At 63.8% G+C, this 56,966-nt stretch carries 53 protein-coding genes, 1 tRNA gene and 1 other RNA gene (2 of these 55 running past the window's edge); 23 read left to right on the top strand and 32 right to left on the bottom strand.

All coding sequences use genetic code 11. The features are described 5' to 3' along the window. The 11 genes from M729_RS0113100 to M729_RS0113050 form a co-directional block, all read right to left on the bottom strand. Positions 1-162 carry the 5' portion of an enoyl-CoA hydratase family protein gene (locus M729_RS0113100; protein ID WP_027161810.1) on the bottom strand. The gene continues 651 nt to the left of window position 1, outside the view, so the window shows 162 of its 813 coding nt (coding positions 1-162); it begins with the start codon at positions 160-162; the stop codon falls past the left edge of the window. Beyond that, a complete protein-coding gene (locus tag M729_RS0113095) occupies positions 159-629 on the bottom strand; it encodes a MarR family transcriptional regulator (protein WP_023811475.1) in 471 nt (156 codons plus the stop codon). The genes M729_RS0113100 and M729_RS0113095 overlap by 4 nt, the downstream gene beginning before the upstream one ends. After that, a complete protein-coding gene (locus M729_RS0113090; protein ID WP_027161809.1) occupies positions 623-1,396 on the bottom strand; it encodes an SDR family NAD(P)-dependent oxidoreductase in 774 nt (257 codons plus the stop codon). Before M729_RS0113090 ends, M729_RS0113095 begins: the two co-directional genes overlap by 7 nt. Further along, entirely contained in the window at positions 1,393-3,687 is a 2,295-nt protein-coding gene (locus M729_RS0113085) for a bifunctional salicylyl-CoA 5-hydroxylase/oxidoreductase (RefSeq protein WP_027161808.1), read from the bottom strand. Before M729_RS0113085 ends, M729_RS0113090 begins: the two co-directional genes overlap by 4 nt. Before the next feature lie 141 nt (positions 3,688-3,828). Continuing rightward, positions 3,829-4,428: a VOC family protein gene (locus M729_RS0113080; protein ID WP_027161807.1), complete on the bottom strand. Its 600-nt coding sequence runs from the start codon at positions 4,426-4,428 to the stop codon at positions 3,829-3,831. A 77-nt stretch (positions 4,429-4,505) separates the two neighbouring features. Then, the gene (locus M729_RS0113075) at positions 4,506-5,342 is read right to left on the bottom strand and encodes an ATP-binding cassette domain-containing protein (protein ID WP_027161806.1); all 837 of its coding nucleotides are present in this window, start codon (positions 5,340-5,342) and stop codon (positions 4,506-4,508) included. After that, positions 5,335-6,213, bottom strand: coding sequence for an ABC transporter ATP-binding protein (locus tag M729_RS0113070; protein ID WP_027161805.1), 879 nt, complete (start codon positions 6,211-6,213; stop codon positions 5,335-5,337). Before M729_RS0113070 ends, M729_RS0113075 begins: the two co-directional genes overlap by 8 nt. After that, positions 6,210-7,058: an ABC transporter permease gene (locus M729_RS0113065; protein WP_027161804.1), complete on the bottom strand. Its 849-nt coding sequence runs from the start codon at positions 7,056-7,058 to the stop codon at positions 6,210-6,212. Before M729_RS0113065 ends, M729_RS0113070 begins: the two co-directional genes overlap by 4 nt. Continuing rightward, positions 7,051-8,058, bottom strand: a complete 1,008-nt coding sequence (locus M729_RS0113060) for an ABC transporter permease (protein WP_013527972.1) — start codon at positions 8,056-8,058, stop codon at positions 7,051-7,053. Before M729_RS0113060 ends, M729_RS0113065 begins: the two co-directional genes overlap by 8 nt. Positions 8,059-8,277: 219 nt before the next feature. Next, positions 8,278-9,807 (bottom strand): ABC transporter substrate-binding protein, encoded by a 1,530-nt coding sequence (locus tag M729_RS0113055; protein ID WP_027161803.1) that lies wholly within the window; start codon positions 9,805-9,807, stop codon positions 8,278-8,280. Between the two features lie 110 nt (positions 9,808-9,917). Further along, on the bottom strand, positions 9,918-11,492 hold the full coding sequence (locus M729_RS0113050; RefSeq protein ID WP_027161802.1) for an NAD(P)/FAD-dependent oxidoreductase: 1,575 nt from the start codon (positions 11,490-11,492) through the stop codon (positions 9,918-9,920). A 119-nt stretch (positions 11,493-11,611) separates the two neighbouring features. On the opposite strand from M729_RS0113050, the gene M729_RS0113045 reads away from it, so the two are divergent. From M729_RS0113045 to M729_RS0113025, 5 genes are all read left to right on the top strand, one after another. Then, entirely contained in the window at positions 11,612-12,403 is a 792-nt protein-coding gene (locus tag M729_RS0113045) for a cyclase family protein (protein ID WP_024503404.1), read from the top strand. A 314-nt stretch (positions 12,404-12,717) separates the two neighbouring features. Further along, positions 12,718-14,289: an NAD(P)/FAD-dependent oxidoreductase gene (locus M729_RS0113040; protein ID WP_027161801.1), complete on the top strand. Its 1,572-nt coding sequence runs from the start codon at positions 12,718-12,720 to the stop codon at positions 14,287-14,289. Next, on the top strand, positions 14,289-14,771 hold the full coding sequence (locus M729_RS0113035; RefSeq protein ID WP_013527967.1) for a MarR family transcriptional regulator: 483 nt from the start codon (positions 14,289-14,291) through the stop codon (positions 14,769-14,771). Before M729_RS0113040 ends, M729_RS0113035 begins: the two co-directional genes overlap by 1 nt. 45 nt (positions 14,772-14,816) lie before the next feature. After that, the gene (locus tag M729_RS0113030; RefSeq protein ID WP_027161800.1) at positions 14,817-16,970 is read left to right on the top strand and encodes an indolepyruvate ferredoxin oxidoreductase subunit alpha; all 2,154 of its coding nucleotides are present in this window, start codon (positions 14,817-14,819) and stop codon (positions 16,968-16,970) included. Beyond that, entirely contained in the window at positions 16,963-18,543 is a 1,581-nt protein-coding gene (locus M729_RS0113025) for an indolepyruvate oxidoreductase subunit beta family protein (RefSeq protein WP_027161799.1), read from the top strand. Before M729_RS0113030 ends, M729_RS0113025 begins: the two co-directional genes overlap by 8 nt. Positions 18,544-18,548: 5 nt before the next feature. On the opposite strand, the gene M729_RS0113020 is transcribed toward M729_RS0113025, so the two are convergent. From M729_RS0113020 to M729_RS0112985, 8 genes are all read right to left on the bottom strand, one after another. Further along, positions 18,549-20,285: a sulfatase-like hydrolase/transferase gene (locus tag M729_RS0113020; protein WP_245267563.1), complete on the bottom strand. Its 1,737-nt coding sequence runs from the start codon at positions 20,283-20,285 to the stop codon at positions 18,549-18,551. Positions 20,286-20,459: 174 nt separating this feature from the next. Further along, positions 20,460-20,747 (bottom strand): hypothetical protein, encoded by a 288-nt coding sequence (locus M729_RS0113015; protein ID WP_013527963.1) that lies wholly within the window; start codon positions 20,745-20,747, stop codon positions 20,460-20,462. 111 nt (positions 20,748-20,858) lie between these two features. Next, a complete protein-coding gene (locus tag M729_RS0113010) occupies positions 20,859-21,320 on the bottom strand; it encodes a periplasmic heavy metal sensor (protein ID WP_027161797.1) in 462 nt (153 codons plus the stop codon). Then, the gene (locus M729_RS0113005) at positions 21,317-21,769 is read right to left on the bottom strand and encodes a hypothetical protein (RefSeq protein ID WP_027161796.1); all 453 of its coding nucleotides are present in this window, start codon (positions 21,767-21,769) and stop codon (positions 21,317-21,319) included. Before M729_RS0113005 ends, M729_RS0113010 begins: the two co-directional genes overlap by 4 nt. An 86-nt stretch (positions 21,770-21,855) precedes the next feature. Further along, positions 21,856-22,398: an RNA polymerase sigma factor gene (locus tag M729_RS0113000; RefSeq protein WP_027161795.1), complete on the bottom strand. Its 543-nt coding sequence runs from the start codon at positions 22,396-22,398 to the stop codon at positions 21,856-21,858. A 45-nt stretch (positions 22,399-22,443) separates the two neighbouring features. After that, on the bottom strand, positions 22,444-22,875 hold the full coding sequence (locus M729_RS0112995; RefSeq protein ID WP_027161794.1) for an acid-shock protein: 432 nt from the start codon (positions 22,873-22,875) through the stop codon (positions 22,444-22,446). A 151-nt stretch (positions 22,876-23,026) separates the two neighbouring features. After that, positions 23,027-23,215, bottom strand: a complete 189-nt coding sequence (locus tag M729_RS0112990; protein WP_013527958.1) for a DUF2158 domain-containing protein — start codon at positions 23,213-23,215, stop codon at positions 23,027-23,029. A gap of 132 nt (positions 23,216-23,347) precedes the next feature. Next, positions 23,348-23,423: transfer RNA gene (locus M729_RS0112985), tRNA-Thr, on the bottom strand. Positions 23,424-23,754: 331 nt separating this feature from the next. Here M729_RS0112985 and M729_RS0112975 point away from each other — a divergent pair. Next, on the top strand, positions 23,755-24,894 hold the full coding sequence (locus M729_RS0112975) for a hypothetical protein (protein ID WP_024503420.1): 1,140 nt from the start codon (positions 23,755-23,757) through the stop codon (positions 24,892-24,894). A 20-nt stretch (positions 24,895-24,914) separates the two neighbouring features. On the opposite strand, the gene M729_RS0112970 is transcribed toward M729_RS0112975, so the two are convergent. Together M729_RS0112970 and M729_RS0112965 are read right to left on the bottom strand one after the other, a co-directional pair. Beyond that, positions 24,915-26,516 carry a cisplatin damage response ATP-dependent DNA ligase gene (locus M729_RS0112970; RefSeq protein WP_027161793.1) on the bottom strand — a complete coding sequence of 534 codons (1,602 nt, stop codon included), beginning with the start codon at positions 26,514-26,516 and terminating at the stop codon, positions 24,915-24,917. Between the two features lie 4 nt (positions 26,517-26,520). Then, positions 26,521-27,531 carry a ligase-associated DNA damage response exonuclease gene (locus tag M729_RS0112965; protein ID WP_013527947.1) on the bottom strand — a complete coding sequence of 337 codons (1,011 nt, stop codon included), beginning with the start codon at positions 27,529-27,531 and terminating at the stop codon, positions 26,521-26,523. 107 nt (positions 27,532-27,638) lie between these two features. Between M729_RS0112965 and M729_RS0112960 the strand changes: the two genes are divergently transcribed. Continuing rightward, a complete protein-coding gene (locus M729_RS0112960; protein ID WP_027161792.1) occupies positions 27,639-28,568 on the top strand; it encodes a methyltransferase domain-containing protein in 930 nt (309 codons plus the stop codon). Positions 28,569-28,854: 286 nt separating this feature from the next. Further along, complete coding sequence (locus M729_RS0112955) at positions 28,855-29,217, top strand: hypothetical protein (protein WP_027161791.1); 363 nt, start codon at positions 28,855-28,857, stop codon at positions 29,215-29,217. Here M729_RS0112955 and M729_RS0112950 read toward each other — a convergent pair whose 3' ends face one another. The 7 genes from M729_RS0112950 to M729_RS0112915 all read right to left on the bottom strand — a co-directional run bounded on the left by M729_RS0112950 (position 29,218) and on the right by M729_RS0112915 (position 38,670). Beyond that, complete coding sequence (locus tag M729_RS0112950) at positions 29,218-30,159, bottom strand: glyoxylate/hydroxypyruvate reductase A (protein WP_013527944.1); 942 nt, start codon at positions 30,157-30,159, stop codon at positions 29,218-29,220. 29 nt (positions 30,160-30,188) lie between these two features. After that, a complete protein-coding gene (locus M729_RS0112945) occupies positions 30,189-31,820 on the bottom strand; it encodes an ABC transporter ATP-binding protein (protein ID WP_013527943.1) in 1,632 nt (543 codons plus the stop codon). Then, positions 31,817-32,962 carry an ABC transporter permease gene (locus tag M729_RS0112940; protein ID WP_027161790.1) on the bottom strand — a complete coding sequence of 382 codons (1,146 nt, stop codon included), beginning with the start codon at positions 32,960-32,962 and terminating at the stop codon, positions 31,817-31,819. The genes M729_RS0112945 and M729_RS0112940 overlap by 4 nt, the downstream gene beginning before the upstream one ends. Continuing rightward, entirely contained in the window at positions 32,962-34,059 is a 1,098-nt protein-coding gene (locus M729_RS0112935; RefSeq protein ID WP_013527941.1) for a microcin C ABC transporter permease YejB, read from the bottom strand. Before M729_RS0112935 ends, M729_RS0112940 begins: the two co-directional genes overlap by 1 nt. A 30-nt stretch (positions 34,060-34,089) precedes the next feature. Next, on the bottom strand, positions 34,090-35,958 hold the full coding sequence (locus M729_RS0112930; RefSeq protein ID WP_027161789.1) for an extracellular solute-binding protein: 1,869 nt from the start codon (positions 35,956-35,958) through the stop codon (positions 34,090-34,092). After that, positions 35,958-37,835, bottom strand: coding sequence for an extracellular solute-binding protein (locus M729_RS0112925; RefSeq protein ID WP_027161788.1), 1,878 nt, complete (start codon positions 37,833-37,835; stop codon positions 35,958-35,960). The genes M729_RS0112930 and M729_RS0112925 overlap by 1 nt, the downstream gene beginning before the upstream one ends. Before the next feature lie 157 nt (positions 37,836-37,992). Continuing rightward, complete coding sequence (locus tag M729_RS0112915; protein WP_013527938.1) at positions 37,993-38,670, bottom strand: cytochrome c family protein; 678 nt, start codon at positions 38,668-38,670, stop codon at positions 37,993-37,995. A gap of 192 nt (positions 38,671-38,862) precedes the next feature. Here M729_RS0112915 and M729_RS0112910 point away from each other — a divergent pair, with 192 nt between their 5' ends. Together M729_RS0112910 and M729_RS0112905 are read left to right on the top strand one after the other, a co-directional pair. Continuing rightward, positions 38,863-39,591, top strand: coding sequence for a 3-deoxy-manno-octulosonate cytidylyltransferase (locus tag M729_RS0112910; RefSeq protein ID WP_027161787.1), 729 nt, complete (start codon positions 38,863-38,865; stop codon positions 39,589-39,591). Between the two features lie 9 nt (positions 39,592-39,600). Next, positions 39,601-40,464: a prephenate dehydratase gene (locus M729_RS0112905; protein WP_013527936.1), complete on the top strand. Its 864-nt coding sequence runs from the start codon at positions 39,601-39,603 to the stop codon at positions 40,462-40,464. Here M729_RS0112905 and M729_RS0112900 read toward each other — a convergent pair. Genes M729_RS0112900 through M729_RS0112890 form a run of 3 tightly spaced genes read right to left on the bottom strand, consistent with a single transcriptional unit; the run spans position 40,461 to position 42,209 of the window. Beyond that, positions 40,461-40,766, bottom strand: coding sequence for a Dabb family protein (locus tag M729_RS0112900; RefSeq protein WP_027161785.1), 306 nt, complete (start codon positions 40,764-40,766; stop codon positions 40,461-40,463). The genes M729_RS0112905 and M729_RS0112900 overlap by 4 nt on opposite strands. A 37-nt stretch (positions 40,767-40,803) precedes the next feature. Further along, positions 40,804-41,748, bottom strand: a complete 945-nt coding sequence (nudC, locus tag M729_RS0112895) for an NAD(+) diphosphatase (protein WP_013527934.1) — start codon at positions 41,746-41,748, stop codon at positions 40,804-40,806. Between the two features lie 41 nt (positions 41,749-41,789). Beyond that, positions 41,790-42,209, bottom strand: a complete 420-nt coding sequence (locus tag M729_RS0112890) for an HIT family protein (RefSeq protein WP_013527933.1) — start codon at positions 42,207-42,209, stop codon at positions 41,790-41,792. A 172-nt stretch (positions 42,210-42,381) separates the two neighbouring features. Here M729_RS0112890 and ffs point away from each other — a divergent pair. From ffs to M729_RS0112830, 13 genes are all read left to right on the top strand, one after another. Further along, an RNA gene (gene ffs / locus M729_RS1000000137110) (signal recognition particle sRNA small type) lies at positions 42,382-42,478 on the top strand. Between the two features lie 105 nt (positions 42,479-42,583). Next, positions 42,584-44,401: a DNA polymerase III subunit gamma/tau gene (locus tag M729_RS0112885; RefSeq protein ID WP_027161784.1), complete on the top strand. Its 1,818-nt coding sequence runs from the start codon at positions 42,584-42,586 to the stop codon at positions 44,399-44,401. Positions 44,402-44,431: 30 nt separating this feature from the next. Continuing rightward, positions 44,432-44,755: a YbaB/EbfC family nucleoid-associated protein gene (locus M729_RS0112880; protein ID WP_013527931.1), complete on the top strand. Its 324-nt coding sequence runs from the start codon at positions 44,432-44,434 to the stop codon at positions 44,753-44,755. Positions 44,756-44,780: 25 nt separating this feature from the next. Continuing rightward, positions 44,781-45,188, top strand: a complete 408-nt coding sequence (locus M729_RS0112875; RefSeq protein WP_027161783.1) for a hypothetical protein — start codon at positions 44,781-44,783, stop codon at positions 45,186-45,188. A gap of 229 nt (positions 45,189-45,417) precedes the next feature. Next, positions 45,418-46,344, top strand: a complete 927-nt coding sequence (locus M729_RS0112870) for a cell wall hydrolase (RefSeq protein WP_013527929.1) — start codon at positions 45,418-45,420, stop codon at positions 46,342-46,344. A gap of 191 nt (positions 46,345-46,535) precedes the next feature. Next, on the top strand, positions 46,536-47,141 hold the full coding sequence (gene recR / locus M729_RS0112865) for a recombination mediator RecR (protein WP_027161782.1): 606 nt from the start codon (positions 46,536-46,538) through the stop codon (positions 47,139-47,141). Between the two features lie 26 nt (positions 47,142-47,167). Further along, on the top strand, positions 47,168-48,433 hold the full coding sequence (locus tag M729_RS0112860; protein WP_032808367.1) for a lytic murein transglycosylase: 1,266 nt from the start codon (positions 47,168-47,170) through the stop codon (positions 48,431-48,433). A 261-nt stretch (positions 48,434-48,694) separates the two neighbouring features. Further along, positions 48,695-50,338 (top strand): ABC transporter substrate-binding protein, encoded by a 1,644-nt coding sequence (locus M729_RS0112855; RefSeq protein ID WP_027161780.1) that lies wholly within the window; start codon positions 48,695-48,697, stop codon positions 50,336-50,338. 18 nt (positions 50,339-50,356) lie between these two features. Then, the gene (locus tag M729_RS0112850) at positions 50,357-51,424 is read left to right on the top strand and encodes an ABC transporter permease (RefSeq protein ID WP_024503440.1); all 1,068 of its coding nucleotides are present in this window, start codon (positions 50,357-50,359) and stop codon (positions 51,422-51,424) included. Further along, positions 51,421-52,341: a nickel transporter permease gene (gene nikC / locus M729_RS0112845; protein WP_013527924.1), complete on the top strand. Its 921-nt coding sequence runs from the start codon at positions 51,421-51,423 to the stop codon at positions 52,339-52,341. The genes M729_RS0112850 and nikC overlap by 4 nt, the downstream gene beginning before the upstream one ends. Next, entirely contained in the window at positions 52,338-53,183 is an 846-nt protein-coding gene (locus M729_RS0112840; protein WP_027161779.1) for an ABC transporter ATP-binding protein, read from the top strand. Before nikC ends, M729_RS0112840 begins: the two co-directional genes overlap by 4 nt. Continuing rightward, positions 53,180-53,929 (top strand): ABC transporter ATP-binding protein, encoded by a 750-nt coding sequence (locus tag M729_RS0112835; protein WP_027161778.1) that lies wholly within the window; start codon positions 53,180-53,182, stop codon positions 53,927-53,929. The genes M729_RS0112840 and M729_RS0112835 overlap by 4 nt, the downstream gene beginning before the upstream one ends. Before the next feature lie 44 nt (positions 53,930-53,973). After that, complete coding sequence (locus M729_RS0112830) at positions 53,974-54,312, top strand: hypothetical protein (protein WP_156949286.1); 339 nt, start codon at positions 53,974-53,976, stop codon at positions 54,310-54,312. A 12-nt stretch (positions 54,313-54,324) separates the two neighbouring features. Here M729_RS0112830 and M729_RS0112825 read toward each other — a convergent pair whose 3' ends face one another. Next, positions 54,325-56,966, bottom strand: the 3' portion of a protein-coding gene (locus tag M729_RS0112825; protein WP_027161776.1) for an efflux RND transporter permease subunit. 454 nt of this gene lie beyond the right edge of the window; 2,642 of the gene's 3,096 nt are visible here — the last part of the coding sequence; the start codon falls outside the window, past its right edge; its stop codon occupies positions 54,325-54,327.

Raw genomic sequence — 56,966 nt, 5'->3', positions numbered from 1 at the left:
ATCGTCGGCATAGACGAGGTCGCGGAACGTGTCGCGGAGTTCCGCATAGCTGTCGAAGGTCAACGGGTTCTTGCGCTCCGGCCGGTCGAGCCGGACCTTGGCGATCCTGCCCTCGACCTCCCACAGGAAGTGCTTCGGCTTGCGCCCGGCCATTGCGGTCATTCGCGTCCCTCCCAGTTGCTGCGGAACGATGTCAGCATGCCGGTCAGCCGGCGCGCGTCGTCTTCGCTGACCTTGCCCAGCAATTCACCGATCCAGCCCTCATGCGCCGCGGCGATGGTGGCAAAGGCCTGCGTGCCTTCCTCGGTCAGCCGCACCATCGACGTGCGGCGGTCGCCATTGCGCCGCGCACGGGCGACAAGTCCTTCCGAAACCAGTCGGTCGACGATCCCCGTGACATTGCCGTTGGAGACCAGCAGGAACCGCGACAGGTCGCTCATCAGCATGCCTTCCGGCGCGCGATAGAGGGCGGCCATCACGTCGAAGCGCGGCAGGGTCGTGTTGAACTCCTTCTTCAGCCGCTCGCGCAGTTCGGCCTCGATCGTGCGTGACGCACGCAGCAGCCTGATCCACAGACGCAAGCGGTCCTTGCCGGGTCCCGACGGCGCGGGCAGGGGGCCGGCTACCATGTTTCGCCTCCTGAGATGGAAATCGCCTGTCCGGTGATCGATTGGGCGGCATCACCACAAAGCCAAAGCACGGCGGCGGCAATTTCATCCGGCTGGATGAAGCGGCCTTGCGGATTGGTCGAGGCAAGGCTCGACCGTGCCTGGTCGACCGAGCGGCCGGTCTTCTCGATGATACGCTGGATGGACTCTTCCAGCATTTCAGTTTCCACAAAGCCCGGGCACAGGGCGTTGACGGTGATGCCCGATTTCGCCGTCTCGGCGGCAAGCGCCCGCATCAGGCCGACGACGCCATGTTTGGCGGCGACGTAAGGCGCGACATAGGCGTAGCCTTTCAGCCCTGCCGTGGAGGCGATGAAGACGATCCGCCCCGTTTTGCGCGCGGCCATGCCGGCCAGCGCCGGTTTCACCGTCAGGAAGGCACCGGTTAGATTGACGTCGAGCGTCCGCTGCCAGTCGCTGAGCGCGGTTTTGTGCGCCGGGGCGCTGCCGGCCATACCGGCATTGGCGACGACGATGTCGAAGGGGCCACGCGCTGCTTGCGCCGCCTCGTAAAGCGACGCCATTGCCGCCTCATCGGTGACATCGGCGGCGATGCCAGAGATGCGGTCGTTTTCCCTGGTCACCTTGGCGAGCTCTGCTTCCCGGCGGCCGCAGATGGTGACGTCGATGCCGGCACTGGCCAGCGTCAGCGCGATGGCCCGGCCGACACCGGAGCCGCCGCCGGTGACCAGCGCATGCTTGCCGGGGATCGTCAAAGCCGCCGTCATACTTTCAGCCCCGCTGCCGCGTCGCGCTCGGCCAGCCGGTAGAGCTGGTCGCGTCCGGGCAGATAGGGATCCGGCCATTTGACGCCACGGTCGCCGAGCGTGACGGCGGCATGCAGCGTCCAGTAGGGATCGGCGAGATGCGGTCGTGCCAGCGCCACCAGATCGGCGCGGCCGGCCATCAGGATCGAATTGACATGGTCCGGCTCGTAGATGTTGCCGACCGCCATCGTCGCCATGCCGACCTCGTTGCGGATGCGGTCGGAAAACGGCGTCTGGAACATGCGGCCATAGACAGGCTTTGCCAGTGCCGAGGTCTGGCCGGCCGAGACGTCGCAAATGTCGACGCCGGCTTCATGCAGCAGCCGGGCGATCTCGACGGCATCGGCTGGTGTGACGCCTTCGATGCCGACCCAGTCATTGGCCGAAATGCGCATCGAGATCGGCTTCTCCGCCGGCCAGGCGGCGCGCACCGCGCGGAAGATTTCGAGGGGATAGCGCATGCGGTTTTCCAGCGAACCGCCATAGTCATCCGTGCGCCGGTTGGTGACCGGCGTGATGAAGGACGACAGCAGATAGCCGTGCGCGGCGTGGATCTCGAGCATGTCGAAGCCGCAACGATCGGCCATCTCGGCAGAGGCCACGAATTCGTCGCGCACGCGGTCCATGTCGGCGCGGTCCATCGCCTTCGGCACCTGATTCTGCGGCGACCACGCCACGGCCGAGGCGGCCATGACAGGCCAGTTGCCCGAAGTCAGCGGCACGTCGGTGCCCTCCCAGCCGAGCCGGGTCGAGCCCTTGGCGCCTGAATGGCCGATCTGGGCGCAGATCTTCGCCTCGGTCTCGGTATGGACGAAATCGACCAGCCGCTTCCACGCCACCTCATGTTCGGGCGCGTAGAAGCCCGGACAGCCGGGCGTGATCCGGCCTTCGGGGCTGACGCAGGTCATCTCGATATAGATGAGCCCGGCGCCGCCCTTGGCCCGCTCGGCATAATGGGTGAAATGCCAGTCGGTCGGACAGCCGTCGACGGCCTTGTACTGCGCCATCGGCGAAACGACGACGCGGTTCTGCAGCCTCATGTCGCGCAGCTTGAACGGTGCGAACATCGGCGCACGGCGCAGGCTGTTGCCGCCGGCGCCCGCCTGGCGCTGGAACCATTCTTCGGCGCCGCCCAGCCATTCGGCATCGCGCAGCCGCAAATTCTCGTGGCTGATGCGCTGCGAGCGGGTCAAAAGCGAATAGTTGAACTGCACCGGATCCAGACCGAGATAGCGCTCGACCTCCTCGAACCATTCCAGCGAATTGCGCGCCGCCGATTGCAGCTTCAGCACCTCGGTGCGGCGGGCATCCTCATATCTACGGAAGGCGGCGTCGAGGTCCGGCTCGGTTTCGACATACTCGGCCAGCGCCACCGCGCTCTCCAGCGCGAGCTTGGTGCCGGAGCCGATCGAGAAATGGGCTGACGCCGCCGCATCGCCCATCAGCGCGAGGTTCTTGTACGACCAGCGCTCGCACAGCACGCGCGGGAAATTGATCCATGCCGAGCCACGGATGTGGTTGGCATTGGTCATCAGCGCGTGGCCGCCGAGATGTCTTTCGAAGATGCGCTCGCAGACGGCGATCGATTCCTGCTGCGACATCGCGCCGAAGCCGAAAGCAGCCCAGGTCTGTTCGCTGCACTCGACGATGAAGGTCGCGGTGTCGCTGTCGAACTGGTAGGCGTGCGCCCACACCCAGCCATGCTCGGTCTTCTCGAAGATGAAGGTGAAGGCGTCGTCGAATTTCTGTTGGGTCCCGAGCCAGACGAACTTGCATTTGCGGGTGTCGATGTCGGGCTTGAAGATGTCGACGAAGCTGTTGCGCGCCCTGGAGTTCAGGCCGTCGGCAGCGACAACCAGATCATGCGTCTCCATGTAGGGTTTGGGATCTGCGATGTCGGTCTCGAACATCAGCTTGACGCCGAGTTCTCGGGCGCGGCGCTGCAACAGGACCAGCAGCCGCTTGCGGCCGATGCCGCAGAAGCCGTGCCCTGACGAGACCGTGCGCACGCCGTCATGGATGACGGCGATGTCGTCCCAGTAGGCAAAGTGCTTCTTGATCCAGACGGCGCTGACCGGATCGTTCTTCGACAGATTGTCGAGCGTCTCGGCCGACAGCACGACGCCCCAGCCGAACGTGTCGTCGGCGCGGTTGCGCTCGAACACCGTCACATCGTGCGCGGCGTCCCTGAGTTTCATCGAAATGGCAAAGTAGAGGCCGGCTGGTCCGCCGCCGAGAACCGCAACCTTCATGTCTGCGATCTCCTCTTCGCTTGCTGGTTTCGAGTATCGCGCCGGAGATGAATTATTTCAAGCTTAAAGTTTCATATCGAAATGATTCAGCGTCGCATTTGTGTGGCGTGCTTGCGGAACATCCGCAAGCACGCGTTGCCATCACTTTTCCGGGTTCTTCGGGCTCCACAAAACGGTCTCGGCATCCTTCTCGTAGGCCATGCCCGCGGGATAACTGATCGCTTCCAGCTGCAGCCCCCATGGCGCCTGGAAGTAGAGGATGGTCTGGCCGGCGGCCGGTCCTTCCTTGACCGGCAATGGTCCCATCCTCGTCTTGACGCCCTTGCCGTCGAGATAGGCTTTGGCAGCAGTGACATCGTCGACATAGAGGGCGATGTGGAAGCCGCCAATATCGCTGTTCTTCGGCGTCAGGTCCTTCTGGTCGGGCGCGGTGTATTTGAACAGCTCGATATTCGAGCCATAACCGCAGCGGACCATGGTGACCTCCTCGATCACCGCCTTCGGATCGACGCCCAGCAGATCCTGCATGAAGGTGCCCTTGTCGTCGGCGAACGGACCGAACGACATCGCCTTCTTGCAGCCGACCACCTCGGTGAAGAAGTCGACCGCCTGCTTCATGTCGGGAACCGTGATGCCGGTGTGGTCGTGGCCGCGCATGCCGGGTATCGAGCTGGCGGCGGCGATGCCTGCGCTGCCTAACAGCGCAATCGCGAGCGTTGCATTTCGGAGTATCGTCTTCATGTCAGTCCTCTCCATTGGCGGGACTTGGGTCTTTGCGGTCGCACGTCCGAGGCCCGCTTTTCGGCGTGCGTGTGCAGTCATGTCGGGACCTTGGCGGCGGCAGGAATGTCCAGCCAGCCTGCATCGATCTCGGGCAGCGGAATGGCTGCGATGAGATCGCGCGTGTAGCTCTGCTGTGGGTTTTCGAACAAGGCGTCGGTGGCACTGGCTTCAACGATCACGCCCTCGCGCATGACGATGACCTGCCGGCATAGTCGCCGGATCACCGACAGATCGTGGCTGATGAAGGCAACGGTCAGGCCCATCTCCGCCGCCAGCCTTTCCAGCAGGGTCAGAATCTGCGCCTGCGTCGACACGTCGAGGCCGGAGACGATCTCGTCGGCCAGCACGAATTTCGGCGACAGCGCCAGTGCGCGGGCAATGCCGACGCGCTGTCGCTGGCCGCCCGACAGTTCGTGGCGGTAGCGGCTGGCGAAACTTTGCGGCAGGCCGACGCGCTGCAAGGCCTCAGCGACGCGCGCCTTCAGATTGTCGCCGAGGCCATTCTGCTTGAGCGGAGCGGCGATGATGCTGGCAATGGTGCGGCGCGGATTGAGCGACGACATCGGATCCTGGAAGATCATCTGCAGGTCGCGCCGCAATGGCCGCAGCTCCGCTTCCGGCAGATGGGTTATGTCACGACCGTCGAAAGTGATGCTGCCGGCGCTGGGCTCCAAGAGGCGCACCAGCGCGCGGCCGAGCGTCGATTTGCCGGACCCGGATTCGCCGACGATACCGGTCACCGAGCCCCTGGGAAGGTCGAAATCTAGGCCTTTCAGGATTTCGGCCAATGGCGCGCGGCCGATCAGCGGTTTGCGCGTCATGTCGGGCAGCGCGACCTTCAGCCCACGCACGGAAAACAGCGGCTCAGCCATGCGGCCGCCTCCAAGCCTGGTCTGCGGCAGCGATCTCTGAAGCAAGCCCGGCCAACACAGCGTCATCCACTGGTTTCAACGAAGCGAAGGGATCGGTGTAGCGTGGCGTCGCCGCCATCAGCGCGCGTGTGTAGGGGTGCTGCGGAGCGGCGAAGAGAGCGGCGGTCTCGGCCTCCTCCACCACCTTGCCGGCATAGAGCACCGAGACCTTCTGGCTGATCTTGGCGACGACGCCGAGATCATGGGTGACGAACAGGATCGCCGTGCCGTGCTCGCGCTGCAATTGTGCGATCAGCCGCAGGATCTGCTTCTGCACGGTGACGTCGAGCGCCGTGGTCGGCTCGTCGGCGACGATCAGCCTTGGCTCGGCGGCGAAGGCGGCAGCGATCAGCACGCGCTGGCGCATGCCGCCGGACAGTTCGTGCGGATAGCTTTTGAGCACGCGGTCGGGGTCGCGGATCTGCACCTCGTCCAGCAACTGGCGAATGCGGGTATCGGCCTTCTCGCCACTCCAGCCGAGGATGCGCACCAGCCGGTCGGTCATCTGCGAGCCGATGCGGCGTGACGGGTTGAGAGCGGTCAGCGGGTCCTGCGGGATCAGCGCCGTGCGTGCCCCGATCAGCGTGCGCCGTGCCTTGGGCTGCAATTTGCCGAGGTCTTCGCCCTCAAGCAACATATCGCCTTCGACGATGCGCACGCTCGACGGCAGCACGCCGAGCACCGCCTTGCCGATCATCGTCTTGCCGGCGCCGCTTTCGCCGACCAGCGCGCGGACCTCGCCGGGCTGGACGGAGAGCGACACCGAGCGCAGCACGCGCTGGCTGTTGGGCAGCACGGCGCTCAGATCCCTGATGTCGAGACAGGCGCTCATCGCAGCACCGGATCGAAACGCGTCTTCAGCGCCTCGCCGAACTGGCTGAACGACAGCACGGTGAGGATGAGCGTGATCAGCGGGAACACCAGCACCCACCAGGCCTGATGGATCGACAGCCGGCCCTCGGCGATGATGCCGCCCCAGGTCGGGTCGTCGGTCGAGATCGACAGATTGACGAAGGACAGGATCGCCTCGACGATGACGGCGATGCCCATTTCCAGCGACAGCAGCGCCAAGATTGACGGCACCACATTGGGCAGCACCTCGCGCAGCATGATGCCGATGCGGCCATAGCCGGCGATGCGGGCATTCTCGACATAGTCCATGCGCGACTGGCCCATCGTCTCGGCACGGATCACCCGGCAGAAACGCGTCCAGTCGATGATGGCGATGGCCAGGATGACGGAACTCAAGCCTGTGCCGAGCACCGCAACCAAAAGGATGGCGAACAGCACCGGCGGAAATGCCATCCAGACATCGACGATGCGCGAGATGATGCGGTCGGCCCAGCCGCCGAAATAGCCGGCTATGAGCCCCAGCATCGAGCCGACCAGGCAGGCGGCGATGGCCGCGGCGAAAGCGACGATGAAGGCGATGCGGCCGCCGAAGATCAGCCGGGACAACAGATCGCGGCCGAGGCTGTCGGTGCCGAGCCAATAGCCGGGTTCGGCGCCGGCCATCCAGAATGGCGGCAACCGTTCCAGCATCAAATCCTGCGCCAGCGGATCCTGCGGCGCGACCAGCGGCGCGAAGATTGCCGCCAGAAGCGCCAGCAGCAGCCAGCCGCCGGCCAGCCACAGACGCGGCGACACAGCTCGTCTTTGAGCGCGGCCCTCATCCATGGCGCAGCCTTGGATTGAGCAGTGCGTACATCATGTCGACGCTGAGGTTGATCAGCACGAACAGCAGCGCGAAGACCAGAACGATGCCCTGGATCAGCGGCAGGTCGCGGTTGATGACGGCGTCGATCGCCATGTTGCCGAGGCCTTCATAGGAAAACAGCCGTTCGACGATGACGGTGCCGCCGATGAGGAAGGTGAACTGCACGCCGACCAGCGTCAGCGTCGGCAAAGCGGCATTCTTCAAGGCCTCGCGCAGGATGACCTGCGTTTCCGAAAACCCCTTGACCCGCGCCAGCACGACGTAGTCGAGGTCGAGCACTTCCTTCAGCGACTGTTTCAGCAGCTGCGAGATGATCGCCGCCAGCGGCAGCGCCAGCGCCACGGCCGGCATCAGCATGTGTTTCAGGAGATCCCAGGTCAGGTCGAGGCGCAGACGAAGCAAGCTCTCGAACAGATAAAACTGGGTGACGAAGGGCAGGTCGAGTTGCGGCGACACCCGGCCGGAAATGTCGAAGATCGGCACCAGCACGCCGAACAGCAGGATCAGCACCAGGCCCCACAGGAAGTCGGGAATGGAAAGCGCCGCGCCGCTGGCGATGTCGATGCCGGCCTCGACCGCCGTGCCGCGTTCGCGCGCGCCGATGATTGCCGTCGTGCCGCCGAGCGCCACCGCCATCACAAGCGCGACGATGGCAAGCTCCAGCGTCGCTGGCAGCCGGTTGAAGACGAGACCCAGCACATCCTGCCTGAGCGAAATCGAGGTGCCGAAATCGCCCCTGGCCACGCCCGACAGCCAGATGAAGAATTGCTGCACGATGGTCTTGTCGAGGCCGTAGAGCGCTCGCAGCCGGGCAATGTCGGCATCCGTAGCACCAGGCGGCAGCATCATGGCGATCGGATCGCCGGGCGCGACGCGGATCACGACAAAGACGACGACGGCCACGCCGAACAGCGTGATCAGCATCGTCAGCAGACGGATCAGGAATCTTTGCAGGAGCATTCTGGCGTAGGCCTAATGCGTTTCAGTGACTGATGGAACGAAGACCCCTCATCCGGCCGCTTCGCGGCCACCTTCTCCCCGAGGGGAGAAGAGGTCGCCGACGGCTGAGCCGGTCTCTTCTCTCCAGCGGGGAGAAGGTGGCCCGAAGGGCCGGATGAGGGGGCCTGCGTCGTTCAAGAAGACACGCCGTCTCGCGAACGGCGTGCCCTCCAATATCGGTCAGGCCGGGGTCATCAGGGCCGGCAGCAACGCGCCCGACACATGCTGAACCACATTGACGCCCTTGGCATGGACGATGGGCTGCGCATACTGCATCAGCGGCAGCACATAGGCCTGCTCGGCGATGTATTTGTCGACAGCCTTCCAGCCGGCGATGCGCTTGGCCTCGTCCTTCTCGCCCCACAGCGGGTTGATCATGTCGATCAAATCCTGGCTGTCCCACACCGAATGCGGGCTCGGGCCGTACATGGCGAAGCCGGTCGAGGTGGTCGGATCGCCGATGGCGTTGCCCCAGTTGTAGAAGGCGGCCGGCGCCAGCTTATCGGCGGCGCGCAGTTCGTAGTGCTTTGCGATCTCGTAGACCTCGATCGTCGCCTCGATGCCGACCTTGCGCCACATGCCGACGATCGCCTGGATCATCTCATAGTCCTTGGGCTTGAAGCCCTTGGTCGTCTGGATGGTGAACTTGACCGGCTTTTCCGGCGAATAGCCGGAGGCAGCCAGCAATTCCTTGGCCTTTTCCGGATTGTGCTCGACCTTGATCGACGCGTCGTAGGATGCGTATTCCGGCGTTTCCAGCGTATCGATCGGCTGTCCGTAGCCGCGCAGCAGGCGATCGACCAGCAGCTTCTTGTCGACGGCCATCACGGCGGCCTGACGGACGTTCTTGTCCAGCATCGCCTCGATGTCGTTGAAGAAGATCATGCCGATGTCGGAAACGTTCTTGCACGAGCCGGCCAGCCCGTCCTTGGCGATCAGCCGGTCATACTCCTCGTAGGGGATTTCGAGCGTCACTTGCGAGGAGCCGGATTCGATCTCGGCGACGCGGCTTGCCGCGTCGGCGACGAACTTGATCGTCACATTCTCGAAGGCCGGCTTGCCGCCCCAGTAGTTCGGGTTTGCCTTGAGCCGCAGGAAAGCGTTGCGCTCGAACTTTTCCACCATGTAGGGGCCGGTGCCGATCGGCGCCTTCTCGAAACCTTCGGCGCCGACCTTCTCGTAATAGGCCTTCGGCATGATGTAGCCGGTCAGGAACGACATCCATTTGAAATAGACCGGGTCGAACTGCACGACGTCGCCGGTGATCTTGTTGCCGTCGATCTTGAAATTGTTGACGTTCTTCCAGACGAACTGGATCGGGTTGCCGGTCTTTTCGTCGCCTGCCCGCTGTAGCGACCAGACGACGTCCTCGGCCGTGAACGGCGAGCCGTCATGCCAGGTCACGCCTTCGCGCACCGTCATCATGATCTTCGTGCGGTCGTCGTTCCAGCCCCATTCGGTGAGCAGGCCGGGCGCGAAGGACAAATCGGGCTTCTGCGGGATGAATTGATCGAACACCGACTGGTAAAGCCCCTGGATGGTCGGGTTGACGGCCGACGGGCCGGTGGTTGGATCCCAGGATGGCAGGTTGACGTTGTAGGCGATGGTCAGTTCGCCGGCAGCCGCCCTAGCGATCTGCGGCAGGCCGACGGCGGCCACCCCGAGTGCCGCGGCGCTGTATCCCAGCAATTCACGTCTGTTGATTGTCATGGTCGTTCCCCTTGTTGGTTTTGTTTCTGCGCGGCGTCTTCATGTCATCGGTTCAGGCTTCTTGGGCAGCAGCGCCTTGCCCCTCGTAGCCTCAAGGAAATCTCCGGCTCCTACCTCCCGCCAAGCTGTTGTGCGAGCATGAAGCCCGACGCCGCACCGGTGCCGGCGCCCGGCCATGTCGCGGCTCCAGTGAGGTGCAGATGCGCCACCGGCGTGTTCCAGCCGGCATAGTTGCGCGCCGGGCGGAATAAAAAGTTCTGCGCCAGATGATGGCTGCCGCAGACCTGGTCGCCACCGACGAGATTCGGGTTCTCACGCTCGAGGTCGATGGGCGAGAAGACGGCGCGGCCGAGGATCTTGTTGCGCAGGCCGGGCGCATAGGTCTCGATGATGTCGAGGACACGCTCTGCGTAGACCTCCTTCACCTTGTCCCAATGGTCCGGTGCGATCTTGCCGGCGGCATCGCCCAGGATTTCGGCCGGCAGCATGCGCACTTGCACCCACAGCACATGCTTTCCCTGAGGCGCCCGCGACGGGTCGATCGCCGTCGGCTGGCCGACCACCAGCACAGGCTCGTCCGGCAGCATGCCCGCCATGGCCTGCTGATAGGTGCGCGACATGGCGTCGAGCGACGGCGACAGATGCACATAGGCGAACTGCCGAAGCTCCGCTCCGGCACGCCAATCCGGCAAATCGTCCAGCGCCAGGTGGATCATCATCGTGCCTGGCGCATGGCGGAATTTCTGCATCGCCGTGTCGAAGCCGGCGTCGCCCGAACCATTGGGCAGCAATCTGCCCGTCAGCGCCTTGGGCGCGACGCCGGCAATGACTGCCCTGGTGGCGGTATGCGACGCGCCTGAAGCAAGCCGTACGCCGGTCGCCCTGCCGGCGGAAACCGTGATCTCGGCGACTTCGGCGCCGGTGACGATCTTGCCGCCGGCGGAGGTCACCATGCCAGAGAGGGCACGGATGATGGTATCGGCGCCGCCCTTGCCCAGCACCATGCCGAAACTCTGGTTGGCCATCGATTCCAGATAGGGGAACACGGCACCGCCGGCGATATCCGGGGCGAAGTCGAGATGCATGCCCCAAGTGGCGAGCGTTGCCCTGATATGCGGCGACTCGAAAGTTTCCTCCAGCCAGGCGCGGGGTGAGGACAGCAGCAGCCGGCCCGTATCGAGCGAACCGGCGATGCCCTTCTTGCGCCACAGGTTCCACGCCGTGCCGGCAAGCGCGCGGGCACTCATCGGCGAACCCAGCAGCCGGAACAGGTGTTCGGCCTCCGCCGGGAAGGCGGCAACCAGCCTGCGCCATGTGGCGGCGTCAGTGGCGGAGAAGGCGGCGATGCGCGCGGCGGTCTTTTCCAGATCGTTGCTGACGCCGAACCAGCGCCCGTCAGGGAATGCGCTGGCGAAACAGTCGGCGACCGGGGCGAACTCCAGCCCCTGCGCTTTCAATTCATTTGCATATTTCCGGTGGAAGGCCGAGCCGGCGAAGAGGCTGAGATTCATCGCGCCGAAATCGTGGCGGAAGCCGGGAAGGGTGAATTCGCGCGTCTGGACGGCGCCGCCGATTGTCGCGCCGCGCTCGAAAACCCCTGTTTTCCAGCCTTTGAGCGCCAAATGCGCGGCGCATGCCAGACTGTTGTGGCCCGCCCCGACAAAGATGGCGTCGAACTCGCTCACGCCCCGTCCCCATTTCCTTTATGCTTAAAGATAATTGCAGATGCATATGTTTTCGTCTAGTAGGATATTAAGGGCCGAGACGAGCCTTGATCATCACACGAAAGAGGGAACTTCAAACCATGGACACGCAAAAACTCCTCGGCGAAGTCGCCGGCCAGCTTCTTTCAGGCGCCATCAAGGTGGTCGACCTGTCGGCGCCGCTCGGCCCGGACACGCCGTTGATCAAGCTGCCGCCGGAACTCGCCGTCGACACGCCGAAGGTCGAGATCCACAACATCTCCCGTTACGACAAGAACGGTCCGTGGTGGGCCTGGAACTGGCTGAAGCTCGGCGAACATTCGGGCACGCATTTCGACGCGCCGCAGCACTGGATCAGCGGCAAGGATTATCCGGACGGCGCCACCGACACCATTCCGGCGCAGAATTTCGTCGGCCCGGTCAATGTCATCGACTGTTCGAAGGAAGCCGCCGCCGACCCCGATTTCCTGCTCACCGTCGACCACATCAAGGCCTGGGAAGCCGAGCACGGTGCGATCAATGCCGGCGAATGGGTGGTGATGCGCACCGACTGGTACAAGCGCAACGGCTCGGAAGCCGAGTTCCTCAACGCCAACGAGACCGGCCCGCACACGCCCGGCCCGACGGCCGAAGCCATCCAGTTCCTGATCAGCAAGGACATCAAGGGCTGGGGCTCGGAGACGATCGGCACCGATGCCGGCAAGGCCGGTGGCATGGAGCCGCCATTCCCGGCGCACACGCTGATGCACAAGGCCAACCGCTACGGTCTCGCCAGCCTCTGCAACCTCGACCAGCTGCCGCCGAAGGGCGCCATCCTGATCGCGGCGCCGCTCAAGATCGAGCACGGCACCGGCAGCCCGATCCGCGCGCTGGCGCTGGTGTCGAAGCAATAAAGCGAGGTGGGTCTTCGGGAGAAGATCATGCGAGAAGGCGAAACCGGGTTGATGGCAGGTAGAGGGTGGCAGGCTTGTAGCGCTAGCGCCCTACGGCGCCCCCCTCTGTCCTGCCGGACATCTCCCCCTCACGGGGAGAGATTGGCCTTCACAATGGTTTTCGCCAATCTGCGACGTTGCAGGATTGAGTGGGGCGCCGAAGCTGCCAATCTCCCCCCAAGAGGGGGAGATGGCCGGCAGGCCAGAGGGGGGCGCCGCAGAGCGCAATTCCACGCGATTGAACTCCACTGCCCGCAAGCAAAGAGCAACCGCCAATGACCGCCCCCGATCACATCATCGTCGGCAGCGGCATCAACGCGCTGGTCTGCGCGGCGATGCTCGGCGGCAAAGGGGCGCGTGTGCTCGTCCTGGAGCGCAACGACCGCATTGGCGGTTGCTTGCGCACCGAGGAGATCACCGCCCCCGGCTTCATCCATGATGTGATGGCGACGACCTTCGTGCTGTTCATCACCTCGCCGGCCTTTGCGGCACTGGGCGCCGATCTCGCGCGCCACGGGCTGGAGTTCTGCCACACGGGCACGCCGACGGGCGTGCTGCGGCCGGATGGCAGCCATGCCGTGCTCAGCACCGACCGTGCCGCCAACATCGCCGCCCTCAACGCAATCGCGGCAGGCGACGGTGACCGGCACGCGGATGATGTCGGCGGCATCGAACGCAATGCCGGCCTGCTGTTCGGCTTGCTCGGCGGCAGCCTGTGGTCCTACCCGACAGCGAAGCTGCTTGCCGGTGATGGCTGGCGGCGTGGCCCGCGCGGCCTTGCCGCCTTCCTCGGCGAAGCTCTGGTGCCGGCGCGCGGCTGGCTCGAAAACACCTACCGGTCCGAAACCATCCGCGCGCTGTGGGCACCCTGGGTACTGCATGCCGGGCTTGGACCCGAGGACGCCTTCTCCGGCCAGATCGCCAAGGTGATCGCCTTCGCACTTGAGGCGGCCGGAGCACCGATCGTCAAGGGTGGGGCAAAAAACCTGCTGGCCGCCTTCGAGGCTTTGATTCGGGAACGCGGCGGCGATATCCGCACCGGCGCCGATGTCGCTTCGATCGTTCAAAACAATGGCCGGGCAACCGGCGTGCGGCTGGCCTGGGGCGAGACAATCAATGCCGACAAGAGCGTCATCTGCTCGGTTACGCCAACGCAGCTCTATGGCAGGCTGCTTGGCACGGATGCACCCAAAGCCGATGTCGAGGCGACGCAAAAGTACCGCTACGGCAAAGGCAATTTCCAGATCCACTACGCCTTGGACAAACCGCCCGCATGGCCGGGCGAAGGCTTGGATAAGGTGGCGTTGCTGCACCTCACGCCCGGCCTGGATGGCGTCTCGAAAGCTTGCAACGAGGCGGCGCGCGGCATGTTGCCGGAGGTGCCGACCATCTGTGTCGGCCAGCCGCATGCGCTTGACCCATCGCGCTGCCCTGAAGGCAAGGCGATCCTGTGGCTGCAACTGCCCGAGGCGCCTCGCCACATCAAGGGCGACGCGGCCGGCAAGCTGCAGGCGCCGGCAGACGGGCAATGGACCGATGTGCTGCGCGAAGCCTATGCCGACCGCATTGAGGCGATCCTCGCCAGCCATATCGAAGGCTTCAAGGACAGCGTCATCGCGCGCCGCGCCTATTCGCCGGCCGATCTGGAGGCGATGAACATCAACCTGGTCGGCGGTGACCCCTATGGCGGTTCCTCGACCATCGACCAGTCTTTCCTGTGGCGGCCGTTCAAGACCAGCCGCAATCATCAGACCGGCATCAAGGGTCTCTACCATATCGGCGCCTCGACCCACCCGGGTGCGGGTCTCGGCGGCGGTTCCGGATTTCTCCTGGCGGAGAGGCTGTGATGGAAGAGAAGGTCGCGGAAAAGCGCCAGCGCATTTCGACCCTGGGGCAGATCGGGCTGCAGCAATTCGCGCCCTATCTGATGAACCGCATCATGGGCCGCTACAACGCCACCTTGCGCGACGATTTCCGCAAGCAGGGCCTGACCATCCCGCAGGTCCGCACGCTCGCCGTGCTGTCGGTCACCGACGGCATCACCGTCAACGACCTCTCGGTCTATACGGTCATCGAGCAATCGACCTTGAGCCGGACCCTCGATACGCTGGAGGGCCAGGGTCTGGTGCGACGCGAGCAGGGTGTCACCGACAGCCGAATCCGCCATGTGTTCCTGACCGACGAGGGCCGCGCCGAGTTCACCCGCGCCTGGCCGGCCATGCACGACGCGTTCGAAGCGATGTTCGACGACATCGACGATGCCGAATATTCCGCGCTCATCGCCACGCTTTTGAAGATGCTGAAGAACATTCGCAAGCACGACATCTAGACCTACGCGCCGCCAGCGCTGGCGGTAACGGAAGGGAGAAAAAGAATGGCCGAACGGTCTTTTGCCAGGGAAGTCGAAAAACTCAGGCTCGGTGCCGGCGAGGAGTTTGCCGGCGAAGGCATTCTCGCCATCACCAAGGCGCTGCTGCAATGCGGCGTCGGCTATGTCGGCGGCTATCAGGGCGCGCCGATCAGTCACCTGATGGACGTGCTGGCCGACGCGCAGGACATTCTGGGCGAGCTCGGCGTGCATTTCGAAGCCAGCGCCTCGGAAGCCACTGCCACCGCCATGCTGGCGGCGTCAGTGCATTATCCCATTCGCGGTGCGGCGACCTTCAAGTCGACGGTCGGCACCAACGTCGCCTCCGACGCACTCGCCAATCTCGCCTCCGGCGGCGTCACCGGCGGCGCGCTGATCATCGTCGGCGAAGACTATGGCGAGGGCTCCTCGATCATGCAGGAGCGCAGCCATGCCTTCGCCATGAAAAGCCAGGTGTGGCTGCTCGACCCGCGACCCAACCTGCCGTCGATCGTCAAGGCGGTGGAGGATGGTTTCGAGCTGTCGGAGATTTCCAACACGCCGGTCATGCTGCAGGTGCGCATCCGCTGCTGCCACGTGCATGGACATTTCATCGCCAAGGACAACAAGCGGCCGCCGATGACGGTCGCCGATGCCCTCGACGCGCCGCGCCGCGACACCGGCCGCATCGTGCTGCCGCCCGCCTCCTTCCTGCATGAGAAGGAGAAGGTGCAGAAACGCTGGCCGGCGGCGGTCGACTTCATCGCCAAGAACAAGATCAACGAGTTCTTCGGCTCGGACCATGGCTCGGTCGGCATCGTCATGCAGGGCGGCATGTACAATTCGGTCATCCGCGCGCTGCAGCGGCTCGGCCTTGCCGACATTTATGGCGACACCGACGTGCCGCTCTATGTGCTCAATGCCGTCTATCCCTTGATCAATGACGAGTTCCTGTCGTTCTGCGAGGGCAAGCAGTCGGTGCTGGTCGTCGAGGAAGGCCAGCCCAACTACATCGAACAGGCCTTTGCTTCGATGCTGCACAAGGCCGGTCGAGGCACCAGGCTGGTCGGCAAGGAGCATCTGCCGATGGCCGGCGAATATACCGGCCAGGTCATGCTCGACGGCATCGGCGCCTTCCTGCGCGCCGAGGCGCCGCATCTGCTGCCGGGCGAGGTGCGCGCGCCCAACAAGGTCGGCGACGGCGTTGATGCAGCCGACCTCATCAATGTCGTGCCGGGCCGTCCGCCGGGCTTCTGCATCGGCTGCCCGGAACGGCCGATCTTTGCCGCGACAAAACTGGTCGAGCAGGAGCTAGGCAAGCATCACATCGCCTCCGACATCGGCTGCCATCTGTTCTCGATCATGCCGCCTTTCGAGCTCGGCGCCACCACCATGGGCTACGGGCTGGGCCCGGCCTCCGCCTCGGCCTTCAATTCGCCTGATGCCAAGCGGCGGTCCATCTCCTTCGTCGGCGACGGCGGCTTCTGGCACAACGGCCTGACCTCCTCAATTGGCAACGCGGTGTTCAACAAGAACGACGGCGTCATCGTCATCGTCGATAATTTTTACTCGGCCGCCACCGGCGGCCAGGACATCCTCTCATCCCGCGCCGGCAACAAGACCAAGTCGACGAAGCATCCGATCACCGAGGCGGTCAAAGGCATGGGCGTCAAATGGCTGCGCCATGTCGACCGCACCTATGACGTGACCAAGATGCAGGACACGCTGCGCGAGGCGCTGACGACGGAGGAGAAGGGGCCGAAAGTCATCGTCGCCTCGTCCGAATGCATGCTCAACCGCCAGCGCCGCGAAAAGCCGCTGGTCGACAAGGCGATCAAGGGCGGGACCCGTGTCGTGAAACCGAAGTTCGGCGTCGATGAGGACATCTGCACCGGCGACCATGCCTGCATGCGGCTGTCCGGCTGCCCATCGCTGTCGGTCAAATCGCTCGACGATCCTTTGCGCGACGATCCGGTCGCGCATATCGACCAGAGTTGCGTCGGCTGCGGCAATTGCGGCGAGGTCGCCGATGCGGCGGTGCTCTGCCCGTCCTTCTATCGCGCCGACGTCGTCCACAATCCGAGCCGCTGGGATCGCTTCCTGGAAGTCGCGCGCCGCGCCACCATCAGCCTGTTGCAGCGTCGCCGCGAAAGCCGGCGCCTGACTTTCGCCGATGCTTGACGCCGTCCCCCCACTTCGCGCCCACGCCGGCGCTCAAGATGGTGAGGATGTCATCAAGCTCGCCGTGCTGGCGGTCGGCGGCCAGGGCGGCGGCGTGCTCGCCGACTGGATTACCGATGTCGCCGAGCGCAACGGCTATGTCGCGCAGTCGACCTCGGTCGCCGGCGTCGCCCAGCGTACCGGCGCCACCATCTACTATGTCGAGATGGCCCGCGACACCGGCCGGCTGCCGGTCTTTGCGCTGTCGCCCTCGCAGGGCGACGTCGACATACTGATCGCGGCGGAGTTGATGGAAGCCGGCCGCGCCATCATTCGCGGCTTCGTCACGCCCGAGCGCACCACGCTGATCGCCTCGTCGCACCGCATCGCCGCCGTGTCGGAAAAGATCGAACCGGGCGACGGCCGGGCTTCGTCCTCCAAGGTGCATGCAACGGCGGAAGCCGCATCGAAGCGCTTCATCGCTTTCGACATGGAAAAGATCGCCGCCGACAATGGCTCGATGATCTCGGCCAGCCTGCTTGGCGCGCTGGCGGGGTCCGACGCCCTGCCGTTCACGCGCGAGAGCTACGAACAGGCGATCGGTGCCGGCGGCCGGGGCGTCAAGGCCAGCCTCGCCGCCTTCGGTGCCGCGTTTGACCGTGCGCGCGGCACGGCAGCGCCGGCGCCAAAGCCGGCCGAGCCCGCGATTGTCGAATCTGCCCTTGGCGCCGGACAGGTGAGTGGCCCGCGAAACCTGCTGCAAGGCTGGCAGGCCTTGGCTGCCCGCATCGATCTGTTGCCGGTGGCCGTGCGCGATATGGCGCTTCGAGGCTTGAGAAAGGTCGTCGACTATCAGGACATCGCCTATGGGCGCGACTATCTCGACCGGTTGGACAAGGCCGTCGCGCTGGACGGGCCGATTCAGGGCTACGGCTTGTCCATCGCTGCCGCCAAGCATCTGGCCAACGCGCTGTGCTACGACGACATGATCCGCGTCGCCGATCTCAAGACACGTTCGACGCGCGACAAACGCGTGCGCCGCGAGGTCGGCGTCAAGGATGGCTCGATCCTGCAGGTGACCGAATATTTCCATCCGCGCATCGAGGAGTTCTGCGGCACGCTGCCGGCGGGTCTGGGCAGCTACATCGAAAACCGGCCGAAGCTCGCCGCCTTTCTCGATCGTCGCATCAATCATGGCCGCCGCATCCGCACCGACAGTTTTGCCGGCTTTGCCGCTCTGTGGTTCATCGGCGGCCTGCGTCGCTGGCGCCGCAGCCTGCTGCGCCACAAGGTCGAGGTCGCTCATCTCGATGGCTGGTACGCGCTGGCGCTCGACCATGTGCCCCAGGATTACGCACTGGCCGTCGAGATCCTCAATTGCCGCCGGCTGATCAAGGGCTACAGCGACACCCATGTCCGGGCGCAGTCGAAATTCGACCGGGTGCTGTCCGCGCTCGACATGGTCAAGGGCCGCACCGACGCCGCCGACTGGATCCGCCGCCTGCGCGAGATGGCGCTGAAGGACGAGAAGGGCGACATGCTCGACGGTGCGCTGAAGACCGTGGCGACGCTGGGGCCAGATAAAATCGGCTGAGATAACTAGCGAGCATCTACCGATTGGAGCGGCGCCAGCCCATGCAGCGGCGCCGCTTCCGGGAACAGATGCAGCAGCCCTGAATCGACGCGCCGGCGCAGATGTGCGTCCACTTCGGCCCGATCCTGACAACCATGGAACCGGCCGCCGCAACGGTCGCGCAGGCGCACGAGATCGGCCATGACAGGCGACATCGGCAGGCCGGCGGCGTCGAGCAGGCTTGCGCTGAGGAAGCCGATGTCGAGCGGCGCCAGGTCAGGCATCGGATGGCGCAAAGGATGGTTGAAGGTGGTGAGCGTGTAGAAAGTGCGATAGGCAAGCGAGCCAGGGGTCGCCAAGGCGTCGTCCCCGGCGATCGCCTCGACGAACGGCTTGGTCGCCGACGACTGGTGATCGCCGAATTCGAGCACCACGGCGCCGCGTTCACCGGCATCCGCTTGCCTCTTGTCGAGGAAATCCTGGAAATCGCCGCGCGCTACCGCCATCCGGCGCAGATACTCATTGGCCTGGAAATCGCCCGAGAAAGGCTCGCCCTCGACCTTCAGCCCGGGCTCCATCCGCCCCTCATAGGGTGAGTGCGGAAACATGGTCTGGATTTCGAGGAACAGCGGCCGGCCGTCTTCCCTATGGTGCCTGGCGATGAATGCCTCGGCCGCCTGGTAATAAAAGTTGTCGCGCAGGTGATAGAAGGGCGCGGCGATGTCCTTGATGTCGAGCACGGTCTCGAAACCGATCGATTTCAGGAACGGCCCTTCATTGACGAACGAAAAGTCCATCGGCGTCATCACGACAGTCCGATATCCGCAGCGCGCCAGCACCTCCGGCAAGGCTCCGGCGACCTTGTCCTGGAGGGTGATGGTCAGATAGGGGCTTCGCCAGCCGAAATCGGTGGCCGACAGGCCGGTCATCAGCGACAGATTGGTGATCCAGGTGCCGCCGCCAAACGTCTCGACCTGCATCTGGTGCGGCGTGCCGGCCCCCGGTGCGAATCTCTGCAGGAATCCCGCGCCGTTGCCGACCTGCGGAAAATAGCCGGGATCGGACTGGCTTTCGCTGAGCACGAAAAAGACGTCGGGAAGATCAGCCCGGTCGCCGCAATCGACCGTGTCGGCAAAAGGCGGCTGCGGCGCCACGGCTTGCAGCCGCTTTTCGAAGCCCGATTCTACAACGAGGTTGTGCAAATCCAGCAGCGAGACGAAGAAGGCCGACATGTGCCGGCCCTGCATGTAGTAGAAATAGCGGTCCTTCGAGGCCTCGGCCGGAAAGGTCAGCGGCACCAGAACGACGAGCGCCGCCATGACCAGGACGCGTGCCGACACCGGCCAGCCAATTTTCCGATCGATCCGGAACAGAAGCACCGCCGCCCCGATGCCGAGCCCTAGGGCAATGACGACCGGCGCGATCAGATGGAGGTAGGAGCCGAGCAGGAAACGATACACTTCCGGGTCCCTCGACACGAAGACCGTGTCGTAGAAGTGCAGCGAAAATCCTTTCAGCCGGAACTTGATCGCCGAAACCACGGTGACGAAGGCAATGCCCATCCAGGCGAGGTAGACGGAAAAGGCAAGGCGCCCCGAAGCCAGGAACAGAAGTCCGGCAAGGGCAGCCACCAGCGCCAGCGAGAACGGCACCGACAGCCATTCGTGCTCGGCCCGTCCGGCGGCGAAGACGCCTGCAAGGCTGACCACGGCCAGCGTCAGCGGATGGCAGAGCACCCGTCCAAGACCTTGAAGCTGAACCACAGATTTTCCCACGAAGATGCCTGAGCATAGTTTCGGGAAATTCTTCGATTATTTGCGGGCTAAGAACAAATGTATAGTGGATTTAACCTTAACTCGGCTGGTCGGGATTGTCCGGTGCGCGCCAGCGCTCGCGCGGGGCCGCCCCAAAAGGTGCCTGGCCCCGCGGTGCTTTGATCAGTAATGGTGCCAGTGGCGCCAGTGATGATGCGGATGCCAGACGTAGGCCGGACCGTGCCAGTAGTGGTAGCGCGGGCGCACGACGACGACGCCGTTCGGCACGCAGCGGCCCCATCTGTTAGGGTGCCAGCCGATGCCGCAGCCCCAGCGGACATGCTCGACCAGTGCCGGGGTGGCTGGCTTGGCAACGGACACGATGGGCATTGCGCTGGACGCGGAGGCTGTCGCGACAGTTCCACCGATGGCCAGGATAGCGGTTGCTGCATAGTTTTTCAGGCGACTCATAATTGGACTCCGAGTGCTTTCGACGATGAAGATGGCCGTCCTGTATGGTGCACAGGGCAGGCTTGTCCCTTCGCATCGTTAAACGGCGTCTCCGGCCTTTTCCGTCGGTCGTCATGGCGATTTTTTTGGCGCAACGGTGGCGCGGCGTTCCATATGGCGCAGCAACGCCTGTGCCAGCACGCTCCGGTTTTCAGGCGATGTGCTCGCCGCGAAGTCGACAATGGCCTGTTCAAGCCGGCTGCGCACCGTCACATCGGCATTGCGTGCCCGTTCCAGGGCGGCGGACAAGGCGGCCTTGTCCATGACAGGCTGCTGCAACAGGTCCGCTGCCTCCTGCCTCGCCTGCTGGCCATCGAGAATGATCTGACGGGACTGCACGCGAACCTGGCGCAGCGCCAGGCGGAACGCCTTGCGGTCTTGGTCGGGAAGCTGTCGGCCGGCCGATTCCAGCGAGACACCCGCGCCCGCTTTGGCATTTCTCAGCCAGACCGCGCCGCCGACGAATGCGCCGGCAAGAAAGACGTTCAGCACCACGGAAGCAATGACCAGACCACGGATCCAGCGCGGGCTCATAGGTTTTCCTCACCGTTCTCGGCATCCGGGCCGGCATCGCCAAACGCCGTTACATCGGTATCGAGCACATAATGGTCCGGCTGGACCTCCGGCGTGACGATGGTCACCAGGGCCAGTCCTGCCACGGCACCGGCCAGACCAATGCCGGCAAGTCCAAGTCCCAGCCACCAGAACCACTGACGCCGGCGCTGGACGAGGTGCCGGCCGGCAGCCTGCAGAATGCTGCTGTGCAGTGCCTTGTCCGGGGCGTCGACGCGGTAGCTGTCGAGCAGCGCGTCAAGTGTCCCGGCCTGCCTCAAGATGGCCTTGCCCGCGCCGCTTGCGGCAAAGACCGTGCCGGCCATCCGCTCGGCCTCGGGCCATCGCCGCAAGTCGCCGCCATAGGCCTGCGCCAAGGCGGCAAAGCGCCTGGCATCCATTGCGGGTTCGTTCCTGGATCCTTCAGCCATGTGTCTCCCCCTTGCCCGTCGGCGCCGAGCGCCAGGCGGCATCAGCAAGGCGCAATGGCCGTGCTGCGTTGGAGCTTGCCCGGTGCTTACTCATCGGCGCCATCCCCCGCCAGGATCGCTTGCAGCGACCGCCGGCCGCGCGCGAGCAGGCTTTCCAGGGCATCGACGCTGACCTGCAATGTCGCTGCCGCCTCGATGTTGGACATCTCCTGGTAGTAGACCAGGACGATCGCTTCGCGCTGGCGCGGCGCTATGGCTTGCAGCGCCCGTTCGACCCGAAGCGCGTCCTCCTGGCGAGGGGCGTCCGGAAGTGCCGCGGGGTCGACCATTTCCGGCAGGTCGCCGGTCACCCACTCGCGCCTGCGACGCAGCCGGTCGTAGCAAAGGTTGAGCGTCACCCGGTGAATCCAGCTGTCGAAGCGCGCATTGCCGCGCCGCCAGCTCGCGGCATGGCGCCAGATCCGCACGAAGGTTTCCTGCGCGACATCCTCGGCCTCCGCCGCATCGCCGAGCATGCGCACGGCAAGCGCCAGGATACGCGGCAGCTTGCGCGCGACGAGCGTTTGCACGGCTGCCGGCTCGCCGGCGCCGACACGGCGAACCAGCTCCTCGTCCGGATCCGCAGCCATCAGTCGGCGCACTCCCGATCTTCATCGCGCGTCATTGCCTCTTGGTCATTGCTCTTGCTTGGGAGCGGTTTTGTGGCCCGGCAATTCGTCGGCTGTCAGAATGCCATCGGCATTCTTGTCCAGCCGGGCGAAGCGCTTGGCGAAGAAGGCATCGAGTTCGGCGCGATCGATGAAGCCGTCATGGTTGGAATCGATCCGCGCGAAGGATCTGGAGGCGTCGCCCTTGACGTTGCGCTTCGCCTGAAAGGCCTCCCATTCCAGCAGGCTGATCTTGCCGTCGCCATCCGTGTCGGCCGCCATGATCGCCCTTTCGCGCCGCTTCTGGAATTTGGCCAGCGTGATGTCGGACCTGCTCCCCGACGCGCCTGGCGCGGCAAGTGGCGCGCCGGTCTGCGGTGCAGGCGGGGTCGTTGCCTGGGCAAGAGCCGCAACCGTCTGCAAACTCAAGGCAACGACTAATATCGAACGGCTGATCATGTTGTGCGTCTCCAGCTTGGCGCGACGCAGACGGCTTGTGCCGCCATCGCGCTTCAACCGTTAAACGCCGCGACCCGGAAAATCCGTCGATCGCGCGTGCTGATCCGTTCGTGCTCGGGTGCGCATCCCGTCGATCGGGATGGAAGGAGCTCTAGTCCGACTGGTCGGCCGCAATCAGTTGTTCGGGCTTGAACCCGGCATGCTGCGGGGTCCACACCTCGCCCTCGCGATTGAACCAGTGGCACAGATACATGCCCGAGGCTGCGCCATCGCTGACCGTCATCCTGGGGCCTCCGGATTTCAGCTTGACCACGTCTCCGGTCTTGAAATTGTTGGGCATTTTTTGACCTCCCATGCTGAGGCCATGAGTTTCACACCAAACCGGGGTCTCGACAATGGCAGATCTGCCAGGCCGGCGCCGCAATCCTTTGCACCAGATGCGAAGGGGTAGACGACGAAAAGGAGGGAGAAATGGTGCCGCTTGCGTGACTCGAACACGCGACCCCCGCATTACGAATGCGGTGCTCTACCAACTGAGCTAAAGCGGCCCGGGAAGCCAAGGCCTCCAAGATGCGGCGGTGATAGACGCAACCGGGCGCGAATTCAAGATGCGACTTGGCAATTCCTGCGGCGGCGTCATGGCACCCTCGAAAGCCGGCCGCCGCCTTGTCCGCCAATCAATCGTCAAGGGGATGCGGCGCACGGTGCGTGCGCTCCCCGCGCGTGAAGATCGGTGAAACATGCTGATTTTGTTGCCGGAACAGCGCCGGAATGGACTTTGCATACCTCCGCGAGGCAGAATGCGCCGCTCGCCCGTTGATTGATTGGTCGCCTGCGGCTAACGATCACGGCAAGGTTGGCAAAGACAGAGGGACCCGCTTGGACGCGATCGAAAAAGCGATCCGGAACGCCTTGGAGAAAGGCAATGCCGAGGACCGCGCGTTCCGCGAGAGGGTCTATCGCTCGGCTTTTGCCGCGCTTGATCGCGCGCTCCAGGCCAATCCCGGTGTGACCGTTGAGGTCGCCATCAAGCGCCGCAAGGCAATCCAGGCGAAAATCACCGAAATCGAATCCGAGTTCCTGCCGGCGGTGCCGGATGTCGGCCCGCAGGGCGATGCACCGGCGGTCGAACTCGGAGCGGACCCGGCGCCCGCGGTCGAAACCGGCCGACAGGCATCGTCCCCCGATGTCGTCGTCGACGGCCCCGTGCAATCCGCTGCCGATGCGCCGCGCTCGCGCGTCCTGCCCGTCGTTCCCGACATCATGCCGGACGCCACGCTTCCCGATGCTCCGGCCATCGACATGTCGGTTCCGGCCGCGGCCGGTGCGACCACGGAAGTGGCGCCCGACCGCGATGAACGACGCATAAGGGGGCGTCGCCTGCCGCTGACCGCCATCTTCCTGACCGTGACACTGCTGGCAGCGGTTGGCATCGGCCTGTTCTTCGCCGTGCAGACCGGCGTGTTCAAGACGTCGGCCCAACTCGACACCGCACCACCTGAAGCGCCGCCGACCGTCGAGGACGACGATTTCACACCGGCCGACGGCGGTCCGGCAAAACCCGGCGCCGCCGACCAGTCGCGCGACTGGATCAATGTGTTTTCGCCGGCCGATGCATCGCATGTCAGTGCGCCATCGGACGCCAGGGCCGAGGTGATGAAGGACGATACCGGTTCGTTCCTGCGCATCCGTTCCGGCGCGTCCGGTTCGGCGATCAGCTTCGACGTTGGACAAGGCGTGCTGGAGAAACTGGCCGGCAAACATGCCGTGTTCGACATCATTGCCCGCTCCGAAGAAGGCAAGGAGACGCAGATTTCGGTCGACTGCAATTTCGGCGAACTCGGCGACTGCGGCCGCAAGCGCTATGCGGTCGGCCAGCAGCAGAACGAATATCTGTTCGACGTGCAGTTTCCCGACAAGCATCCGGGCTCGGCCGGCACCATTGCCATCAATTCCGACTTCGACAAGCAGGGCAAGGCCGCCGACATCTACGAAATCCGCGTTTCGATCGAGCCATAGCGAACCCTGCACGCGCGAAATTAGCGGTCGAGCAGCGCCTGCAGCGTTTCGATGCGGTCGGCCTCGTTGGCCGGCTTGTCCCAGCGCAATCGCGAAATGCGGGGAAAGCGCATGGCGACGCCGGATTTGTGCCGGGTCGAGCGGTTCAGTCCTTCGAAGGCGACTTCCAGCACCAGGCCGTTGTCGCGGTCGGCCCGCACCGAGCGCACCGGCCCGAAACGCTCGATCGTGTTGTCGCGGACATATTTGTCGATCTGCTTCAGTTCCTCGTCGGTGAAGCCGAAATAGGCCTTGCCGACCGGTACCAGTTCCTCTTCGCCTTCGGCACCTGTCCAGACACCGAACGTATAGTCGGAATAGAAGCTCGACCGCTTGCCGTGGCCGCGCTGCGCATACATCAGCACCGCGTCCACTGTGTGCGGATCGCGTTTCCACTTGAACCACGGACCTTTCGGCCGGCCGGCGACATAGGCTGAGTCCCAGCGCTTCAGCATGACGCCTTCGATGATCGGATGCGGCGGCGCCCGGCGCAGTTCCTCCAGCGTTTGCCAGTCCGTGAAGTCGACGAATGGCGACAGATCGAAACGGCTCGGGTCGAGTGTCGCGACAAAGCTTTCCAGCCGGCCGCGCCGTTCGCGAAACGGCAGCGCGCGCAAATCCTCGCCGCCGACCTGGAGCAGATCGTAGCAGCGCATGAAGGCCGGGTATTGCTGCTGCATCTTCGGTGCCACCGTCTTGCGATTCAGCCGTTGCTGCAGATCGGAGAAGGTTCCCGTCGCCTCCCGGGGATCGCCGACAAGCAGTTCGCCGTCCAGCGTTGCGGAAAAATGCATGGCCTCGGCGAGGTCCGGAAAGGCGCCCGAAACGTCATCGCCGGTGCGCGAATAGAGCCGGCGGATGCCGCCCTCCGCCACCGCCTGGACACGGATGCCGTCCCATTTCCATTCGGCGGCATAATCCGCCGGATCGAGCTTTTCGAGATCGCCGTCGCCGACCGGGTTCGACAGCATCACCGGGCGAAACAATGCCAACGCCGTGTTCCTGGGCTTTTCGGCCTTGCCTTCCAGCCAGGCGAACAACGCTGTGTAAGGCGGTGACAGCCCGTGCCAGAGCTCCTCGATCTCCGCGACCTCGACCTTGCCGAAATCCGCCAGCGCCTGTTTGGCCAGACGCGTCGACACGCCGATGCGCAGGCCGCCGGTGACCAGCTTGATGATGGCAAAGCGTGCCGAGATGCCGGCGCTGTCGAGCAGCCCTGCCAGCACCTTCGGTCCGTCGGAGCGGCTTGCCGCCTGCAGCTTGGCGACGACCTCGCCGAGCGTCGGCTCGCGGTTCGGGATGTTTCCGGGCGTTTGCGGCCAGACCAGCGACACCGTTTCGGCGAGATCGCCGACATAGTCGTAGGAATAGCCGAACAGCACCGGATCCATGCGTTCGGTGACGAGCATGCGCAGCATCGCCGGCTTGACCGCGGCGATGTGGAGATCGCCCGTGATGGCAGCCAGCGCCAGGCCGCGATCGGGATCCTCGACGCTGCGGAAATAGTCGGTCAGCAAGGTCAGCTTGCCGTTGCGCGACGGCGTCAGCACCAGACGGTCGAGAAGTTCGGCGAAGCGGTTCATGGCTTCAATCGCCCTCGTCCTCGTAGCCCACCAGGTGCAGCGGCCGCGCCGCGATGCCTTTGAGCTCGCACCAGCGGACCAGCGCCTCCTCGCGGCCATGCGTCACCCAGACCTCTTCGGCTCCGGTCTCCTTGATGGTGGCGGTCAGCTCATCCCAGTCGGCATGGTCCGAGATGATCAGCGGCAGTTCGACGCCGCCCTGCTTGGCGCGCTGGCGGATGCGCATCCAGCCTGACGCAAAGCACGAGATCGGATCGGGAAACCGCCGCGCCCAGCGATCCGCGAAGGCCGAAGGCGGGCCGACGACGATGGCGCCGGCAAAATCATCCTTGCCGCCGCTTTCGACGGTCGCCGGTTCGAGGGTGCCGAGATCGATGCCTTGGCTCTGGTAGTACTCACTGAGTTTGGCCAGCGCGCCATGGATGTAGAGCGGCCTGTCGTAGCCGGCGTCGCGCAACAGCCGCATCACCCGTTGCGCCTTGCCCAGCGCATAGGCGCCGACCAGATGCGAGCGTTCAGGGAACTGCGCGGCCGATTTCAGCAGGCGGGCGATTTCTTCGGTGTCCGGGGGATGGCGAAACACCGGCAGGCCGAACGTCGCTTCGGTGATGAACACATCGCACGGGATCGGCTCGAATGGCGCGCAGGTCGCGTCCCTCTGCCGCTTGTAGTCGCCGGAAGCGACGATGCGCGTGCCCTGATGCTCGACCGCTATCTGCGCCGAGCCCAGCACATGGCCGGCCGGATGGAAGCTGACGCTGACGCCATCGAGGGCAATCGTCTCACCGAGCCTTGCCGCTTGTGTTGTTCCAGCGAAATCCTCACCGTAGCGCAGCCCCATAATGTCGAGCGTCTGCTGCGTCGCCAGCACCGAGCGGTGGCCGGAACGCGCGTGGTCGGAATGGCCATGCGTGATCAGTGCCCGGTTGACCGGCCGCACCGGGTCGATGAAGAAATCGCCCGGCGGGCAATAGAGGCCCTCGGGCCGGGGGTGAAGCAGAACACTGGTGCGCATGGTCTCCAAGATAGGATATAATTCCGCGGCGGGAAGCCCTGTTGTAAGTCACTGCTGACTCCCGCATAGAGCACCGCCGGCTCGATCCGCCGGCAGGACCCATCGCCATGAAACCGCTTCAGGCTTCGTCCGGCGACTTGAACGCCGATCGCCGCGCCGACTATGCCGAGATGCTGCACGCGGATGGCGATCATGCGGCGGCGGCGGAATTGCTGCTCGGTGCGCTGGAAATAACGCCGCAATGGGCGATGGGCTGGTTTCGCCTCGGCGAGATGCAGCAGGCGGCGGGCGCGGCGGATCTGGCCGCGCAGGCGTGGACGATGTCGCTGCAACTCGATCCATCGGATCGTCAAGGCGCTGCATTGAACCTGCAATTGATCGGCAAGGCGCCGGCGGTCGATGCGCTCCCCAGCGCCTTCGTCGAGACCTTGTTCGACCATTATGCCGAGAGCTTCGACGAGTCCCTGGTCGGCAGGCTGGGTTACCGCCTGCCTGGGATGCTCGACCAGGCCATTCGAGCGGCAAGGCCGGGCCGCTTCGCGCTGGCGCTCGATCTCGGCTGCGGCACAGGCCTGATGGGGCAGAGGCTGCGGCCGATCGCCGACCGGCTGGAGGGGTATGACATTTCGGCCAAAATGTTGAGAAAGGCGCGGGCCAAGGGCGTCTACGATTTCCTCGACAAGGCCGATCTGCGGGATTTTTCCTATGCCGGTCCGAAAGCCGATCTGGTGACGGTGGCCGATGTTTTCATCTATGTCGGTGCGCTGGGCGGCGTGGTGAAGACGATTGCCGGCCTGCTGGCCACGGATGGCCTGTTCGCGTTTTCCGTCGAGACGCTGGCTGGCGATGGCGATTTTGCGCTGCTGCCGTCTCGCCGCTATGCGCATGCGCAACGCTATGTGCTCGACGTGCTGGCCGCCAACGGGTTTTCGGTCCTGTCACTGGAACCAACCGCGATCCGGCAGGATCGCGGGGAACACGTCAACGGGTTGGTCGTTGTGGCCAGGGCTCCGAACTCAGCTGAACAAAGGACCTGACGGCAGCCGGTCGGCGGTGTCGGCAGCTTTTCGTCGGGTGCGATAGGAATTTTTTCTTGACACCCTGCCCTCAGCTATGGTACATTTTCGCCCATGGTGCTGATTTGCGCCAGTGACCCGCCGGACAGGCGGGNTTTTCGTTTGATGCTCCGTCAGCCGCGCGCCTGCGGAGGGGCAGCCTCGCCGCCTCGCAAATATTCCTGCTGTGAAAAAGTCCGATTTGCATGCGCGACTGATATTTGCGATCTGCTCGCGTCAGGGCGGGATATCAGGAGGAGCATAGCCGATGCGCTGGAACATGATGATCTTGGCCTCTTGCCTGCTGACCGCCGGCTGTGTCGGTGGCACTTCGATGTCGGAACAGCAGGATGCGAACATCCAGTCGTCCCTGCAATACGACAGCGTGCCGTGCGACCAGTTGCTGGCGCAGCGCAATGGCTTGGCGCAGCAATACAACCTGCCGATCAAGGCCAAGCCGACCTTCTCCAATCCGGCGATGGGCTTCGGCCCGTTCACGCCGGACATGCGCTCCAAGGCCAAGCGCGATACCGACAAGGCGAGCGGTGAGATCGATGCCATGAACCGGTCGATCGACCGACGCGACTGCGGCCAGCCGGAGAAGCAGAAGAAGATCGCTCTGCCTGGCTAGCTAGTACCCCGCCTTGCGGTCCACCAGATTGTCGAGCTTTTCGCCGCGTTCGAAGGCGTCCATCTGGCGCAGCATGATCGGCGCCAGATGCACCGGATCGGAGGTCGCCGCCGCATGTGGCGTCACGAACACTTTCGGATGCCCCCACAGCGGACTGGTCTTCGGCAGCGGTTCGACCTCGAACACGTCGAGGCTTGCCTCCTTCAACGTGCCGTCATCCAGCGCCCGCAAAATGTCGGCATCCTTCTGCAGGCGGCCACGCCCGGCATTGATCAGCACCGAGCCGCCGAGGCCGTTGCGTTTCCGCAGCTCCTTCAGCACGCCGTAGTTGATGATGCCCTTGGTCTCCGGCGTCAGCGGCAGAAGCACCACCAGGATGTCGGTTGCCTTGAGGAAGGGGATCAATCCAGCTTCGCCGGAATAGGTCGCGACGCCTTGCATGGCCTTGTCGGTGCGCGACCAGCCATTGACGGCAAAGCCGAGCGAGAGCAGCACCGAGGCCGCGGCGCGGCCGAGACTGCCGAGGCCCATGATGCCGACCGAAATGTCACCGGCAGGCCTCTGCTGCGGCTCATGCCAGATCTTCTTCGACTGCTGCGACCGGTAGAGCAGGCCCTGGCGGTGATGGTCGAGCACCCGCCAGACGACATATTCCGTCATGTACTGGGTGAGGTTGTCGGCAACGATTTTGACGATCGGCACGTCGGGCAGGCCGGGATCGGCGAAGATATGGTCGACGCCGGCGCCGATCGAGAAGATGGCGCGCAGATTGGGCAGCGACGCCAGGATGTTCGGCTTCTGCTTCCATACAACGGCATAGGTGATCGAGGGGTCGCTGGCGCCGTCCGGCTCCAGCACCACCTCGCGTTCGGCCGACAGCAGGTCGCGCCAGCGCTGCGGATGAAAGCCGGTGACGGCAAGCAGGATGCGGCCTTTTTCCATTGCGGTCCTTTAGTCCCTCTTTACGCAAATCACTCGCTGACGATGCCGACCGGTGCCGTCTCGATCTTGAAGGCGGCCGAGATCAGCGCCCGAGTATAGTCGGTTTGCGGATTTTCAAAAATCTGCTGGGAAGGGCCGGCTTCGACGATCCTGCCATTGCGCATGACGATGACGTCGTTGGCGAGCGCGCGGATGACTTTCAAATCATGGCTGATGAAGAGATAGGCGAGGTCGTGCTTGGCCTGCAGGCTGCGCAGCAGGTCGACGACCTGCGCCTGCACGCTCATGTCGAGTGCCGATGTCGGCTCGTCCAGCATGACGAAGCGCGGGTTGAGCACCATGGCGCGTGCGATGGCAACGCGCTGGCGCTGGCCACCGGAAAACTCGTGCGGGTAGCGGTTGCGGGTCGCCGGATCGAGCCCAACCTCCTTCAGCACGGCGGCCACCTTGTCGTCGCGCTCGTCGGGCGACAGCTTCGGCTCGTGGATCTTGAGGCCTTCCTCGATGATCTCGGCGATCGACATGCGCGGGCTGAGCGAGCCGAACGGATCCTGGAAGACGATCTGCAATTCGCGCCTGAGCGGCCGCATTGCGTTGAAGGACAGCTGGTTGATGTCGCGACCGTTGAACTGGATCATGCCGGTCGACGAGATCATGCGCGCCAGCGCCAAGCCGAGCGTCGTCTTGCCGGAGCCGGATTCGCCGACCACGCCGAGCGTCTGGCCGGCGCGCACGGTGACATCGATGCCGTCCACTGCCTTCACATTGTCGACGGTGCGGCGGAAGAAGCCCTGCTTGATCGGGAACCAGACCTTTATGTCCTTGCCGGTCATGACCGGCTTGGCGTCGGCATTGGCGGCCGGCGGCTTGCCCTTCGGCTCGGCCGCCAGCAGATGCCTTGTGTAGGCATGCTGCGGATTGGCGAAGATCTCCTTGGTCGGGCCGGTCTCGACGATCTTGCCCTTGGTCATCACGCAGACGCGGTCGGCAATCTTGCGCACGATGCCGAGATCATGGGTGATGAACAGCATCGACATGCCCTTGCGGCTCTTCAAGCCGGCCAGCAGTTCGAGGATCTGCGCCTGAACGGTGACGTCGAGCGCCGTCGTCGGCTCGTCGGCGATCAGAAGTTCGGGCTCGTTGGCCAGCGCCATGGCGATCATCACGCGCTGGCGCTGGCCCCCGGACAACTGGTGCGGATAGGCATCGAGGCGCTTGTGCGGATCGCGGATGCCAACCTCGTTGAGCAGGGCCAGCGTGCGCTCCTTGGCGGGGCGGTCGGCCATGCCTTGGTGCAGCTTCAGGATCTCGACGATTTGATGCTCGATCGTGTGCAGCGGATTGAGCGAGGTCATCGGCTCCTGGAAGATCATGGTGATCTTGTTGCCGCGCACCTGCCGCAACTGCTTCTCGCCCATCGCCAGCAGGTCGTTGCCCTGGAACACGATCTTTCCCGAGGGGTGGCTGGCGCTTGGATAGGGCAAAAGCTTCAGCACCGAAAGCGCCGAGACCGATTTGCCGGAGCCGGATTCGCCGACCAGCGCCACCGTCTCGCCCTTGGCGATGTCGAACGAGATGTGGTCGACCGCCGTCGACTGGCCGCCGCCCTGGCTGAAGGCGACGCTGAGGTCCTGTACGCTGAGCAAGGGGGCTTCGCTCATCGGAACGTCTTGCGCGGATCGAAGGCGTCGCGCGTCGCCTCGCCGACGAAGACCAGCAGCGACAGCATCAGCGAGATGACGACGAAGCCGGAAATGCCGAGCCACGGCGCATTGAGGTTGCGCTGCGCCTGCTTGAGCAATTCGCCGAGCGAGGCGGAGCCGGGCGGCAGGCCAAAGCCGAGGTAGTCGAGCGAGGTCAGCGTCGAGATCGAGCCCGAGAGCAGGAAGGGCATGAAGGTCAATGTCGCCACCATGGCATTGGGCAGCAGGTGCCGGAACATGATGGTGCGGTTGGGCACGCCGAGCGCCCGGGCCGCGTTGACATATTCGAAATTGCGGGCGCGCAGGAACTCGGCCCGCACCACGCCGACCAGCGCCACCCAGGAAAACAGCAGCATCAGGCCGAGCAGGATGAAGAAGCCCGGCGGCAGGATGGCGGCGACGATGAGCAGGAGATAGAGCACCGGGATGGCGGACCAGATCTCGATGAAACGCTGGAACAAGAGATCCGTCCAGCCGCCGAAATAGCCTTGCACGGCGCCGGCCGCGACGCCGATCAAGGCGGAGCCGGCGGTCAGGATCAGGCCGAACAGCACCGAAATGCGGAAGCCGTAGATGACGCGCGCCAGCACGTCGCGCGCCTGGTCGTCGGTGCCGAGCCAATTCCAGTTGCCGACGATGCAGGCGGGGTCGGCAGCACCCTGCGGATACTGGTTGCAGCGTGTCTTGGCGTCATACTGCCACGACGGCTTGGCCGGTGCTGCTTCGGGAATAGCGTTGTTGACCGTCTGATAGGAATAGCGCACCGGCGGCCAGATCATCCAGCCATTGGCGTTGATCTCGTCCTGGATGACCGGGTCACGATAATCGGTGACGGCATAGAAGCCGCCGAATTTTTCCTCGGGGTAGGCGACCAGCACCGGAAACAGGATCTCGCCCTTGTAGGAAGCGATGATCGGCTTGTCGTTGGCGATGAACTCGGAAAACAGCGACAGCACGAACAGGACGAGGAAAATCCACAGCGACCAGTAGCCACGGCGGTTGGCTTTGAAGTTCTGCAGGCGGCGCTTGTTGAGCGGCGACAGAAACGGCCGCTTGATCCGCGCGGGTGCCGCGTCGACGGGGACTGTAGCCTCCGACATCAGACGTCTCTCCGCTCGAAATCGATGCGCGGATCGACCCAGGTGTAGAGCAGGTCGGACAAGAGCCCGACGAACAGCCCCAGCAGCGAGAAGATGTAGAGATTGGCGAACACCACCGGATAGTCGCGCTCGACCACCGACCGGAAGCCGAGCAGACCGAGGCCATCGAGGGAGAAGATGTTCTCGATCAGCAGCGAGCCGGTGAAGAAGGCCGAGATGAAGGCGCCGGGAAAACCGGCGATGACGATCAGCATGGCGTTGCGGAAGACGTGGCCGTAGAGCACCTGCCGTTCCGACAGGCCCTTGGCCCGCGCCGTCACCACATACTGTTTGCGGATTTCTTCGAGGAACGAGTTCTTGGTCAGCAGCGTCGTGGTGGCGAAGGCCGACAGCACCAGCGCGGTCAGCGGCAATGTCATGTGCCAGAAATAGTCGACGATCTTTCCCCACCACGACAATTGATCCCAATTGTCCGAGGTGAGGCCGCGCAACGGAAACCAGTCCCAGAAAGACCCGCCGGCAAACAGCACCATCAGCATGATGCCGAACAGGAAGCCCGGAATGGCATAGCCGACAATGACGACGCCGCTGGTCCAGACGTCGAAGGGGGTGCCGTCCTTGACCGCCTTGCGGATGCCGAGCGGGATCGAGATCAAATAGGACAACAGCGTGATCCACAGCCCGATCGAGATCGACACCGGCATTTTTTCCAGGATCAGGTCGAGCACCGAAATGTCGCGGAAATAGCTGTCGCCGAAATCGAAGCGGGCATAGTTCCACAGCATCATGCCGAAGCGCTCGAGCGGCGGCTTGTCGAAGCCGAACTGCTTTTCCAGCTTCTTGATGAATTCCGGATCGAGCCCCTGCGCACCGCGATATTTCGAGCTGACGTCACCGGCGGCATCGAAATTGCCGCCAGCACCCGCGTCGCCGCCACCACCGCCGAGGCGGTCGCTGCCGCCCTGATTGGTCAGCCGGGCGATGACCTGTTCGACCGGACCGCCGGGGGCGAACTGGATGACGGCGAAGGATATCGCCATGATGCCGAACAGCGTCGGGATCATCAAAAGGATGCGGCGCAGGATATAGGCGCCCATCAGGCCTTCTGCCCTCGTTGAGCGAACATCTCAGCCTTTGCCAATTCTTGCCGCCTTGCCCTTATCGAACCACCACAGCGTCTCGACCGGAAAGCCGAAATCGGGCTTCTGTTCGACAAAGCCGAACATGTCCCAATAGGCGACGCGGTGATTCGCCAGATAGTATGTTGGAATCCAGTCCAGCCGCGCGCGCAAGACCCGGTCGAGCGCTCTGAGCGCCGTGACGAGTTCTATACGGTCTTTCGCCTTGGCTGCTGCCGCGATCAGGGCGTCGATGGCCTTGCTTTCGGTGCCCGGATAGTTGCGTTGCCCCGGGATTTTCGCCATGCGGGAATCATAGAGCATCTGCAGGCTGTCGTCAGTCGGCGTCGCCCCGATCGACCAATGCAGCAAGGCAAGATCGAAGTCGTAATTGCTGTGCCGCTGCTCATACTGCGCCGAATCGATTTGCCGGATCGATGCGTCGATTCCGATCGCCTTCATATTCTCCGACCACGGGGTGTAGATACGAACGATGCCATCGTCCTCCGCCAGCATTTCGACCCGCAGCCGCTCACCCTTGTCATTGACGACGAAACTGCCGTCGCGCTTCCAGCCGGCTTGCGCAAGCAGTCTCGAAGCCTCGCCCAGCAGCTTGCGGTCATGGCCCGAACCGTCGGACAGGGGCTGTGTTACCGCTTCACCGAAAACCTCTGGCGGCAACTCGGCCCGGAATGGCTCCAGCAGGGCCAATTCGTCAGGCGAGGGCAGGCCTTCGGCCTTGTAATCCGATCGTTCGAAGTTCGATTGAGAACGCTCGTAGGAGCCGTAAAACAAGGCCCGCTTCATCCATTCGAAATCGAAACATCTGGCGATCGCCCGCCGCACCCGCTCATCGCGGAATTGCGGACGACGCTGGTTCAGCGCGACGCTCTGCATGTCTGGCGTCTTCTCGCCGGGAAATTCCCGTTTGAGGACCTTGCCGTCCTTCAGCGCCGGAAAGTCGTATCCGGTCGCCCATACCCGTGAGGTGAATTCCTCGCGAAAATGCGTGTCGCCTTTCTTGAAGGCCTCGAATGCCGCCTGCCGGTCAAGATAGAAGTCGATGCGGATGCGGTCGAAATTGTAGAGGCCGCGGTTCACGGGGAGATCGCGGCCCCAATAGTCGGCGACGCGGTCATATTCGACCGTCTGTCCGGCCGCCACGCGCCCGATCTTGTAGGGTCCCGAGCCAAGCGGCGGGGTCATGGTCGAAGCATCGAAATCATTGGCCGTGTAAAATGCCTTGGAGACGATCGGCATCCCCACGATCGCAAGGATGTTTTGCGCCGACTGCTTGCCGTTGAGGGTGAGATCGACGGTGGTGGGATCGACCGCAACCACGTCGGTCATGTACCGCAACGCCTGGGAAAGGTTCGGATGGCCCTTGTCCTTATAGAGCTTCAACGCGAAGACAACGTCTTGCGCGGTCAGCGGCGAGCCGTCGTGGAAACGCGCTTGCGGTCGCAGCACGAAGCGGAAACCGTTGCGGTCCGGCGACAGGGTAACGGTTTCGGCAAGCAGGCCATAGACTGCATCCGGCTCATCGAGCGCGCTTGTCATCAGCGAATCGAAACAGAGTTCGGCGCGCGGCGGCGCCTCCCCCTTCAACACCAAGGAATTCAACGTGTTGAAGGTCAGGAAGCTCTGATTGAGGGTTGCGTTCGGCGGCGCGAAATTCATCTGGCCGCCCTTGGGCGCGTCCGGATTTACGTAGTCGAAATGCGCGAAATCGGGCTTGTATTTGAGGTCGCCGAAGGCCGACAGGCCATGCAGCTTGATGCCGGTCGCAATGTCGCCGAAGGCCCGGCCGGGCAACAGGGCAGCGGCTGCCGCGGCACTGCCCAGGGCGAGAAAGTCGCGGCGGGGCAGGGCCGCCATCAATTGCCGCCCTTGTATTTGGCCGCCAGCGCCTTCTCCTTGTCCGGGTCGATCCACCAGGAATCGATGTCGGCACCGACATAGGCGGGCTGCTTGTCGGGGAATTTGAACTTGTCCCAATAGGCCAGCCACACCGCCGACCGGTGATATTGCGGCAAGACATAGAAGTTCCACAGCAGGATGCGGTCGAGCGCATGGGTGGCGGCGACGAGATCGTCGCGATCGGTGGCGAAGATGATGCGATCGACCAGCGCGTCGACGGTCGGATCCTTGATGCCCATCAGATTGCGCGAACCGGGCGAATCGGCAGCTTTCGAGCTCCAGAAGTCGCGTTGCTCGTTGCCCGGCGATTCCGACTGCTGGAGGATGCCTGTGACGACATCGAAATCAAAATTGTTGACGCGGTTGATGTACTGCGTCTGGTCGATGATGCGCAAAGTGGCATCGACACCGATCTTGCGCAGATTGGCGATGTAGGGACTGGCGATCACCTGGTCAGTGTCGTTCCAGCCGAGGATCTCGAACTTGAACGGCGCGCCGGTCTTGGCATTGACCATCTTGCCGCCCTTGATCACCCAGCCCGCCTTGGCGAAGAGATCGACTGCCTGTTTCAGGTACTTCCGTTCCGCCTGCGGCGAATCGTAGACCGGCAGCTTGAATTCCTGGGTGAAAAGTTCGGGCGGCAGCTTGTCGCGGTATTTTTCCAGGATCTCCAGTTCCTTGCCTTGCGGCAGTCCGCTCGACGCCAGTTCTGTGCCCTGGAAATAGCTCGATGTACGGGTGTTGAAGCCGAAGAACAGGGTGCGGTTCATGCTCTCGAAATCGAATGGGATGGTCAGCGCCTCACGCACCAGCCGGTCCTGGAACAGCGGCCGCCGCTGGTTGAGGACGAAACCCTGCATCGGTTGCGGCGCCTGGGTCTGGAAATCCTTCTTGATGACATCGCCGGCCTGGAATGCCGGGAAATTGTAAGCCGTCGCCCACTTACGCGAACTGTATTCGCGGTTGATGTCTTCCAGCCCGCCTTTGGTGAAGGCGAGCCAGGCAGCATTGTCGTCGAGGATATAGGTGTAGCGTCGGGTGTCGAAGTTCTCGCGGCCGATCTTCACCGGCAGCTTGGCCGCCCAGTAGTCCGGCACACGCTGCCAGATGATCTCCGAGCCGGGCTTGAAGCTGGCGATCTTGTAGGCCGCCGAACCGAGCGGGATTTCCAGGGTCGGCTTGGTCACGTCGCGTTTCTTGCCGTTGGCATCGGCGCCTTCCCACCAATGTTTCGGCAGCACTGCGAGGTCGCCGATGATCTTGGGCAGTTCGCGATTGCCCTTCTGGTTGAAATGGAACTCCACCTCGCGGTCCGAAATCGCCACCGCATCGGTGACATTCTCGAAATAGCGGCTGTATTGCGGGCTGTTGGCCTTGAGCACCTGGAACGACCAGATCACGTCATCGACGGTGATCGGCTGGCCGTCATGCCATTTGGCGCGCGGATCGAGCCGGTAAGTCGCGGAGGAATAGTCATCAGGATATTTGTAGGCATCGGCGATCAGCGGATGGCTGGTGCTGCCTTCATCGGTCGCCTGCTCCATCAGCGTGTCGTAGAGCAGGCCGCCGCCGAACCCGACCAGGCCGGCGGCCGGTGATCCCTGGACGACATAGGGATTGAAACTGTCGAATGTGCCTGGCACCACCGAATTCAGCGTGCCGCCCTTGGGCGCGTTCGGATTGACGTAGTCGTAGTGCTGGAAATTGGCGCCGTATTTGGACTCGCCGATCAGCGATGAGGTGGTGCGCCATTCGTCGGCGCGGGCAGCCTGCAATCCCGCCGCCAGAAGGGCTGCCGCCAGCAACGACTTGAGAAGCGTTCGGCCAACCGTCATGCACTATCCTCTTCGCGATGCCCGTTCATGGGCAATCTAGATGATTTGGCGCTCGTGAAAACCGTCATGCGCGGCTTTGTCGCCGCCTATGCGGTTTTCCCAATAAAAAAGCCGGGCTGAACCCGGCTTTTTCAAGGTCGTTGAGATGATATCGAAATTATTGGGCCGGCGCCGGTGCCGGTGCGGCCGGAGCCGGGGCGGCGGGAGCGGCCGGCGCGGCACCCTCAGCCGGCTTTGCCGGAGCGGCTGCATCGGCAGGCTTGGCGCCTGCATCGGCGGCGGCACCGGGTGCCGGCAGCGGCTTGGGATTGTCGGACAGCGTGCGCAGATAGGCGATGACGTTGGCGCGGTCCTCGTCCTTGGGCAGGCCGGCGAAGCCCATGGCGGTGCCCTTCACGAATTTCTTCGGCGAGGTGATGAAGTGGTTGATGTTGTCGTAGGTCCACTTCTCGGTGCCGCCCTTGGAGAATTCCTTCATGCCGGCCGAATAGGCAAAGCCTTCATGCTCGGCGACCGGGCGGTCGACGAGGTCCCACAGGTCCGGGCCGACCTTGTTGGGGCCGCCCTTTTCGCCGGAATGGCAGGCCTGGCACTTCTTGAAGACGGCAGCACCCTGCTCGACATTGGCGGTCGCCAGCAGATCGGCGATCGGCTTGGCCGCGGCGGCAGGCGCGGCCGGACCGCCTTCGGCGGGCTCGGCGGCCTCGATGGCGAAACCAGGCTTTTCCGGCGCCGGCGACGCAAACAGCGCATCGGACACAATGCCGACCGAGAAGACGACGAAAACGGTTCCGAGCAATCCGGCGAGCAGTTTGTTGACTTCGTTGGAATCCATACGCCCCTTGCTCCCTTTTCCGGCGGACAGAACCGTCCACTCCGTCCGTCGGTATCGTGACCGTCCTGCCAGGGCGGTCAAATCGGGCGGAAACTAGGTCTTTTGCTGCGGCGTTGCAACACCTATAAGGGCGCTTCCAGTGAGACCTTTTGCCACTTTCCCTGTCCTCTTTCGAGACGCCTTGCACCCGAAATGTCCACGCTGATCCTGATCCCGGCCCGCATGGCTTCGACCCGCCTGCCGGGCAAGCCGCTGGCCGACATCGCCGGCGCCCCGATGATCGTCCATGTCGCCCGCCGCGCCGCCGAAGCCGGCCTTGGCCGGGTGGTGGTGGCGACCGACACGCAAAGCGTGGCGCAAGCGGTGCGCGCGCACGGTTTCGAGGCCGTGATGACGCGCATGGATCACGAATCCGGCTCCGACCGCATCCACGAGGCGCTGGTCGCGCTCGACCCCGGGCGCAAGGTCGAAACCATCGTCAATGTGCAGGGCGACCTGCCGACCATCGATCCCCGGATCATCGCCGCGTCGCTCAGGCCTTTCGAGGACAGTGCGGTGGACATCGCCACGCTCGGCGTCGAGATCGTCCGCGATGAGGAAAAGACCAATCCCAATGTCGTCAAGATCGTCGGCTCGCCGCTTTCCGGCAGCAGGCTGAGGGCGCTCTATTTCACCCGTGCCACAGCGCCTTGGGGCGAGGGGCCGCTCTACCATCATGTCGGCCTCTACGCCTATCGCCGCGAAGCACTCGAGCGTTTCGTCGCGCTGAAGCCGTCGCCGCTCGAACGGCGCGAGCGGCTGGAACAGTTGCGGGCGCTGGAAGCCGGCATGCGCATCGACGCCGAGATCGTCCAGTCGCTGCCGCTCGGCGTCGACACGCCTGAAGACCTCGAACGCGCCAGAACAATCCTTTCAACCTGAGATATCGGCATGCCTGAAAAGACCAACAGAATATCCTTCCAGGGCGAACCGGGCGCCAATTCCGACACCGCCAGCCGCAACATGTTTCCTTCGATGGAGCCGTTGCCCTGCCCGACCTTCGAGGATGCTTTCAACGCGGTCGAGACCAACAAGGCCGACCTCGCCATGATCCCGATCGAGAACACCATTGCCGGGCGCGTCGCCGATATCCATCATCTCCTGCCGGAATCGAAGCTGCACATCGTCGGCGAATATTTCCTGCCGATCCATTTCCAGCTGATGGTGCTGCCAGGCGTCAAGCGCGACGAGATCAAGACGGTGCACAGCCACATCCATGCGCTTGGCCAGTGCCGCAAATACGTTCGCAAGAACGGTTGGAAGGCGATCGTCGCCGGCGACACGGCCGGCGCCGCCAAAATGGTCTCCGAGGTCAAGGACCGCAGCATGGCGGCGCTGTCGCCGGCCCTGGCCGCGACCCTCTACGGGCTCGATATCATCGAGCAAAACGTCGAGGACACCGACTCAAACGTCACCCGCTTTGTCGTCCTGACCAAGAACAAGCAATGGGCCGAGCGTCCTTCGCCCGACGTCAAGATGATGACGACCTTCATCTTCCGCGTCCGCAACGTGCCGGCCGCGCTCTACAAGGCCATGGGCGGCTTCGCCACCAACGGCATCAACATGACCAAGCTGGAGAGCTACCAGCTGGGCGCTTTCACGGCGACGCTGTTTTACGCCGACATCGAGGGCCATCCCGACGACCCGCTGGTCAAGCTGGCGCTGGACGAGCTTCGTTTCTTCTCGCGCGAAGTGCGCATTCTCGGCGTCTATCCGGCCAGTGAGTCGCGTGAGCAGTGGAAGGTTGCGGACTAGATCACCGCGCCCAGCGGCACATAGTCGATCTCCATGAACGTCTCGACCTCCGGCACCCAGCGGTCGCGCACGAAGGCGACATGGTCGGGATGGTCGTTGTATCTGGTGTAGGCGGCCTGGTCGGCGAACTCCATGGAGAAGCCGAAACGATAGTCGTTCTTGGGGCTGATCTGCCGCAATTGCTCGAAATGCGTGACGCCCCTGATCGCGGTGAGAATCCTCTTGGCGTCGACCAGGAACCGCTTTTCCTCCAGCGAATGCGGCGGATGCTTCAGCGTGAAAACGACGGTGTGACGGATCATGTCCTGCTCCTGCAATGTCTTTAGGTGTTCGCTGCCATCATTCTGAATCGACCCAGGCGCGGATGAGGTGATGCGCAATGGCGCCTTTCGGCGGCGTGATCAGATTGTCCTGGTGCGTCCTTTCCAGCATCCGGCGCACCTCGTCGCGAAAAAACCAGCGGCAGTCCTCAAGCTCGTTGAGGTCGGCCTGGATATCGTCATTGAGCGGCTCGCCGAAGCAGCCGATCATCAGCGAATAGGGGAACGGCCAGGGCTGGCTGGCGTGGTAGACGACGCGGCCAAGCCGGATGCCGGCCTCTTCCAGCGTCTCGCGGCGCACCGCCGCCTCGATCGTCTCGCCCGGCTCGATGAAGCCGGCGAGGGCCGAATACATGCCAGGCGCGAAATGACGGCCGCGCCCGAGCAGGCACTTCTCCCGCGTCGCCGTCAGCATGATCGCCACCGGGTCGGTGCGCGGAAAATGCTCGGTGCCGCAATTCGGGCAATGCCGCTTGTAGCCGCCGGCCCGCATCTGCGATTCCGTGCCGCATTTGCTGCAGAAGCGATGGCTGGCATGCCAGGCGAGCAAAGCCGCCCCTTGCGCCATCGCGCCGGCCGCCGCCTCGTCGATCAGCCCTTGCATGTAGACCGAGCGGTAGTCGATGGCCTTGACTGTTTCCGGAAGCTGTTCGGGTTCGACGCCGGCGGGCACGGCCAGCACCGGTCCTCGTTCGGAAAAGCCGAGCAGGATGCCTTGCGCCAGGGAAACCTTGAAGGGCTCGCTCTCGGTCGCACCGAACCAGGGATCGAGAGCGCCGCCATCGCCGAGCTTCAGATAGAGCCGGCCGCCATGCATCAGAAGCAGCCGCGTCGCCGGATCGGCCAGCGCCTTGTCGACCGAATCGTCGGCGCGGTTCTCGGACTGCCGGTCGATCGTGTTGCCGGCGAAGCCGACGAACTGGCTCGGCTCGCGCAAAGGCGCGTCAAACAGGCGGAAGCTCATGGGGACTCTGGAATATGTTGAGGGATGGACACGGGGAACGCTTATAGCGCCGCCTTGATCGTTTCGGCAAACCGTCGCAAGTCGGAACGTTGATAGGGCTCTCGCAGGCCATGTCCCCACACAGGACCTGGCCAGCCGGGATCGCCTTCAGAACGCGCGATGACATGGATGTGCAACTGGCGCACGATGTTGCCGAGCGCGCCGGTGTTGATCTTGGTGCAGCCGGTCGCTTTCTTCAGCGCCTGCGCCACCATATTGGTCTCGAAGGTCAGCATCGCCTGGTCGAGCGGCGTCATGTCGTGGATTTCCTCCGCGCCGGGGCGCTGCGGCACCAGCAGCAACCAGGGCCAGCGGCGGTCGTTCATCACCCGCAGCTCGCACAGCCCAAGCCACATCAACTGCTCGCTGTCCGCCTCCAGCCGTGCGTCCAGCGTGAATCCGGCCTTCAGGCCCGGCAGCATCGGCGTTTCCCTTGCTTTTCTTGTTTTCCTCAAACGCAGGAACGCTAGAGCGGCGGCAGGGGGGCTGCAAGCGAATCATTGCGTCCCTCACGCTTTGGTGCGCCAATTCCATATTTTTGCGATTTCTGCGGCGCACTTGCATTTCGTCGCGCAATTGCCGATATGGAAAGCGGGAGGTTGGTGGTGGACGATCCACTCGCCAACCGGGTCAGGTCCGGAAGGAAGCAGCCCTAACGAGCCCGGAACGGGTCATTGTTCCAGCCTCCCACCTCATCGGCCCCTCTCGCGACATTGACGACGCATTGCAGCGCGGGCGAGACTATGCGCAGGAATCGGCCGCCTTCGGGCGCGGCCATTTGGAGCTTTACGGGCGTATGAGCGAAGCCGGAAATTCGGGACCAAAGAGCCTGGAGATAGGCAAGGCCGCCGCCTATCGCGTGCTGGCACGCAAGTACCGTCCTTCGAACTTCTCCGAGCTGGTCGGCCAGGAGCCGATGGTGCGCACCCTCACCAACGCCTTTGCCACCGGCCGTATCGCCCAGGCCTGGATGCTGACCGGCGTGCGCGGCGTCGGCAAGACCACGACGGCGCGCATCCTCGCGCGCGCCCTGAACTATAAAACCGCTGATATCGACCAGCCGTCGGTCGACCTTGCCGTCCTCGGCGAACATTGCCAGGCGATCATGGAAGGCCGCCATGTCGACGTCATCGAGATGGACGCCGCCTCGCACACCGGCATCGACGACATCAGGGACATCATCGAGCGCGTGCGCTACGCGCCGGTCTCGGCCCGCTACAAGGTCTATATCATCGACGAAGTGCACATGCTGTCGACGCAGGCCTTCAACGGCCTTCTGAAGACGCTGGAAGAGCCGCCGCCGCACGTCAAATTCATCTTCGCCACCACCGAGATCCGCAAGGTTCCGATCACCGTCCTGTCGCGCTGCCAGCGCTTCGACCTGAGGCGCATCGACGCCGGCGCGCTGGTCGCGCATCTCGCCTCGATCTCGGCCAAGGAGGGCATTTCGGTCGACGCCGACGCGCTGGCGATGATCGCGCGCGCCGCCGAGGGCTCGGCCCGTGATTCGCTCTCCATCCTCGACCAGGCGATTGCCCATGGCGCCGGCTCTGTCGGCGCCGATGCCGTTCGGGCGATGCTGGGGCTTGCCGACCGCGCCCGCATCGTCGACCTGTTCGAACATGTGATGAAAGGCGATGTCGCGGCGGCCCTTGGCGAATTCCGTGCGCAATACGATACCGGCGCCGATCCGGCCGCCGTGCTGACCGACCTTGCCGAATTCAACCACCTCGTCACCCGGCTGCGTTTCGTGCCGACGGCCATCGAGGATGCCTCGCTATCCGAGGACGAGCGGCAGCGCGGCGCCGATTTCGCCAGGACGCTGTCGGTCAGGGTGCTGTCGCGGACATGGCAGATGCTGCTCAAGGGCATTCCAGAGGTGCAGTCCTCCAACCGGCCCGTCAGCGCCGCCGAAATGGTGCTGATCCGGCTGGCGCATGCCGCCGACCTGCCGACGCTGGACGAGGCGTTGAGATCGCTTGAAGGCGCCGCGCCGGCGCAGAATGGCGCGCTGCGCCCAAATGGGGCGCCTGCAGGCAACGGCAACGGCAACGGCGCCAGCGCGGTGGCGCAGACGCGCATGCCATCTGGCCCGGGCGGCGCGCAGACCATGCGGCTGGTCGAAGCCTCGCCTGCGCCCGTTGCCTACGTCGCTCCGCCGGAGCCGGTCACGGAGGCGCAATCGGCGCCGCTGAAATCGCTGGCCGACATCATTGCCCTGGCAGACGCGCAGCGCGACATCGCCTTCAAGGTGCTGGTCAAAAGCTGCATCCGGTTTGTACGCATCGAGCCCGGCCGCATCGACGTCGGCCTGACCAGCGATGCGCCCAAGATGCTGCTCAACGACCTGACGACGAAATTGCGCGCCTGGACCGGTCGCAGCTGGCTTGTCTCGCTGTCGAAGGAAGAGGGCGGCCAGACGCTCGCCGAAATGGAATCGGCCAAACGCGAGACGGCTTTTCTCGATGCCAAGAGCGACCCGACAGTGGCCGCCATCCTGGCGCGCTTTCCCGGTGCCAAGATCATCGACGTGCGCATTCCGGACGCGCCGGAAGCCGAAACGGCAGAGGCCGAAGTGCCGGTCGAGCCGCCGGCTGACGACGATGAACCCTGATCCAGCTACGAATCCGCAAAGGACCCGACCATGAAAGATCTTCTCGGCCTGATGGGCAAGGCGAAGGAAATGCAGGCCAAGTTCCAGGCCATGCAGGACGAGATCGCCACGCTGGAAGCGTCCGGCCAGGCCGGCGGCGGCCTGGTCAATGTGACGCTGACCGGAAAATTCGAGATGAAGTCGTTGAAGATCGATCCGTCTCTGTTCAAGGAAGACGATGTCGAGATCCTGGAAGACCTCGTGCTGGCCGCTCACAACGACGCCAAGACCAAGGTCGAGCAGATCATGCAGGAAAAGACCAAGGCGCTGACCGCGGGCCTGCCGATCCCGCCGGGAATGAAACTGCCCTTCTAGCATTCGGCGCGCCTCCGTGATCGACATGGCCGAAGAGCCGTCCGAAAGACTGATCGAGCAGCGTATCCGCAACAGGATCTACGAGATCCTGGAAATCCTGGCCGATTGTGACGACGGCGTCGATCTCGTCGGCATCAAGGGTTATTTCTATCTGTTCGAGGATTTCCTCCATCGCCCATCGATCGAAGCCGGCACATCGGCGCTTTCGAAGGACGAGCGCGCGATCGTGCTGGAGATCGCCGAATTCCTCGAGGCGGCAAGCGAGACAAATCCGGACTTCACCAAGGCTGAGTTCATAGACAGCGGCTGGCCGGGAAAGATCGCGCCGACGGCCAGGGAGGCGCGGACGCTGTTCCTCCGGCGCGGCCTGTTTTCGGAGAAGGTCGAGGAGCTTGAGCCTGGCCAGCCGGCCGCGATAGCGGCCGGGCGGTAGATCGCTTCAGGAAAAACCGCGTGGTGCTTTCCCTTGGGGCAATTGCGGCGAAACAAAGAGAGAGCGGTCATCGCTTTTGTGAAATGACGGCTCGATCTATCTGGAAAGCCACGAAATTGTGCCAATTTGGCAACAGTACGTTGTTAATAACGTTTTGGCCATCATTTTGCCCGAAAGTGTCTCATTCTTGCCGCAGCCTGGGGCGGGCACGAAGTGAGAGGGTTACCTGTTGATTTCCACGCGATGGAAGACGCCGCTGTTGCTCGGCGCCGTCATTTCACCCCTGTTTTTGGCTGCCTGCAGCCAGACCACTTCACACGGCATGTCCGTCGCCAGCCTGACCGACGCCATCACGCCGGGTTTCCTGAGTTCAGGGGCCTACAGCCACACGCCGAAGGACAAGGAATGCCTGGAACGGGCGATGTTCTTCGAGTCCAACCGCTCGAGCCGCGACGGCATGATCGCGGTCGGCACGGTGGTGATGAACCGGCTGCGCTCCGGCAACCATGGCAGCACCATCTGCCAAGTGGTGGGCGAGCCCGGGCAGTTCGCGCCTGGTGTCATGACAAGGCCGATGAATTCACGCGCAATGCCCGATGTCGAGGAAGCCGCCGACGCGGTGCTGAAGGGCGAGCGCAAGTCCAAGCTCAAGAACACCATGTTCTTCCACACAGCCGGTCTCCGCTTCCCCTACAAGAACATGCACTACACCATGGTTGCCGGCGGCAATGCCTTCTACGAGAAGCGCGGCCGCAACTGGCAGCCGCTGCCGGATGAGCCGCAGGTCGCTATTGCCTCGGCGGCGCCCGACAAGTCAGCCGCGCCGGTGACGATGGTCGCGTCCGCCGAGCCGGTGCGTCCAGCCAGGACGGCAACCGTTCGATCCGCTCCCGCCCAGCAGACCTATGTGACCGCCGCCGCCGCGCCGGCCGCGAAATCCGCGCGTGTCTCGCAAGAGCCGACGGTGGTGGCGATGCAGGAGCCGATGGAAGAGCCGGATGCCGCGCGTTTTGGCGGAAGCTTGAACACAAGGGTCATCTCGTCGGTTCAAGACGCACCGCAAGAGGCGTCGATGGGGTTCCAGTCGACGCCTGAGAACACAGACGCCATTGGCGCGATGATTGTCAGCCAGGGCCGGCCGCTCGAGACCAACTGATCTGCGCCCCGCGGTCCGCCAAGGCCCAATATGGCGGTCATGCGGATGCAGATGTTCCAAAGCGCTCTGAAAAATCCTGGAGCGGTTCACCGTTTCGCGGAAACGGTGAACCGCTCCAGCTTTTCGTTTTGACGCAATTCCGGACGGAAAACCGCTTCGCACTTTTCCTGGAATTGCTCTAGATCAGAGCGATGTCGAAGCGAATCGCCGGTCCCGAGATCGAACGTCTGATCCAGCTCCTGGCCAAGGTGCCGGGGCTGGGACCCCGTTCGGCCAGGCGTGCCGCCCTTCATCTGATCAAGAAGAAAGAGCAGCTTTTGTCGCCGCTTGCCGCCGCCATGGCCGAGGCGGCCGACAAGGTGCGCATCTGCTCGACCTGCGGCAATGTCGATACATCGGACCCTTGCATGATCTGCACCGATCCGCGCCGTGATGCCGGCACCATCATCGTCGTCGAGGACGTCTCCGACCTGTGGGCGCTGGAGCGCGCGGCGGCGATGAATGTGCGCTACCACGTGCTCGGCGGCACGCTGTCGCCGCTCGACGGCATCGGCCCCGAACAGCTCAACATCCGCTCGCTGATCGACCGTGTCGCCGGCGGCGAGGTCAAGGAAATCATCCTTGCCGTCAACGCCACGGTCGAGGGCCAGACCACCGCGCATTACCTCACCGACCAATTGTCCGGTTTCGACATCAAGGTGACGCGCCTTGCGCATGGCGTGCCGGTCGGCGGCGAACTCGATTATCTCGACGAGGGTACGCTGGCCGCGGCGCTGCGTTCGCGGACGGCGTTTTGACAAAGTTGCGGCAGAGGATGCGGAGCATGATTTTTGCGCGTGCGAAGGAACGCAAACCTCTCAGATTGGCTCTGTTTTCCTTTTTTGCAGTTCTTCTCTCGGTCTTTTCCACCCCCGCCTCCGCCGCAAAGATCGACGACCAGTTCCGCGCCTGGCTGCAGAACGACCTCTGGCCACAGGCCAAGGCGAAAGGCATTTCCAAAACCACCTTCGACGCCGCCTTCGACGGCATCAAGCCCAATCTGAAGCTGCCGGACCTGGTCAAGCCGGGCGAGAAGGCGGCCACGCCGCAGAAGCAGCACCAGGCCGAATTCGGCTCACCCGGCGCCTATTTCGCCGAGAAGACGGTTCGCGCGGTGACGGCGGGCGGGCGCGCGCGCGAAGCCGCCAATGCCAGGACACTTGCGGCCATCGAAAAGCGCTATGGCGTGCCGGGCGAAGTGCTGCTGGCGATCTGGGGCCGCGAGACCGGATTCGGCGCGGCGAAGATGCCTTATGACGCCTTCGAAGTGCTGGGCACCAAGGCATTCATGTCGACCAGGAAGGACTTCTTCCGCACCGAACTGCTTGCCGCACTCGAGATCGTCGAGCGCGGGCTGGCTCCGGTCGGCGCGATGAAATCGTCCTGGGCCGGCGCGCTCGGCCAGCCGCAATTCATGCCGACCTCGTTCCTGAAACATGCCGTCGATTTCGACGGCGACGGTCGCGTCGACATCTGGAACTCGACGCCGGACGTGTTGGCCTCGATCGCCAATTATCTCGTCCACTATGGCTGGGTAAAGGGTCGTGGCTGGGGATTCGAGGTGACGGTGCCGGAAAGCGTTTCCTGTTCGCTGGAAGGCCCGGACCAGGGCAAGAAAATCTCGCAATGGGCTGATATGGGCATCAAGCGCGTCGGCGGCAAACCGTTTCCAGTGAGTGAGCTGAAGGCCGAAGGCTTTCTGCTGATGCCGGCAGGGCGCAGCGGCCCGGCCTTTGTCGCCACGCCCAATTTCTACGTGCTGAAGCAATACAACACCAGCGACCTGTACGCGCTGTTCATCGGCCATGGCGCCGATCGCATCGCCCATGGCGATCAGAACTTCGCCGGCAGCTGGGGCGCGGTCGGCGGGCTGCACCGTTCGGACATCGCCGCCCTGCAGCGGGCGCTGGAGGCCAAGGGCTATGACGTCGGCAGCGCCGATGGCCTGCCCGGCTTCAAGACCCGCCGCTCGATCGGCATATGGCAAGCCAAGAACGGCCGCGCCGCCACCTGCTTTCCTGACGCCGACCTGGTCGCAGTGCTGAAATAGCTCCGAAATTAGCAGATTTTTCTCGATCGGCAGCCTCGATTGGCTGGCCTATGCGTCGACACCCCACCGGCCTTTCTGGCCCAATGAGCCGTCGTATAAATGCTCGTTGCCCGCCACGGGGCCGCCGGATATGGTGTTGACCAACTGGACAAAAACCACGACGGTAAGTGGGCAGAGGGGCCGTCTCCAGGCCCCGAAAAAATTCCGCAACCCTGAGCCGGGAACTCAGGTCAACAAACAACAAAACAGGGAACAATCACAATGATGATGGAAAAGTTTGCTCTACGCTCTCGCTTCCTGCTCGCGGGTGCCGCCATGTCGGCGCTGCTTCTGGCCGGCGCGCCCGCCGGTGCGGTCACGCCCGCCGACACGCTGGTCGAAGGTTTCGCGATCGACGACATCATCTCCATGGATCCGGGCGAGGCGTTCGAGCTGTCGACCGCCGAGGTCACCGGCAACACCTATGATCTGCTTGTCCGTCTCGACCTCAGCGACACCTCCAAGGTCAAGGGCGACCTTGCCGAAAGCTGGACCGTCTCCGATGACGGCCTGACCTACACGTTCAAGCTCAAGCCCGGCCTGAAATTCGCTTCCGGCAATCCGATCACGGCGTCCGATGTCGCCTGGTCGTTCGAGCGCGTCATCAAGCTCGACAAGAGCCCGGCCTTCATCATCGGCCAGTTTGGCATCAGCGGTGACAACGTCACCGAAAAAGCCAAGGCTGTCGACGACGGCACCTTCCAGTTCACCGTCGACAAGGCCTATGCGCCGAGTTTCGTGCTGAACTGCCTGTCGGCAACGGTCGCTTCGGTGGTCGACGCCAAGCTGGTCAAGGAACATGTCGCTTCGGTCACGCCGAGCGCCGACTACAAATGGGACAATGACTTCGGCAATGCCTGGCTGAAGACCGGCTATGCCGGCTCCGGCGTCTTCAAGCTGCGCGAATGGCGGGCCAACGAAGCCGTCGTTCTCGAGCGCAACGACAATTACTACGGCGAAAAAGCCAAGCTTGCCCGCGTCATTTATCGCAACATGAAGGAAAGCTCGGGCCAGCGCCTGGCGCTCGAGGCTGGCGACATCGACGTTGCCCGCAATCTCGAACCGAACGACCTCGACGCCATCGCCAAGAACGCCGACCTCACCACCACCAGCGCGCCCAAGGGCACGGTCTATTACATCAGCCTCAACCAGAAGAACGCCAACCTCGCCAAGCCGGAGGTGCGCCAGGCGTTCAAGTATCTGGTCGACTATGATGCCTTGAGCTCCACCATCCTCAAGGGCATCGGCGAAATCCATCAGACCTTCCTGCCCAAGGGCGTGCTCGGCGAATTGGATGAGAATCCGTTCAAGCTCGATGTCGCCAAGGCCAAGGAATTGCTGGCCAAGGCCGGTCTGCCCGACGGCTTCAGCGTAACCATGGACGTACGCACCGGCCAGCCGACGACCGGGATGGCGGAATCGATCCAGCAGACGCTCGGACAGGCCGGCATCAAGCTCGAGATCATCCCGGGCGACGGCAAGCAGACGCTCACCAAATACCGCGCCCGCAACCACGACATCTATATCGGCCAATGGGGCCAGGATTATTTCGACCCGAACTCCAACGCCCAGACCTTTGCCTCGAACCCGGACAATTCGGATGGGGCCAAGACCAAGACGCTGGCCTGGCGCAACGCCTGGGACATTCCGGACCTGACCAAGCAGACGGAAGCGGCACTGCTCGAGAAGGATGCCGGCAAGCGCGCCGACATGTACAAGGATCTCGAGAAGAAAATCCTCGACACCAGCCCCTTCGTCGTCATCCACCAGCAGCTGGAAGTGGCCGGCCTGCGCAAGAACCTCAAGGGCTTTGCGCTCGGCCCGAGCTTCGACACCAACTTCGTCGGACCGGTGTCCAAGGAATAGTGCTCGCGGACACGCCGCATGAGCGCGGTTGAAAAAGAAGTGGCGGCGGGGCGCGGCAGCGCCCGCGCCGTCGCTATTGCATCATCGCTTGGCCGTTTCCTGGTCATTGCGATCACGACCTATCTTGGTCTGCTCGCGGTCACCTTCTTCATCGGCCGCGTCATTCCGATCGACCCGGTGCTGGCGGTGCTCGGCGACCGGGCGCCGGCCAATGTGGTTGAGCGCACGCGCCGCGAGATGGGTCTCGATTTGCCGTTGATCGAGCAGTTCTACATCTATGTGAAGAATGCGCTGAACGGCAATTTCGGCGTCTCCGTGCTGACCACCAATCCGGTCATGACCGACATTCGCCGGGCGCTTCCGGCCACGACGGAACTGGCGACCCTCGGAACGCTGATCGGCGCGTTGTTCGGCGTGCCGCTCGGTGTGCTGGCCGCGGTCAGGCGCGGCAGCCTCATCGACCAGATCGTGCGCGTCATCGGCCTGATCGGTTATTCCGTGCCGATCTTCTGGCTGGGGCTGCTTGGGCTGGTGCTGTTTTACGCCAAGCTGCAATGGGTTGCCTTCCCGGCGAGGCTCGACGTCGTCTACGAATACACCTTTACGCCGATCACCGGCTTCTATCTCCTCGACTCCGCAATGCAGGGGCAGTGGGACGTTTTTTACGACGCCTTCCGCCACATCATCCTGCCGGCCTCGCTGCTCGGCTATTTCTCGCTCGCCTATATCAGCCGCATGACGCGCTCGTTCATGCTCAACGAATTGTCGCAGGAATATATCGTCGCGGCGCGCGCCAAGGGCCTGTCGGAAACCCGCATCATCTGGGGCCACGCGCTGCGCAACGCAGCGGTGCCGATGGTGACGGTGATCGCGCTGTCCTATGCCGGACTGCTGGAAGGTTCGGTGCTGACCGAGACCGTCTTCTCATGGCCGGGCATCGGCCTTTACATCACCAATTCGCTGCAGAACGCCGACATGAATGCGGTGCTCGGCGGCACCATCGTCATCGGCTCGGTGTTCATCGCCATCAACCTTCTCTCCGACCTGCTGTATCGTGTGCTCGATCCGAGGACGAAGTCCGCATGAGCGTCGACACCATCCAGAGCCGTCGCGACTGGCTGCTCAGCGAGCGGCCGGCCTCGCGCATGCAGGCAAGGCTCGGCCGCGCCTATGTGGCGTGGCGGCGCTTTTCCGCCAACCGGTTGGCGTTTCTGGGCCTGCTCATCATCATTGCCCTGCTGGTCGTTGCCGCCCTTGCAGGCGTGCTGGCACCTTATTCGCCAACGTTCGGCGACCTGAAGAACGCGCGCCTGCTGGCGCCGAGCGCCGAGCACTGGTTCGGCACCGACGATCTCGGCCGCGATATCCTGTCGCGCATCCTCTACGGCTCGCGCTGGACGCTTTACGTGGTCATCCTGGTTGCCATCATCGCCGCACCCATCGGCCTTCTGGTCGGCACCGTTGCAGGCTATGCCGGTGGCTGGACCGATGCCATCCTGATGCGCATCACCGACATCTTCCTCGCCTTTCCCAAGCTGATCCTGGCGCTGGCCTTCGTCGCAGCACTTGGCCCCGGCATCGAGAATGCAGTGCTGGCCATCGCCATCACCTCATGGCCGCCCTACGCCCGCATCGCGCGGGCAGAGACGCTGACGGTGCGCAATTCCGACTACATCAAGGCGGTGCAACTGATGGGCGCTTCGCCCTTCCGCATCGTGCTGCGCCATATCATGCCGCTTTGCATTTCGTCCCTGATCGTCAGGGTGACGCTCGACATGGCCGGCATCATCCTGACCGCCGCCGGGCTCGGTTTCCTCGGCCTCGGCGCGCAGCCGCCGCTGCCCGAATGGGGCACGATGATCGCGTCCGGCCGCCGCTTCGTGCTCGATCAATGGTGGGTGGCCGGTGCGCCGGGCTTCGCCATCCTCATCGTCAGCCTCGGCTTCAACCTGCTTGGCGACGGCCTGCGCGACGCGCTCGATCCGCGGAGTGGCGACCAATGAGCGGAGAAACGAAAACGCTTCTCGACGTAGACGACCTGCGCGTCACCTTCCCGACCCGCACCGGGCTGATCGAGGCGGTGCGCGGCGTTTCCTTTTCGCTCGGCCGCGAACGGCTCGGCATCGTCGGCGAATCCGGCTCGGGAAAATCGCAGACCGGCCGCGCCATCATGGGCCTGACGCCACCGCAGGCGCGGATATCGGCCAACAAGCTCGCCTTCGACGGCATCGACCTGCTCACCGTCTCGCCACGCGAACGCCGGGCGCTGCGCGGCAAGCGCATCGCCATGATCCTGCAGGATCCCAAATATTCGCTCGACCCGGTGATGAGCATCGGTCGCCAGATCGTCGAGACGTTGCGCACCCATGAAAAGGTCGGCAAGGCGGAGGCACGCGACCGTGCGCTGGCCATGCTGGAGGCGGTGCAGATCCGTGATCCCTCTCGCGTCTTCAATTTGCATCCGCATGAAGTTTCGGGCGGCATGGGCCAGCGCGCCATGATCGCCATGATGCTGATCGCCGGTCCGGAAATGATGATCGCCGACGAGCCGACCTCGGCGCTCGACGTCACCGTGCAGCTCGATGTGCTCGGCATCCTCGACCGGCTGGTCAGTGAGCGCGGCATGGGGCTGATCTTCATCTCGCACGATCTGCGCCTGGTCTCGTCCTTCTGCGACCGCGTCATCGTCATGTATGCCGGCAAGGTGGTCGAGCAGCTCACGGCGTCCGAACTCGGCCAGGCCCAGCACCCCTACACGCGCGGCCTGCTCAATTGCATGCCCAAGATCGGTGCCGACCGCCACCCGCTGCCGGTGCTCGACCGCAAGCCGGAGTGGGCGGCATGACTTCCGCGATTGCCGTCGACAGGCTGGAAGTGATCTTCGACCGTTTTCGCGCACTGAAGGGCGTCAGCCTCGACGTGCAGCCGGGCGAATCCTTCGGCCTGGTCGGTGAATCCGGCTCCGGCAAATCGACGCTGCTGCGGGCCATCGCCGGCCTTGCACCGGTCGCTTCGGGCGGCATCGCCGTCAACGGCAAGACGCTCGGCGCACGCCGCGACAAGGCCTTCTACCGTGAAGTGCAGATGGTCTTCCAGGATCCGTACGGGTCGCTGCACCCGCGCCAGACCGTCGACCGTCTGCTGCAGGAGCCGCTTGCCATCCATGGCTTTGCCGACGGCGAAAAGCGTATCCAGCGGGCGCTGGACGAAGTCGGCCTCGGCAACGGTTTTCGGTTTCGCTATTCGCACCAGCTCTCCGGCGGCCAGCGCCAGCGCGTGGCGATCGCGCGTGCACTCATTCTGGAACCGTCGATCCTGCTGCTCGACGAGCCGACCTCGGCGCTCGATGCCTCGGTGCAGGCGGAAGTGCTCAACCTGCTGGAAGAGGTACGCAAGCGGCGCAAGCTGACCTTCCTGATGGTCAGCCACGACCTCGCCATCATCACCCATATGTGCGAGCGGCTGATGGTGATGCAAAGCGGCGAGGCGGTGGAGAATCTGGCGGCGGCTGAACTTGTCGAACGCCGCGTGACCAAGGATTATACGCGCAATCTTTTGCGGGCCAGCGATGGGTTTGTGAGAACCGCCTGAATTCGTTTTCTCTTTGCGCCGAACAACCATCTTGGGGACTGCCCGTGGAGGAATGGAAATTTGCGGATCCGCCCAATCTCGCGGTGTTGTCGGACAAGAGCCTATTTAAACGTGGCGACTGGATCGCATACGTTGTGCATGAAGATGACGACGACGACAGCTACAACGACGAAGGTGGCAGTTGGCAATTCTACAGTAGCGACATTCGAGATGGGGATGAACGCGAGATAATGCTCGTAGGCCTGCAAGAGGTGGTTCAACTGGATGAAACCATCCTGGAGTTGGCCGATTTGCCGAAAGGTTGGCGTGCTTGGCGCGCCTCGAAATCGTCGCCATGGCGGCGCGCCAAGTCACGCCCCGTACCCTCCAACGACAACGAGTGACCCGCCAAAGCCTTAAGTCTGGGCTTGCACCGGTTCGCCGCTCTCCACGGGTGGCTCTTCCTGGGCTTTCGGCTCCTTGATCCTGAACCACGTCACATAAAGCGCCGGCAGGAACAGCAACGTAATCGCCGTGCCGGCAATGATGCCGCCCATCATGGCATAGGCCATCGGGCCCCAGAACACTTCACGTGCGATCGGGATCAGCGCCAGGCTGGCGGCGGCGGCCGTCAGCGCGATCGGGCGCATCCTGTGTTCCGTCGCTTCGATGACAGCGGCCCAGCGGTCCTTGCCTTCCCGGACGAGATCCTCGATCTGCACGATCAGGATGACCGAATTGCGGATCAGGATGCCGATCAGCGCCAGCACGCCGAGGATGGCGACGAAGCCCAGCGGCGCTCCGCTCGGCACCAGGGCCGCCACCACGCCGATCAGGCCGAGCGGCGCCACCGCCACGACCAGGAACAGGCGCTGGAAGCTCTGCAACTGCACCATCAGGATCGTTGCCATGACGAACAGCATCAACGGCACGACGGCGGCGATCGGTCCCTGACTTTTGGCACTCTCCTCGACCGAGCCGGCGGTGGCGATCGAATAGCCCGGCGGCAGCTTGGCGGTGAAGGCATCGACCGATGGCTTCAGTTCGTTGACGACCGTGGCCGGCAGCACGTCGCCGACCAGCCCGGCGCGCACGGTGATGGTCGGGATGCGATCGCGTCGCCACACCGTCGGTTGCTCCAGATCGTAGCGGAAGTTGGCGACCGCCGCGAGCGGGATCGCCTCGCCGGTGCTGGTCGGCAACTGCATGTTCTGCAACGTCTCGATCGAGCCGCGTTCGGCCCCGCGGGAGCGGGCCACGACATTGATCAGGTAAGTGGCGTCGCGCACCTGCGTGATGGTGGCGCCGCCGACCGTACTGTTCAGCGCGCTGGCGATGTCGGAGGAGGTGATGCCGAGCTGGCGTGCCTTGTCCTGCAGCACGTCGACCCTCAGCACGCGCTGCGGCTCGTTCCAGTCGAAGGTCGGCGCGGCGAGCTTTGGATTGGCGGAGATGACACCGGCGAATTGCTGCGCCAGTTCGCGCACCGTCTGGATGTCGGGACCGCCGACGCGGTATTGCACGGGGCGGCCGACCGGCGGTCCGAGTTCGAGCGGCTTGACGAAGGCGTCGGTGCCGACGAACTCCTCGCGCAGCAGCTTTTCCAGCGCCGGCTTGACCCGGTTGCGGGCCTCGATGCTCTTGGTGACGATGACGGTCTGGCCGAAATAGGGGTTGGCCGGCTGCACGTCATAGGCGAGCACGAAACGCACCGCGCCCTGGCCGATATAGGACGAGAAATGGTCGATGTCGGGATTGCCGACCAGTGCCCGCTGCTCGAACCGCTCCATCTGGTCGCGCGTGTCGGCGATCGAAGAATTCTGCGGCAGGTTCCAGTCGACGATCAACTCCGGCCGGTCCGATGGCGGGAAGAACTGCTGCTGCACCAGGCCGAAGCCGGCGATCGAGCCGGCAAACAACAACACGGTGGCGATGATGGTCAGCCAGTGATGGCGCACCGAGCCGACAAGCACGCGCCGGAACAGCGAGGTGAAGCGGCCCGGCTGGTCGTGATGCTTGGTTTTCATCGTCGCCGGCAGGATGGTGACGCCGAGCAGTGGCGCAAACAGCACCGCCACGATCCATGACACCAGCAGCGAAACGGCGATGACCACGAACAGGGTGAAGGTATATTCGCCGGCGGCGCTGTTGTTGAGGCCGATCGGGATGAAGCCGGCGACAGTTACCAGCGTACCGGTCAGCATCGGAAAGGCGGTCGATGTGTAGACATAGGTCGCCGCCTTGCGCAGATTGTCGCCGACCTCAAGCCGCGCCACCATCATCTCGACCGCGATCATCGCGTCGTCGACCAGAAGGCCGAGCGCGATGATCAGCGCACCCAGGGAAATACGCTGCAGCGAAATGCCGAGATAGGCCATGACCGTGAAGGTGATGGCCAGCACCAGCGGGATCGACAGCGCCACGACGAAGCCGGCGCGCATGCCGAGACTGATGAACGACACGGCGAGCACGATGGCGACCGCCTCGAACAGCGCACGCGTAAAGCCCGAGACGGCCTCCTCGACGATGACCGGCTGGTCGGCGACCAGATGCACGCCGACACCGACCGGCAGGTCGGCCAGCACCTTGTCCATCTCCTTGTGCAGCGCCTCGCCGAATTCGAGCAGGTTGGCGTTGGGTTTCATGCCGATGGCGAGCCCGATCGCGTCCTGGCCGTTGAAACGGAACAGTGCCGTCGGCGGATCGACATAGCCGCGTGTGATCGTCGCCACGTCGCTCAGGCGGAAGAACCGGTCGTTGACGCGCAGATTGATGGCGCGCAGGCTTTCCTCGGAGGTGAACTGCCCGCCGACACGCACGCTGATGCGCTCCGGCCCGGACTGGATGACGCCGGACGGCGTGATCGCGTTCTGCGCCTGCAGGCTGGCGACGATCGCTTGCTGGTTGAGGCCGAGGGCGGCGATCTGGCGGGTTGAGAATTCGAGATAGATCGCTTCGTCCTGGGCGCCGACCAGGTCGACCTTGCCGGCGTTGGGCACGGTCAGGATCTTTGTTCTGGCATCCTCGACATAGTCGCGCAACTGGCGCGGCGTCAGCC

Origin of the sequence: Mesorhizobium sp. WSM1293 (assembly GCF_000513875.1) — a bacterium.
GTDB classification, from domain to species: domain Bacteria; phylum Pseudomonadota; class Alphaproteobacteria; order Rhizobiales; family Rhizobiaceae; genus Mesorhizobium; species Mesorhizobium ciceri.
Note: the sequence above shows the minus strand (reverse complement) of the source record. Positions and strands in the feature narration are given on the sequence as shown.

Excerpts from the sequence above, each read along its gene's own strand:
- M729_RS0113060 (WP_013527972.1), bottom strand. The coding sequence starts at position 8,058 with ATGCTCCTGCAAAGATTCCTGATCCGTCTGCTGACGATGCTGATCACG.
- recR (WP_027161782.1), top strand. The coding sequence starts at position 46,536 with ATGTCGAAGCGAATCGCCGGTCCCGAGATCGAACGTCTGATCCAGCTC.
- M729_RS0113030 (WP_027161800.1), top strand. The coding sequence starts at position 14,817 with ATGGCCGAACGGTCTTTTGCCAGGGAAGTCGAAAAACTCAGGCTCGGT.
- M729_RS0113010 (WP_027161797.1), bottom strand. The coding sequence starts at position 21,320 with ATGAGCCCGCGCTGGATCCGTGGTCTGGTCATTGCTTCCGTGGTGCTG.
- M729_RS0112935 (WP_013527941.1), bottom strand. The coding sequence starts at position 34,059 with ATGGGCGCCTATATCCTGCGCCGCATCCTTTTGATGATCCCGACGCTG.
- nudC (WP_013527934.1), bottom strand. The coding sequence starts at position 41,748 with ATGAGCTTCCGCCTGTTTGACGCGCCTTTGCGCGAGCCGAGCCAGTTC.
- M729_RS0112840 (WP_027161779.1), top strand. The coding sequence starts at position 52,338 with ATGAGCGGAGAAACGAAAACGCTTCTCGACGTAGACGACCTGCGCGTC.
- M729_RS0113095 (WP_023811475.1), bottom strand. The coding sequence starts at position 629 with ATGGTAGCCGGCCCCCTGCCCGCGCCGTCGGGACCCGGCAAGGACCGC.
- M729_RS0113075 (WP_027161806.1), bottom strand. The coding sequence starts at position 5,342 with ATGGCTGAGCCGCTGTTTTCCGTGCGTGGGCTGAAGGTCGCGCTGCCC.
- nikC (WP_013527924.1), top strand. The coding sequence starts at position 51,421 with ATGAGCGTCGACACCATCCAGAGCCGTCGCGACTGGCTGCTCAGCGAG.
- M729_RS0112905 (WP_013527936.1), top strand. The coding sequence starts at position 39,601 with ATGCCTGAAAAGACCAACAGAATATCCTTCCAGGGCGAACCGGGCGCC.
- M729_RS0112945 (WP_013527943.1), bottom strand. The coding sequence starts at position 31,820 with ATGAGCGAAGCCCCCTTGCTCAGCGTACAGGACCTCAGCGTCGCCTTC.
- M729_RS0112835 (WP_027161778.1), top strand. The coding sequence starts at position 53,180 with ATGACTTCCGCGATTGCCGTCGACAGGCTGGAAGTGATCTTCGACCGT.
- M729_RS0112955 (WP_027161791.1), top strand. The coding sequence starts at position 28,855 with ATGCGCTGGAACATGATGATCTTGGCCTCTTGCCTGCTGACCGCCGGC.
- M729_RS0112885 (WP_027161784.1), top strand. The coding sequence starts at position 42,584 with ATGAGCGAAGCCGGAAATTCGGGACCAAAGAGCCTGGAGATAGGCAAG.
- M729_RS0112965 (WP_013527947.1), bottom strand. The coding sequence starts at position 27,531 with ATGCGCACCAGTGTTCTGCTTCACCCCCGGCCCGAGGGCCTCTATTGC.
- M729_RS0112925 (WP_027161788.1), bottom strand. The coding sequence starts at position 37,835 with ATGACGGTTGGCCGAACGCTTCTCAAGTCGTTGCTGGCGGCAGCCCTT.
- M729_RS0113040 (WP_027161801.1), top strand. The coding sequence starts at position 12,718 with ATGACCGCCCCCGATCACATCATCGTCGGCAGCGGCATCAACGCGCTG.
- M729_RS0113005 (WP_027161796.1), bottom strand. The coding sequence starts at position 21,769 with ATGGCTGAAGGATCCAGGAACGAACCCGCAATGGATGCCAGGCGCTTT.
- M729_RS0113015 (WP_013527963.1), bottom strand. The coding sequence starts at position 20,747 with ATGAGTCGCCTGAAAAACTATGCAGCAACCGCTATCCTGGCCATCGGT.
- M729_RS0112855 (WP_027161780.1), top strand. The coding sequence starts at position 48,695 with ATGATGATGGAAAAGTTTGCTCTACGCTCTCGCTTCCTGCTCGCGGGT.
- M729_RS0112995 (WP_027161794.1), bottom strand. The coding sequence starts at position 22,875 with ATGATCAGCCGTTCGATATTAGTCGTTGCCTTGAGTTTGCAGACGGTT.
- M729_RS0112910 (WP_027161787.1), top strand. The coding sequence starts at position 38,863 with ATGTCCACGCTGATCCTGATCCCGGCCCGCATGGCTTCGACCCGCCTG.
- M729_RS0113000 (WP_027161795.1), bottom strand. The coding sequence starts at position 22,398 with ATGGCTGCGGATCCGGACGAGGAGCTGGTTCGCCGTGTCGGCGCCGGC.
- M729_RS0113055 (WP_027161803.1), bottom strand. The coding sequence starts at position 9,807 with ATGACAATCAACAGACGTGAATTGCTGGGATACAGCGCCGCGGCACTC.
- M729_RS0113090 (WP_027161809.1), bottom strand. The coding sequence starts at position 1,396 with ATGACGGCGGCTTTGACGATCCCCGGCAAGCATGCGCTGGTCACCGGC.
- M729_RS0112950 (WP_013527944.1), bottom strand. The coding sequence starts at position 30,159 with ATGGAAAAAGGCCGCATCCTGCTTGCCGTCACCGGCTTTCATCCGCAG.
- M729_RS0112860 (WP_032808367.1), top strand. The coding sequence starts at position 47,168 with ATGATTTTTGCGCGTGCGAAGGAACGCAAACCTCTCAGATTGGCTCTG.
- M729_RS0113025 (WP_027161799.1), top strand. The coding sequence starts at position 16,963 with ATGCTTGACGCCGTCCCCCCACTTCGCGCCCACGCCGGCGCTCAAGAT.
- M729_RS0112960 (WP_027161792.1), top strand. The coding sequence starts at position 27,639 with ATGAAACCGCTTCAGGCTTCGTCCGGCGACTTGAACGCCGATCGCCGC.
- M729_RS0113045 (WP_024503404.1), top strand. The coding sequence starts at position 11,612 with ATGGACACGCAAAAACTCCTCGGCGAAGTCGCCGGCCAGCTTCTTTCA.
- M729_RS0112990 (WP_013527958.1), bottom strand. The coding sequence starts at position 23,215 with ATGCCCAACAATTTCAAGACCGGAGACGTGGTCAAGCTGAAATCCGGA.
- M729_RS0112970 (WP_027161793.1), bottom strand. The coding sequence starts at position 26,516 with ATGAACCGCTTCGCCGAACTTCTCGACCGTCTGGTGCTGACGCCGTCG.
- M729_RS0113070 (WP_027161805.1), bottom strand. The coding sequence starts at position 6,213 with ATGAGCGCCTGTCTCGACATCAGGGATCTGAGCGCCGTGCTGCCCAAC.
- M729_RS0112875 (WP_027161783.1), top strand. The coding sequence starts at position 44,781 with ATGGCCGAAGAGCCGTCCGAAAGACTGATCGAGCAGCGTATCCGCAAC.
- M729_RS0112900 (WP_027161785.1), bottom strand. The coding sequence starts at position 40,766 with ATGATCCGTCACACCGTCGTTTTCACGCTGAAGCATCCGCCGCATTCG.
- M729_RS0113085 (WP_027161808.1), bottom strand. The coding sequence starts at position 3,687 with ATGAAGGTTGCGGTTCTCGGCGGCGGACCAGCCGGCCTCTACTTTGCC.
- M729_RS0112940 (WP_027161790.1), bottom strand. The coding sequence starts at position 32,962 with ATGTCGGAGGCTACAGTCCCCGTCGACGCGGCACCCGCGCGGATCAAG.
- M729_RS0113035 (WP_013527967.1), top strand. The coding sequence starts at position 14,289 with ATGGAAGAGAAGGTCGCGGAAAAGCGCCAGCGCATTTCGACCCTGGGG.
- M729_RS0112930 (WP_027161789.1), bottom strand. The coding sequence starts at position 35,958 with ATGGCGGCCCTGCCCCGCCGCGACTTTCTCGCCCTGGGCAGTGCCGCG.
- M729_RS0113065 (WP_027161804.1), bottom strand. The coding sequence starts at position 7,058 with ATGGATGAGGGCCGCGCTCAAAGACGAGCTGTGTCGCCGCGTCTGTGG.
- M729_RS0113080 (WP_027161807.1), bottom strand. The coding sequence starts at position 4,428 with ATGAAGACGATACTCCGAAATGCAACGCTCGCGATTGCGCTGTTAGGC.
- M729_RS0112880 (WP_013527931.1), top strand. The coding sequence starts at position 44,432 with ATGAAAGATCTTCTCGGCCTGATGGGCAAGGCGAAGGAAATGCAGGCC.
- M729_RS0112890 (WP_013527933.1), bottom strand. The coding sequence starts at position 42,209 with ATGCTGCCGGGCCTGAAGGCCGGATTCACGCTGGACGCACGGCTGGAG.
- M729_RS0112850 (WP_024503440.1), top strand. The coding sequence starts at position 50,357 with ATGAGCGCGGTTGAAAAAGAAGTGGCGGCGGGGCGCGGCAGCGCCCGC.
- M729_RS0112915 (WP_013527938.1), bottom strand. The coding sequence starts at position 38,670 with ATGGATTCCAACGAAGTCAACAAACTGCTCGCCGGATTGCTCGGAACC.